At 68.7% G+C, this 50,993-nt stretch carries 37 protein-coding genes and 1 riboswitch (1 of these 38 cut by a window edge); of the genes, 26 read left to right on the plus strand and 11 right to left on the minus strand.

What is annotated here, in order from left to right:
• Window positions 1-419 carry the 3' portion of a site-specific tyrosine recombinase XerD gene (gene xerD / locus ACOZHM_RS10340; RefSeq protein WP_421569165.1) on the plus strand. Its footprint begins 559 nt before the window's first position, so the window shows 419 of its 978 coding nt (coding positions 560-978); its start codon lies beyond the left edge, outside the window; the stop codon is at window positions 417-419.
• A gap of 10 nt (window positions 420-429) precedes the next feature.
• On the opposite strand, the gene ACOZHM_RS10345 is transcribed toward xerD, so the two are convergent.
• On the minus strand, window positions 430-1,221 hold the full coding sequence (locus ACOZHM_RS10345; RefSeq protein WP_421569166.1) for a hypothetical protein: 792 nt from the start codon (window positions 1,219-1,221) through the stop codon (window positions 430-432).
• 146 nt (window positions 1,222-1,367) lie between these two features.
• Here ACOZHM_RS10345 and ACOZHM_RS10350 point away from each other — a divergent pair, with 146 nt between their 5' ends.
• Window positions 1,368-2,147: a thioredoxin fold domain-containing protein gene (locus ACOZHM_RS10350; protein ID WP_421569167.1), complete on the plus strand. Its 780-nt coding sequence runs from the start codon at window positions 1,368-1,370 to the stop codon at window positions 2,145-2,147.
• A gap of 48 nt (window positions 2,148-2,195) precedes the next feature.
• On the opposite strand, the gene ACOZHM_RS10355 is transcribed toward ACOZHM_RS10350, so the two are convergent.
• The 4 genes from ACOZHM_RS10355 to ACOZHM_RS10370 all read right to left on the minus strand — a co-directional run bounded on the left by ACOZHM_RS10355 (window position 2,196) and on the right by ACOZHM_RS10370 (window position 7,320).
• A complete protein-coding gene (locus tag ACOZHM_RS10355) occupies window positions 2,196-3,563 on the minus strand; it encodes a hypothetical protein (RefSeq protein ID WP_421569168.1) in 1,368 nt (455 codons plus the stop codon).
• Between the two features lie 179 nt (window positions 3,564-3,742).
• The gene (locus ACOZHM_RS10360) at window positions 3,743-4,561 is read right to left on the minus strand and encodes a hypothetical protein (RefSeq protein ID WP_421569169.1); all 819 of its coding nucleotides are present in this window, start codon (window positions 4,559-4,561) and stop codon (window positions 3,743-3,745) included.
• A 77-nt stretch (window positions 4,562-4,638) separates the two neighbouring features.
• Window positions 4,639-5,079, minus strand: coding sequence for a hypothetical protein (locus ACOZHM_RS10365; RefSeq protein WP_421569170.1), 441 nt, complete (start codon window positions 5,077-5,079; stop codon window positions 4,639-4,641).
• A gap of 138 nt (window positions 5,080-5,217) precedes the next feature.
• The gene (locus ACOZHM_RS10370) at window positions 5,218-7,320 is read right to left on the minus strand and encodes a glycosyl hydrolase family 18 protein (RefSeq protein WP_421569171.1); all 2,103 of its coding nucleotides are present in this window, start codon (window positions 7,318-7,320) and stop codon (window positions 5,218-5,220) included.
• Between the two features lie 314 nt (window positions 7,321-7,634).
• On the opposite strand from ACOZHM_RS10370, the gene purL reads away from it, so the two are divergent.
• From purL to pncB, 17 genes are all read left to right on the plus strand, one after another.
• The gene (gene purL / locus ACOZHM_RS10375) at window positions 7,635-11,519 is read left to right on the plus strand and encodes a phosphoribosylformylglycinamidine synthase (protein WP_421569172.1); all 3,885 of its coding nucleotides are present in this window, start codon (window positions 7,635-7,637) and stop codon (window positions 11,517-11,519) included.
• A gap of 460 nt (window positions 11,520-11,979) precedes the next feature.
• Window positions 11,980-19,572: an ESPR-type extended signal peptide-containing protein gene (locus ACOZHM_RS10380; RefSeq protein ID WP_421569173.1), complete on the plus strand. Its 7,593-nt coding sequence runs from the start codon at window positions 11,980-11,982 to the stop codon at window positions 19,570-19,572.
• Between the two features lie 127 nt (window positions 19,573-19,699).
• Window positions 19,700-21,553 carry a S8 family peptidase gene (locus tag ACOZHM_RS10385; protein WP_421569174.1) on the plus strand — a complete coding sequence of 618 codons (1,854 nt, stop codon included), beginning with the start codon at window positions 19,700-19,702 and terminating at the stop codon, window positions 21,551-21,553.
• A 118-nt stretch (window positions 21,554-21,671) separates the two neighbouring features.
• Complete coding sequence (gene gspE, locus ACOZHM_RS10390; protein WP_421569175.1) at window positions 21,672-23,405, plus strand: type II secretion system ATPase GspE; 1,734 nt, start codon at window positions 21,672-21,674, stop codon at window positions 23,403-23,405.
• Window positions 23,406-23,445: 40 nt separating this feature from the next.
• Complete coding sequence (gene xpsF, locus ACOZHM_RS10395; protein WP_421569176.1) at window positions 23,446-24,666, plus strand: type II secretion system protein XpsF; 1,221 nt, start codon at window positions 23,446-23,448, stop codon at window positions 24,664-24,666.
• A 43-nt stretch (window positions 24,667-24,709) separates the two neighbouring features.
• On the plus strand, window positions 24,710-25,144 hold the full coding sequence (gspG, locus tag ACOZHM_RS10400) for a type II secretion system major pseudopilin GspG (RefSeq protein WP_421569177.1): 435 nt from the start codon (window positions 24,710-24,712) through the stop codon (window positions 25,142-25,144).
• Window positions 25,145-25,237: 93 nt separating this feature from the next.
• Window positions 25,238-25,657 (plus strand): type II secretion system protein XpsH, encoded by a 420-nt coding sequence (xpsH, locus tag ACOZHM_RS10405; protein WP_421569203.1) that lies wholly within the window; start codon window positions 25,238-25,240, stop codon window positions 25,655-25,657.
• Window positions 25,654-26,073, plus strand: a complete 420-nt coding sequence (gene xpsI / locus ACOZHM_RS10410) for a type II secretion system protein XpsI (RefSeq protein ID WP_421569178.1) — start codon at window positions 25,654-25,656, stop codon at window positions 26,071-26,073. Before xpsH ends, xpsI begins: the two co-directional genes overlap by 4 nt.
• Window positions 26,070-26,705: a type II secretion system protein J gene (locus ACOZHM_RS10415; RefSeq protein ID WP_421569179.1), complete on the plus strand. Its 636-nt coding sequence runs from the start codon at window positions 26,070-26,072 to the stop codon at window positions 26,703-26,705. The genes xpsI and ACOZHM_RS10415 overlap by 4 nt, the downstream gene beginning before the upstream one ends.
• Window positions 26,702-27,565, plus strand: a complete 864-nt coding sequence (locus tag ACOZHM_RS10420) for a general secretion pathway protein GspK (protein ID WP_421569180.1) — start codon at window positions 26,702-26,704, stop codon at window positions 27,563-27,565. Before ACOZHM_RS10415 ends, ACOZHM_RS10420 begins: the two co-directional genes overlap by 4 nt.
• A complete protein-coding gene (locus tag ACOZHM_RS10425; RefSeq protein WP_421569181.1) occupies window positions 27,562-28,719 on the plus strand; it encodes a PilN domain-containing protein in 1,158 nt (385 codons plus the stop codon). The genes ACOZHM_RS10420 and ACOZHM_RS10425 overlap by 4 nt, the downstream gene beginning before the upstream one ends.
• Window positions 28,694-29,422, plus strand: a complete 729-nt coding sequence (gene gspM / locus ACOZHM_RS10430) for a type II secretion system protein GspM (RefSeq protein ID WP_421569182.1) — start codon at window positions 28,694-28,696, stop codon at window positions 29,420-29,422. The genes ACOZHM_RS10425 and gspM overlap by 26 nt, the downstream gene beginning before the upstream one ends.
• Window positions 29,412-30,200 (plus strand): hypothetical protein, encoded by a 789-nt coding sequence (locus tag ACOZHM_RS10435; RefSeq protein WP_421569183.1) that lies wholly within the window; start codon window positions 29,412-29,414, stop codon window positions 30,198-30,200. The genes gspM and ACOZHM_RS10435 overlap by 11 nt, the downstream gene beginning before the upstream one ends.
• A 9-nt stretch (window positions 30,201-30,209) precedes the next feature.
• Window positions 30,210-32,408: a type II secretion system secretin GspD gene (gene gspD, locus ACOZHM_RS10440; protein ID WP_421569184.1), complete on the plus strand. Its 2,199-nt coding sequence runs from the start codon at window positions 30,210-30,212 to the stop codon at window positions 32,406-32,408.
• Between the two features lie 69 nt (window positions 32,409-32,477).
• Window positions 32,478-33,338: a glycosyltransferase family 2 protein gene (locus ACOZHM_RS10445; protein WP_421569185.1), complete on the plus strand. Its 861-nt coding sequence runs from the start codon at window positions 32,478-32,480 to the stop codon at window positions 33,336-33,338.
• The gene (locus ACOZHM_RS10450; RefSeq protein ID WP_421569186.1) at window positions 33,335-34,168 is read left to right on the plus strand and encodes a glycosyltransferase family 2 protein; all 834 of its coding nucleotides are present in this window, start codon (window positions 33,335-33,337) and stop codon (window positions 34,166-34,168) included. Before ACOZHM_RS10445 ends, ACOZHM_RS10450 begins: the two co-directional genes overlap by 4 nt.
• Before the next feature lie 188 nt (window positions 34,169-34,356).
• Window positions 34,357-35,532, plus strand: coding sequence for a nicotinate phosphoribosyltransferase (pncB, locus tag ACOZHM_RS10455; protein ID WP_421569187.1), 1,176 nt, complete (start codon window positions 34,357-34,359; stop codon window positions 35,530-35,532).
• Window positions 35,533-35,537: 5 nt separating this feature from the next.
• Here pncB and ACOZHM_RS10460 read toward each other — a convergent pair whose 3' ends face one another.
• Complete coding sequence (locus tag ACOZHM_RS10460) at window positions 35,538-36,854, minus strand: NCS2 family permease (RefSeq protein WP_421569188.1); 1,317 nt, start codon at window positions 36,852-36,854, stop codon at window positions 35,538-35,540.
• A gap of 685 nt (window positions 36,855-37,539) precedes the next feature.
• The gene (gene ettA / locus ACOZHM_RS10465) at window positions 37,540-39,204 is read right to left on the minus strand and encodes an energy-dependent translational throttle protein EttA (protein ID WP_313347811.1); all 1,665 of its coding nucleotides are present in this window, start codon (window positions 39,202-39,204) and stop codon (window positions 37,540-37,542) included.
• 235 nt (window positions 39,205-39,439) lie between these two features.
• Here ettA and ACOZHM_RS10470 point away from each other — a divergent pair, with 235 nt between their 5' ends.
• Entirely contained in the window at window positions 39,440-39,898 is a 459-nt protein-coding gene (locus ACOZHM_RS10470; RefSeq protein WP_421569189.1) for an RcnB family protein, read from the plus strand.
• Window positions 39,899-40,116: 218 nt separating this feature from the next.
• Here the strand turns inward: ACOZHM_RS10470 and ACOZHM_RS10475 are convergent, their stop codons facing one another.
• Window positions 40,117-43,470 carry an autotransporter domain-containing protein gene (locus ACOZHM_RS10475; RefSeq protein WP_421569190.1) on the minus strand — a complete coding sequence of 1,118 codons (3,354 nt, stop codon included), beginning with the start codon at window positions 43,468-43,470 and terminating at the stop codon, window positions 40,117-40,119.
• Between the two features lie 239 nt (window positions 43,471-43,709).
• On the opposite strand from ACOZHM_RS10475, the gene glyA reads away from it, so the two are divergent.
• From glyA to ribD, 4 genes are all read left to right on the plus strand, one after another.
• Window positions 43,710-44,963 carry a serine hydroxymethyltransferase gene (gene glyA, locus ACOZHM_RS10480; protein ID WP_421569191.1) on the plus strand — a complete coding sequence of 418 codons (1,254 nt, stop codon included), beginning with the start codon at window positions 43,710-43,712 and terminating at the stop codon, window positions 44,961-44,963.
• Window positions 44,963-45,397 carry a hypothetical protein gene (locus ACOZHM_RS10485; RefSeq protein ID WP_421569192.1) on the plus strand — a complete coding sequence of 145 codons (435 nt, stop codon included), beginning with the start codon at window positions 44,963-44,965 and terminating at the stop codon, window positions 45,395-45,397. The genes glyA and ACOZHM_RS10485 overlap by 1 nt, the downstream gene beginning before the upstream one ends.
• A 106-nt stretch (window positions 45,398-45,503) precedes the next feature.
• Window positions 45,504-46,025 carry a transcriptional regulator NrdR gene (nrdR, locus tag ACOZHM_RS10490; protein WP_421569193.1) on the plus strand — a complete coding sequence of 174 codons (522 nt, stop codon included), beginning with the start codon at window positions 45,504-45,506 and terminating at the stop codon, window positions 46,023-46,025.
• Between the two features lie 44 nt (window positions 46,026-46,069).
• Window positions 46,070-47,149, plus strand: coding sequence for a bifunctional diaminohydroxyphosphoribosylaminopyrimidine deaminase/5-amino-6-(5-phosphoribosylamino)uracil reductase RibD (ribD, locus tag ACOZHM_RS10495; RefSeq protein WP_421569194.1), 1,080 nt, complete (start codon window positions 46,070-46,072; stop codon window positions 47,147-47,149).
• Window positions 47,150-47,237: 88 nt separating this feature from the next.
• Here the strand turns inward: ribD and ACOZHM_RS10500 are convergent, their stop codons facing one another.
• The 3 genes from ACOZHM_RS10500 to ACOZHM_RS10510 all read right to left on the minus strand — a co-directional run bounded on the left by ACOZHM_RS10500 (window position 47,238) and on the right by ACOZHM_RS10510 (window position 48,747).
• A complete protein-coding gene (locus ACOZHM_RS10500) occupies window positions 47,238-47,567 on the minus strand; it encodes a helix-turn-helix domain-containing protein (protein ID WP_421569195.1) in 330 nt (109 codons plus the stop codon).
• Complete coding sequence (locus ACOZHM_RS10505; RefSeq protein ID WP_421569196.1) at window positions 47,564-47,908, minus strand: hypothetical protein; 345 nt, start codon at window positions 47,906-47,908, stop codon at window positions 47,564-47,566. Before ACOZHM_RS10505 ends, ACOZHM_RS10500 begins: the two co-directional genes overlap by 4 nt.
• A 209-nt stretch (window positions 47,909-48,117) precedes the next feature.
• Window positions 48,118-48,747 (minus strand): outer membrane beta-barrel protein, encoded by a 630-nt coding sequence (locus ACOZHM_RS10510; RefSeq protein WP_421569197.1) that lies wholly within the window; start codon window positions 48,745-48,747, stop codon window positions 48,118-48,120.
• 156 nt (window positions 48,748-48,903) lie between these two features.
• A riboswitch (FMN riboswitch) is annotated at window positions 48,904-49,048 on the plus strand.
• Between the two features lie 78 nt (window positions 49,049-49,126).
• On the opposite strand from ACOZHM_RS10510, the gene ACOZHM_RS10515 reads away from it, so the two are divergent.
• Window positions 49,127-49,723, plus strand: coding sequence for a riboflavin synthase (locus ACOZHM_RS10515; protein ID WP_421569198.1), 597 nt, complete (start codon window positions 49,127-49,129; stop codon window positions 49,721-49,723).
• Window positions 49,720-50,817, plus strand: a complete 1,098-nt coding sequence (ribB, locus tag ACOZHM_RS10520) for a 3,4-dihydroxy-2-butanone-4-phosphate synthase (protein WP_421569199.1) — start codon at window positions 49,720-49,722, stop codon at window positions 50,815-50,817. The genes ACOZHM_RS10515 and ribB overlap by 4 nt, the downstream gene beginning before the upstream one ends.
• Window positions 50,818-50,993: the final 176 nt, after the last annotated feature.

Consider the following 50,993-nt stretch of genomic DNA (forward strand, 5'->3'; position numbering starts at 1 on the left):
TGCGGGTGACCGGCAAGGGCAGCAAGGAGCGGTTGGTGCCGCTGGGCGAGGAGTCGCAGCACTGGCTGGAGCGCTATCTGGCCGAAGCGCGCCCGCAACTGGCCGGCAAGCGCGCCGTCCCCGCCGCCCGCGACGGCGCGGTGCCGTTGTTTCTCGAGCCCTCACTGCACGGGCTGAGCCGCCAGCAGTTCTGGGTACTGGTGAAGAAGTACGCGGTGCTGGCCGGCATCGACCCGGTCCGGATCAGCCCGCACGGGCTGCGCCACAGCTTCGCCACCCACCTGTTGAACCGCGGCGCGGACCTGCGCGCGCTGCAGATGCTGCTCGGCCACAGCTCGCTGTCCACCACCCAGATCTACACGCTGGTGGCGCGCGAGCACCTGCAGAAGCTGCACGCACGGCATCACCCGCGCGGATAGGCCGCCGGCCTCAGCTGGCGGATTCGCCGGGCCGCCATCGCAGATTCATGCTCATCGCGCGGGGCGGTTTGGGCGGTGCGTCCGCTGCCAACGGCGCCAGGCGCGCGGGAAGCGACGCGGACCGTTCCATATCGCGGACGACGTCCGGGTGTGGCAGGCAATTGGTGGCCACGCGACCGTCGGGCCCCTCGCGGTTGGTGAGCATCTCCGTCCTGAGGTGTCGCAACACGCCCCATTCCACGCCCAGGCAGGCGCCCACGGGGGCACGTGCCTGCAGCGCGTCGAACACGCTGGCGACCGCTTCGGTCAGCGTGAGGGGCGGTTCGCTGCCGGTACTGATCCTGGCGGCGGCCAGTACTTCCGCCCGCAGCGTGTGAAGGGCATTCAGCCGGCCGCTCCACACCGCATCGGCCAGGACGGACAGCACGCGTTCGCGATAGCGGTCCTTTGACAGCAGCGACTCCAATGAGCCGGCAAGGCCGCGCGTGGCGGGGCGGGGATGCGGGTCCCTGACGTGGATCAGCAGGTTCTCGTGGCTGCGCGCGCATGCCGTGGGCGAGGTCACATTGATCAGCGTCTGGCGCAGGTCGGTCAAACGGCGGCTGCGGTCCACGAGCTGGGTGAGGGAAAGCTCGCCTCCCCGCCACTGGCGGGTCAGGCGGGTCTCACGGTTGTGCAGCGCCACCAGCGCCGTGCTGAAGCGCAGGCCGTTGCCCGGTGAGCGCACGCTCAGCTTCACTCGTGCCGACACACTGCCCGTGACGTGGGCCTTGAGCCAGAGGAGCGCCGGGGAGATTCGCATGTCGGATGGACGTCCTTTCGGGGGTAATCATCTTCCTCACGTGCGTGTACGGGGGCTTTCAACATTCGCTCACGCCGCCGTGGGCGTGCAGGCTTCACCACGGTGGCTGTGCGAGAATCGCGCCATCTCTCACCGTGGAACACCCGATGCTTCGTGTCCTTACCGTCGCCCTGTTCGGTGCGCTCAGCCTGACGGCCTGCGCCCAGCCGGCCGCCCCGGTCGCGTCCCCGGCGGCCAAGCCGACCGCCAACGCGGCGCCTGCCACCAACGCCAACGCCGAGCAGACCGTGCGCACTGCGCTGACGAGCCTCGACCCGAAGTTCAAGCCCGATTACGTCGGCGCCGCACCGTTCCCGGGGTTCCGCGAGGTGCTGGTATCCGGGCAGGTGCTGTACGTGTCCGATGACGGCCGATACCTGATGCAGTCGCAGCCGTACGACATCCAGAACCGCAGCCCGGCCAGCAGTGCCGGCTTGCTGGCCTACCGAAAGAACTTGCTCGACAAGGTGCCGCGCAGCGAGCGCATCGTGTTTGCCGCGCCCAACCCGAAGCACACCATCACGGTGTTCACCGATATCGAATGCGGCTATTGCCGCAAGCTGCACCAGGACCTTCCCGAGCTCAACCGCCAGGGCATCACGGTGGAATACCTGGCGTTCCCGCGCATGGGGCCGGCCAGCCAGGACTTCGTGGACATGATTTCGGTGTGGTGCGCCGTGGACAAGCGCGCGGCGCTGACCGCCGCCAAGGGTGGCCAGGCGGTGAAGCCGAAGAACTGCACCAGCCCGGTGGCGATGCAGTACGCGCTGGGGCAGCAGGTAGGTGTGAGCGGCACGCCGGCGATCTTTGCCGCCGACGGCAGCCAGCTGGGCGGCTATCTCACGCCGGCCCAGCTTGCCAAGGCGCTGGAGCGGCAGGCGAACTGATGTGACTGTGCAGGCCGGAGGCAATGCCTCCGGCCTGCCAAGCCAGGTTCACATGCCGCGTTGCAGGACGCGCGAATTCACTTTCCTCTGGAGTTCCTGGGCAAAGCGGTTCTGCAGTTCTTTGCTGATCGACTGGGGACCCGGTACCACAGACTTCGGTTTGATCAGCGCGTCGGTCCTGTCTGCGGCGTTGGGTTGAGGCTGGATGACCGCAGGTCGATGAGTGGCGATCGTGGTCTTTGCCGGTTTCTCACCAAGCTGTTCGCGACGCTTCTTCATCACCAGCGCGAGCTCGGCCTGCAGACTCTGCGCGGCGGCCTTGGCCGGGCTGATGCCATGGCGACCCGCGTCCGAAGCGGCGCGTTTTGCCGCAACTCCGGTTCGCTCCGTCCCGGTCCCAAACGTCTCCGTCGCGTTTTCGTCGAGCGACGTGCTCGTTGCGAAGGTGTGCCGCTTCAGTTCCGCGAACAGTCCGCCTGACGCGGCATGAACACGCCCAGGAGCGAGCGGGGGCAGCGGCGGAGGCGGGGGCGGGGGCGGAGCGGGAGCCGGCGTCGCCATCGCGGGCTGTGCGATCACCTTCGGCGCCGCCTTCTGGGCAGGCGGCGTAACGGTGGGCGTCACGACAGGCACGACTGCCTTCGGGGCGACGGGAATGGCCGGCGCTTTCCGGCGCATCGCGGTCCGGATCACGTCCTGGTGCTCAAGCACCCTGTCAGCTCTCGCGGCCAGCGTTGGCTTCCCGGTCGGCGCCGAGGGCGCCGCGATGCCGGCGGCTTTGCCCGTCAGCGTCGGTCTGGGGATCCGGAACGGTCCGGTAGGCATGTCGGAAGTGACGTACCGGTAGGGGCCTGGAAAGGTCCGGCCGTTGCCGGTTCCCTCCTGCACGTTGGCGAACGTTGCCGGCGACGTGGGGGCATCGACGGTGTCGGCGAGACCCGACAGGGCCGCAACGCCCGCAGGACTGGTTTTCCAATGATTATGCAGCCAGCCGCCCTGGGCATCGCCCTCGGCCGGCGTGCGGGTGATGCCTGCCGCACCCGTAGGGGCGGGGCGCCGCAAGGGCACGACGCGCGCCGCCTGCTGCGCCGGGGCGCTGCGCGGCGGCCGATCCAGCGTGTCACGCGGCGGCCGGTTTGCCTGCCGCGGTTCCAGTGCCGACGCCGTGCCCAGCGGTTGTATCGACACCGGCGTCAGCATCGCTTTCACCTCCGGCAGCGAGGGGCGGGTGCTTCCCGCAAGCCCGGAGTCAAAGGACGGAACGCGGAACTTGTTATCCGGGTTGATGGACCTGACGCTGAGCAGCTTGAGGGTGGCACGGTCGCTTTTCTGCTGCGCAAGCTTCTGCTGGGCGCGTTCGCTGCCGAAGGCGGCGGCGATACGGCGGAACGCGGTGGATATGCTGAGTGTGGTCATGAGTGTCCAAAGGCAATCTAAGGAGTGCCCGACCATTGTTGGTCCAATCCGAAGGCAGACTTTCACAAAACGCTCGCCCAACGGACGGTGGTGACGCAACCGTCCGTTACATCCGCTGCCGCTCTGAATCAATCCGGTTGCTGCACCAAGTGCTGCCGTCCGCGGGAGGATAAGGACGCTCAGAGATAGGTCTCTTCGCCCAAGCTGTTGAGCACGTCGAGCAGCTGTGCGTGAACCGCGTTGACCTCCCGCCCAGTCGTCGCACGTGCTTCGTGACCGAGGCGTTGGGCCTCGAATGCCGCGTCGGCGCTCTCGATATCCCTGTCCTCCTGGGCAAAGCGCAGTGAAAACGCTTCGATGTCCTCGTCGCTGTGCACCTCGTCGAAGTCACTGTCGACGTCGGAGTCGATCTCCTGGCTGGCGTACAGGTGATCCAGCGCGGCGCGCAGGTGCTCAGCCAAGGGTGCAGCCTGCTGGGCAGCGAAGGCGTGGTCGAATCGCGCGATGTCTGCGTCTTCATCCCGGAACCGCTCATCCATCGCGGCGAGCTCCTCGCGGGTGAACGTTTCGTGGAAGTCGCTCTCCGCCTCGACAGCGGACAGAGGGCCGAAGCGGTGATCGTCGAGAGCGGCACGCAGCTGTGCACTCATCGGCCGCGCATCGCTGCTGACCGACAGTGAACGCGACGCGTATCCGCTGCTGGTTGGGCTGGACGACACTGACGAAGCCGCCGGCGAAGAAGGCACGTAAGGTGGCGGTGCCGGTACCCGTGCCGCAGCCCATGGGCCGGTACCGACGGGTGCCTTCTGTTCGTTGGCACCGCGCTCGAACAGGCGGATCATGCTGGACACCCTGCCGGCCTGCAGTCGCGGGGCATTGGCGATGCTGTGCAGGCTGGAGTCCAGCGCGGTACGCAGGCCAGCGCGGCGGTTTGACGCCGCAGTCAGGGGTAACGCGCCGGTAGGCGCAAGGACGCGCGGCAGCTCGCGAATCGGCATGGTGTGCTCTCAATCAAGGGGAGTGCTGGAACCGCGCAGGATGCCTGCCGCAGCGCCATGCCGCTTTCAGTTTGCGCTCACGTGTTCCGCAGGCGCGGTGGAACCGGTGGTGGCTCACCGACCCGGCCGGCCATCCGGCGTTCCTCCCAGTCGAACCGTGCCTCGCACCACGCCCGTTCGGCCGGCGTCAGCTCATCATCATCAAAGTCGGAGCCCCAGCCGTCGTCGCTGTCGCTGTCCAGTGTGCCGTTCGTGGGCGCCGAGACCGTGCGGGACAGCTGCGGTGCGTTGCCGGCCGTTACCTGGCGGGTGTCATGGCACGTGCGTGGGAGCGGCAGGGGCGGTGCGGCCATGATCGAGCCGGATCCGCTGGAAGGCGCCGCATTGCGCAGGTGCCACAGTTGCGCGGTGATCGGTGCGCCCGGGGTGGCGTCGCTGTGGACGCGTTTCGTCGCCGTGGGCGGGTGGCCGAATGGTCGGGGTGCCGCCATGTCGGGGGCACGGGGTGGCGAGGGCATGGGCGCGGGCCGCAAAGAGGGAGTAGGCAGGATGCCCCTGCATCACGTGGTCCGCTTCCATGTTTCCCGCATCTGCCGGCGCACTGCCGTGACCGCATGCGCAACACCCGGGGCCAGGCGGCCCCGGGCGCGGGGCGCTTACTTCAAGCCGTTACTGACGGTGTTCACCAGGGTGCCCTGTGCGTCATCGCCACTGAACTCCCAGAAGAACGCGCCGCCCAGGCCCTGGGCCTTCACGTAACCCATCTTCTCGGTCACCATCGCCGGCGTATCGAAGCTCCAGAACGTGGTGCCGTTGTAGCTCCAGGTGGCCCGCGCGCTGCTGTCGGTGAAGATCGGATGGTTGAGGTTCTTCAGTACCTTCCAGTCTTCGATGCCGGCCTCGTAGGTGCCTGCCGCGGCGCTGCCGCTCTGGTACAGGCCGTTGTTGACGTTGGGCACGTTGGTCCAGCCACGGCCGTAGAAGCCGATGCCCAGGTTGAGCTTGCTGGCCGGCACGCCACGGGCGATGAACGCTTCCATCGCATCGTTGCTGTTGTACAGCTTCGTATCACCGGTGGACGGGTCGGCCGGCGAGTTGAACAGCGCCGAGTGGTGTCCGGTGATCGGGTCGAAGGCGCCGTGGAAGTCGTACGTCATCACGTTGATGAAATCCAGGTAGCCGTGATACGCCGCCGGGTCGGTCACGCGGATCTTGTCGATGCCCGCGCCTACCGCCACGGTCAGCAACAGGCCCGGGCGCACCGCATCGAGCTGGCGGCGGAACTCGGCCAGCAGCGCGGTGTAGTTGGCGTTGTCGGCCGCGGTACCGCAGCTCAGCCCGCAGGCCACCGGGTACTCCCAGTCGATGTCGATGCCATCGAACACGCCCGCAGCCGCGCCCGCGCCACCGGCACCGTCGGTCACCGGCAGGTTGCCCTTGATGTAGGCGTCGACGCACGAGGCCACGAAGGCCTGGCGGTTGGCCGGCTGTGCCGCGCTGGAGAAGCCGCGCGACCAGGTCCAACCACCCAGCGAGATCAGCACCTTCACGTTCGGGTGCTTGGCCTTGAGCTGCTTGAGCTGGTTCCAGTTGCCGCGCAGCGGCTGGTCCCAGGTGTCGGCGCTGCCGCTCACGCTTTCGCCGGCCTGGAAGGCCTTGGTGTAATCGGCGAACGCGTCGCCGCCCACCCCGGTGTTCGGGTCGGATGCCTGGGTGATGCCCACTTCGCAGCGGTTGTTGCGCACGTTGCCGAAGGCGTAGTTGATGTGGGTCAGCTTGGCCGCCGAACCACTGGTGTCGATGTTCTTGACCCGGTAATTGCGCCCGTAGATGCCCCACTGGGTGAAGTAGCCGATGACCCGCTTGTTGCCGCCGCTGCCGCCGCCCGCTGCGGTGGTCACGCTGATCGACGCGCTCTGCGCCGAGGCATTGCCGGCGTTGTCGCGGGCACGCACGGTGTAGGTGTAGGCGGTGCTGGCGGCGAGCCCGCCGTCGGTGTACGTGGTGGCGCTGGGCGAACCGACCAGGCTGCCGTTGCGGTACACGTCGTAGCCGGCCACGCCGCTGCCGCCGCTGTTGTCGCTGGCCGCGGTCCAGGCCAGGCTCACGGTGCTGGCGGTTTTCGACGGCGAGGCCAGGCCGCCGGGCACGCTGGGCGGGGTGGTGTCATTGCTGGCCGCGTTGACGGTCACGCTGACGGTGGCCGACGAGGTCACCGCGTTGTTGTTGTCGGTGGCCACCGCCTTGAAGGTGTGGGTGCCGGCGGCGGCGTTGGCCCAGGCGACGCTGTAGGGCGCGCTGGTGTCGATGCCCAGCGAGGTGCCGCCGCGGAAGAATTCGACCTTGCTCACCGTGCCGTCGGCGTCGCTGGCGTTGGCGCTGACGGTGATGGTGCTGCCGGCGGCGAAGCTGGCGCCATTGGCCGGCGAGGTGAGGCTGACGCTGGGCGCCTGGTTGCTGCCGCCGCTGTCGCAGGCGCCGAGGTTGGTGTAGTACGGCGCGCCGGCCGGGTGGTCGGGCGGGGCGTTCCAGATGTCCTGGTTGGCCCGGTACAGCACGCCGCCCTTCTGCAGGGTGGAGCCGGACAGGTAGATCACGTTGCCGTTCCACTCCGGCACGCCGGTACAGCTGGCGGCCTGGGCCAGGCCAGGGGCGAGGGTCGCCGAGGCCAGGGCCGCGGCCAGCAGCCAACGGCGGTGCCGGGAAGGGGAACGGGGAGATAACGATGTCACCGTACTGCGCGCAATCGGGTCAGCCATGGTCGTACTCCGATCAGGTGATGGGCGCTGGGCGGCAGGGTGTCGGCCAGCGTTGCAGCAGGTCCGGGGCCGGTGAGAGAGGCCGGCAACAGCACAGGGGGCGGACGCAGGGCCCGCCTGGCAGGGCGCCCGGCGGGTAGTGGCAACGTTGTCATGGTTTTCCCGGCCAATCCGTGCGCCAGCGCAAGGTTCGGGGCGCCGGCGGTTTCGGATGGCCCCGCGGCAGGCGGGCCGGAACCGACCCGGGCAGCGACCACCGGCCGGCAGGGACCGGTACAATAGTGGGCCCCGTCTCCAACCACGGTTCCCCGGACATGATGGTCCTCGAGGGCGCATCCGCCCTTTCGCCGTTCCGCCGCGAACGTCTTGAATCCCGCCTGCAGTCCCTGGCCGCCGACCTGCGCATCACCGGTGCCTGGCACGTCTACTTCATCCAGACCGAGGGCGAGGCCGCGCCGGACCCGGCGATCCTGAGCCGCATCCTGGAGGCCCAGCCCGCGCTGGCGCCGCAGGAGGCCGGCGCCATCTCCCGCTTCGTGGTGCCGCGGCTGGGCACGCTGTCGCCGTGGTCGAGCAAGGCCACCGAACTGGTGCGTGGCGCCGGGCAGCCGATCCGCCGGGTGGAACGCGGCCTGCGCATCGACCTGGCCGGCTGGCCGGTTGACGCCGCCGCCCGCGACGCGGTGATCCGCGCGCTGCACGACCCGATGACCCAGTCCGTGCTGGACGACGCGGCGCAGGCCCAGGCGCTGTTCACCGCGCCGGCCCGTGGCGAGCTGGAACGCGTGGCGCTGGATGACCTGGAGGCGGCCAACCGCCGCCTCGGCCTGGCCATGGCCCAGGACGAGATCGACTACCTGCGCCAGCGCTTCGGCGAACTGGGCCGCAAGCCGTCGGACGTGGAACTGATGATGTTCGCCCAGGCAAACTCCGAACATTGCCGGCACAAGATCTTCAACGCCAGCTGGACCATCGACGGCGCCGACCAGGCCAACTCGCTGTTCCGCATGATCAAGAACACCCACCAGCACACCCCGCAGCACACGTTGAGCGCCTACAGCGACAACGCGGCGGTAGTGGCCGGTTTCCCGGCCGCGCGTTACCGGCCCGACCCGGCCACGGGCGAATACCGCAGCGAAGCGGTGGTCAACTCGGCGTTCTGCATCAAGGTGGAAACCCATAACCACCCGACCGCGATCGCGCCGTTCCCGGGCGCCTCCACCGGCGCCGGCGGCGAGATCCGCGACGAGGGCGCCACCGGCCGCGGCGGCAAGCCCAAGGCCGGCCTGACCGGCTTCTCGGTCTCGCACCTGCGCATTCCCACCCTGCCGCAGCCGTGGGAGGCGCCGCGCGCGCTGAACCCGCGCATGGCGCCGGCGCTGGACATCATGCTGGAGGGCCCGCTCGGCGGCGCCGCCTTCAACAATGAGTTCGGCCGCCCCAACCTGCTGGGCTACTTCCGCAGCTTCGAGCTGCCGGAAGGCGAGGGCCTGACCCGCGCCTATGACAAGCCGATCATGCTGGCCGGCGGCCTCGGCGCGATCGATCAGGTCCAGGTCGAGAAGCTGAAGCTGCAGCCGGGCGATGCGGTCATCGTGCTCGGCGGCCCGGCCATGCTGATCGGCCTCGGCGGCGGTGCGGCCAGTTCGGTGGCCTCCGGCGAAAGCGCCGAAGACCTCGACTTCGCCAGCGTGCAGCGCGACAACCCGGAAATGGAGCGCCGCTGCCAGGAAGTGATCGACCGCTGCGTCGCGCTCGGCCTGAACAACCCGATCCGCTGGTTCCATGACGTCGGCGCTGGTGGCCTGTCCAACGCGATTCCCGAGCTGCTGCACGACTCCGGCGTGGGTGGCGTGATCGACCTGGGCAAGGTGCCCACCGACGACCCGTCGCTGTCGCCGATGCAGCTGTGGTGCAACGAATCGCAGGAGCGCTATGTGCTCGGCGTGCCGCAGGACCGCCTGGCCGAGTTCGCCGCGCTGTGCGCGCGTGAGCGTTGCCCGTTTGCCGCGGTCGGTGTGGCCACCGCCGAGGAACGCCTGGTGGTCGCCTATGGCGCAACCGTCGGCAACATCCCGGCCGATGCTCCGATTGACCTGCCGATGGACGTGCTGTTCGGCAAGGCGCCGAAGATGCACCGCGACACCGTGCACCCGCCGGCACCGCGCTGGCCGGCGCTGAAGACCAACGGGCTGGACCTGCACGAGGCCGGCCTGCGCGTGCTCGCGCACCCGTCGGTGGCGTCCAAGAACTTCCTGGTCACCATCGGCGACCGCAGCGTGGGCGGCCTGACCGCACGCGAACAGATGATCGGCCCGTGGCAGCTGCCGCTGGCCAACGTCGCCATCACCCTGGCCGGTTTCGATACCGTTGCCGGTGAGGCGATGGCGATCGGCGAGCGCACCCCGCTGGCCCTGCTGGATGCCGCCGCGTCGGCGCGCATGGCCGTCGGCGAGGCGATCACCAACCTGTGCGCCGCCCCGGTGGACGCGCTGGAGACGGTGAAGCTCTCCGCCAACTGGATGGCCGCGGCCGGCCACAACGGCGAAGACGCGCTGCTGTATGACGCGGTCCGCGCGGTGGGCATGGAACTGTGCCCGCAGCTGGACCTGAGCATTCCGGTCGGCAAGGATTCGCTGTCGATGCAGGCGCAGTGGCACGACAACGGCCAGGCGCACAAGTCGGTCTCGCCGGTGTCGCTGGTGATCTCGGCATTCGCGCCGGTGGCCGATGCCACCACGCAGCTGACCCCGCTGCTGGACCGCGACAGCGACAGCGAGCTGTGGCTGATCGGCCTTGGGGCCGGCAAGCAGCGCCTGGGCGGTTCGATCCTGGCCCAGGTGCACGCCGACCACAGCGCACTGCCGGCCTTCGCCGGCCCGGTGCCGGATCTGGATGACGCCCAGCGCCTGCGTGCCTTCTTCGAACTGATCCGCGACGCGCGTCAAGCCGGCCTGCTGCTGGCTTACCACGACCGCAGCGACGGCGGCGCGTTTGCCGCGCTGTGCGAAATGGCGTTCGCCTCGCGTCTCGGCCTGGACATCACGCTGGATGCCTGGGGTGACGATCCGTTCCGCAGCCTGTTCAACGAAGAACTGGGTGCGGTGGTGCAGATCGCCCGCGAAGACCGCGCCGCGTTCGCCGACCTGGTCGAGCGCCATGCGCTCACCGAATGCGCGCAGCGCATTGCCCGCCCGACCACCGCACCGGTGGTGCGGGTGTCGCTGCAGGGCGAGAGCCTGGTGGAGTGGCGCTGGGAAGCGCTGTTCGATGCCTGGTGGTCGGTCACCCACGCCATGCAGAAGCTGCGCGACAACCCGGACAACGCCGACCAGGAGCGTGCGATCGCACGCAACTTCAACGCGCCGGGCCTGAAGCCGAAGCTCAGCTTCGACCTCAGCGAAGACGTGGCGGCTCCTTTCATCAACACCGGCGCGCGTCCGCGCGTGGCGGTGCTGCGCGAGCAGGGCGTCAACGGCCAGATCGAGATGGCCAACATCTTCGAGCGCGCCGGTTTCAGCGCCTACGACGTGCACATGAGCGACCTGATCGCAGGCCGCGTGGACCTGTCCGACTTCACCGGCCTGGCGGCCTGTGGCGGCTTCAGCTACGGCGACGTGCTGGGTGCCGGTCGCGGCTGGGCCACCTCGGTGCTGGAGCGCAGCGCGCTGCGCGATGCCTTCGCCGCGTTCTTCGCGCGCCAGGACAGCTTCGCGCTGGGCGTGTGCAATGGCTGCCAGATGATGAGCCAGCTCAAGGACATCATTCCCGGTGCCGAGCACTGGCCGCAGTTCCGCCGCAACCGCAGCGAGCAGTTCGAGGCGCGCACCGCGTTGCTGGAAGTGGTGGAGTCGCCGTCGATCCTGCTGCGTGGCATGGCCGGTTCGCGCCTGCCGGTGGCGGTGGCACATGGTGAAGGCCAGGCCATCTTCGCCAGCGCCGTGGACCAGGCGGCAGCACGCGTGTCGCTGCGTTACGTCGATGGCGACGGCAACGTGGCCACGCAGTACCCGCTCAACCCGAACGGCTCGCCCGACGGCATCACCGGCCTGACCACCACCGACGGCCGCGTGACCATCATGATGCCGCACCCGGAGCGCACCCCGCGCGCGGTGAACCTGAGCTGGCGCCCGGCCGACTGGAACGGCGACTCGCCGTGGCTGCGCATGTTCCGCAACGCAAGAGTATGGTGCGGTTGAGTGAAAATTCACGACACGTGAGAGTGTCGTGAAAGCTGAGTGAAAAAAACCGCCGACCTGTTCGGCGGTTTTTTTTTGCGCGCGATCCAACTCCAGCGGAAGCAACGAGTTACAGCGCGTTACACGCGTGAAGTCGTGTGATGAAAATTGCTCACATCGATCTAACAAAAGACGTTGATGAATAGTCAAATGTGTGACGCGCCTCGCGTTCGAACAATTTCTCCTGTCAAAGTCTTGACGCAACCAAAACCGTGCGTTAACACTGATTGCTCATTTTGACAGCGTTCAGTTCTGCAGTAACCCCAAGGATGGCGAGTTCTCTGTTCGTTGATCGCGCCGTTAGCGCGCCATCCGGCACAACGCAGTAAATCAAGCGGAAAACGCCCCCAGGGGACGTTGGGCCACGCGGCCTGGCGTTGGCGTCGCTTTGCCTAAAACCAGCCAACCAGGAGTCGCATCGATGAATCGGATTTATCGCAAGGTCTGGAACAAAGCACTGGGGCAGATGGTCGTTGCCTCCGAACTGGCCAGCAGCCAGACCCCGGGCGTGGTCATCGATCAGCGACGATCTTCCGACACGCGTGGCGGTGCCGTGCTGTCGGCCGCCATCGCCTTGACGCTTGGATTGGGCATGACCGGGGCGGTCTCCGATGCGCATGCGCAGTCGGTGGAAGTGGGCGGCAATGCCAACTGCGTGGTGCTCAACAGCAACGTGATCGACAGCTGCGTGGTGGACGGCAACGCGACCGCATCGGGCGCGAACGCCGTGGCGATCGGCAGCAACAGCACCGCCTCGGCGGCCAACAGCGTGGCGCTCGGCGCCGGCTCGCGTGCCGCACGCGCCAACACGGTGTCGGTCGGCGATGCCGGCAAGGAACGCCAGGTGACCAACGTCGCCGCCGGCACCGCTGCCACCGATGCGGTGAACAAGGCGCAGCTCGACACCGTGGCCGCCACCGCCGCCAGCGCGACGCGCTACTTCAAGGCGGACGGTGCGAACAACAACAGCGACGCGGCACGCATCGACGGTGAAGGCGCGCTCGCCGCCGGCGCGGGTGCCAATGCCGATGGTGACGGCGCCAGCGCACTGGGCCACAACAGCCAGGCGCTGGCCAACGCGACCACGGCGGTCGGCAGCGATGCCATTGCCGCCGGCCTGGGCGGCAGCGCCTTTGGCCAGAACAGCCTGGCGATCGGTGACGCCACCGTCGCGGTGGGCCAGAGCGCGGTGGCGCTCGGGCTCGGCGACGTGGCGCTCGGCGCCTCCGCATTCGCCGCCAGCGAAAATGGCGCGGCGACCGCAATCGGCGGCCTGGCCGAAGCCAGCGCCGATGGCGCCACGGCCATCGGCGGCGGCGCACTCGCGATCGGTGCGGGCAGCACCTCGCTCGGCCGTGGTGCCGGCAGCGGCGGTGAAGCATCCATCGCAGTGGGTGCCTTCAGCACCGCAGTGGCCGATTTCAGCGCGGCACTGGGCTCCAATTCCGCCGCGGTGGCGGTGGGCAGCGTGGCGCTCGGCGCCGGCTCCTACGCCGATCGCGTCGACACCGTCTCGGTAGGCAACAACAACGGCCTGCAGCGGCAGATCACCAACGTCGCCGCCGGCACCGAAGCCGGTGATGCGGTGAACAAGGCCCAGCTGGATGAAGTGGGTGACGTCGCGCAGACCACGAGCAAGTACTTCCAGGCCAGCGGCAGCGCGGACAGCGACGCTGGTGCGTTCGTGGACGGCGACAACGCCACCGCCATCGGCGAAGCCAGCAACGCGCTCGGCAACGGCGCAACCGCGCTGGGCAGCGGCGCCACCGCGGTGGCGCAGAACGCCACGGCGGTGGGCTACAACGCGCTGGCCAGCGGCCAGAACAGCGCCGCGTTCGGCACCAATGCGCAGGCCAATGGCCCGGGCAGTGTCGCGGTCGGCGGCGCCGCCGTCGACGAAGACGGCAACCCGCTGATCACCAACGGCGGCGTGCCGGTCGACACCGGCGCCACCAGCGCCGGCGTGGGCGGCACCGCCGTCGGCGCAAGCGCTGAAGCGTCCGGCTTCGCCGCCTCTTCGTATGGCGTAGGTGCGTATGCGGCCGGCGCACAGTCCTCCGCGTTCGGTGCGGTGGCCAATGCCACCGGCGACTACGCCACCGCCGTCGGCACGCAGAGCGTGGCCGCCGGCACCAGCAGCACCGCCATCGGCGGTCCGGCCGACCTGATTCCGGGCCTGGGCTTCTTCGTGCAGACCCAGGCCAGTGGCGAAGCCGCCACCGCGGTGGGCGCCGGCGCCATCGCCAGCGGCGACTACGCCGTGGCCAACGGCACGCTGAGCGAAGCCTCCGGCACCGAAGCCACCGCGCTGGGCTACTTCGCCTACGCACCCGGCGAAGGCGCGTCCGCACTCGGTGCGGAAAGCTGGGCCAGTGGTGACCTGAGCACCGCGGTGGGCTTCTACAGCACCGCACGCGGCGCCAACAGCGTTGCACTCGGCGCCAACTCGACGGCGGTGCGCGACAACACGGTGTCGGTCGGCGATGTCGGCAACGAACGTCAGATCACCCACGTGGCGGCCGGCAGCGAAGCCACCGACGCGGTGAACAAGGCACAGCTGGACGCCGTCGCGCAGACCGCCGACGGCACCGCGTACCGCTTCAAGGCCAACGATTCGCAGGACAGCGACGTGGGCGCCTTCGCCGATGGCGACGGTGCGGTCGCGGCCGGTGAGGCCAGCAATGCCATCGGCGCCGGTGCGGTCGCCGTGGGCAACGGCGCTTCTGCGGTGGGCGACGACACCGTCGCGGTCGGCCATAACGTGGCCGCCGGCGGTACCGGCAGCGTCGCCATCGGCGGCGTCGGCCAGGCGTACGACCAGTACAACTCACCGATCGTGGATGCCGACGGCAACGCGGTGACAGTGGGCACTACCGCCGCACAGGACGCCGTTGCGGTGGGCGCAGGTGCACAGGCCACCGGCGCACTGAGCAATGCCTTCGGTAGCGGGGCACAGGCCACGGGCGACAACAGCCTGGCGCAGGGCTACAAGTCACGCGCCACCGGCGAGTACAGCGTGGCGCAGGGCGACAACGCGTTCGCCAGCGGCAGCGAGAGCACCGCCACCGGCGCGTATGCGTGGGCCACCAGCGATGGCGCCACCGCCTTCGGCTCCAGCGCCTGGGCCACCGACGCCAACGCCACCGCCGTGGGCTATGCGGCGTGGGCCGATGGCAGCGGCGCCACCTCGGTGGGCTACAACAGCTGGGCGCGTGGCAACAGCTCCACCGCGCTCGGCCGCGGGGCGTTCGGCTACGGCGACAACAGCGTCGCGGTGGGCTACCAGGCGCTCGGCAACAGCATCAACACCATCGCCATCGGCACCAATGTGGTGGCCGGCGGTGAGAGCGCGGTGGGTATCGGCGCAGGCAGCAACGCAAGTGCATCCAACGCAGTTGCGCTCGGCGCCGGCGCGCGCGCCGATCGTGCGTACACCGTCTCGGTGGGCAACGACGACCAGCAGCGTCAGATCACCCAGGTGGCGGCGGGTACCGAAGGCACCGATGCGGTGAACGTGGATCAGCTCACCGCGGCCACCGACAAGTTCCAGGCCACGGGTGATGGCGTTGCGGTTGCCGGTGGCGAGGACAGCGTGGCCGCCGGATCCAACGCCGCCACCGATGGCGACTACGCCACGGCGATCGGTTCCAGCAGCTTCGCCAGCGGCACCGGTGCCTCTGCCGTGGGCAGCGGTGCATTCGCCCTGGGTGATGCCGCCACGGCAGTCGGCCTCAACGCATTGGCCAGTGCAGGCAGCGCCACGGCAACGGGCGCGGATGCGCAGGCGACGGCCGAATACGCCACCGCCAGCGGTGCCGAAAGCCTGGCCTCGGGCGAACAGAGCACCGCCACCGGCGCGGCCAGCGTCGCCTCGGGCGCGGGCAGCCTGGCCGGCGGTGCGTTGTCCGAAGCCGCGGGTGAGGAATCGGTGGCGCTGGGTTACTACAGCACCGCCAGCGGCACGGGCGCGACCGCGGTCGGCGCCGAAAGCGTGGTCACCGGCACCTTGTCGGCCGGCTATGGCTTCGCCTCTGAAGCCACCGCCGGTTACACCACCGCGATCGGCGGCTACGCCGCTGCCACGGCCTTCAACGCTACGGCATTGGGCAGCTTCGCCCAGGCCACCGGCTCGAACAGCGTCGCGCTGGGTGGCGACGCCGAAGCCAGTGGCGCGTACAGCACCGCCACCGGCCAGGGCAGCCTGGCCAGCGGCACCAACAGTGTGGCCATCGGCGGCGCGTTGTTCGGCCTGCTGCCGACCGAAGCGTCGGGCAACTACTCCACCGCCGTGGGCGGTGGCGCCTGGTCGCCGGGCCTGAACAGCACCGCCTTGGGCAATGCCGCCACCTCCTCGGGGGTGAACAGCGTGGCGCTGGGTGCGGACTCGATTGCCGACCGCGACGACAGCGTGTCGGTGGGCAGTGCCGGCAGCGAGCGGCAGATCACCAACGTCGCCGCCGGTACCGACGGCACCGATGCGGTCAACGTGAACCAGCTCAACGCGGTTGCTGAAACGGCGGCCACCACCAGCAAGTACTTCCAGGCCAGCGGCAGCGATGCCAGCGACGCAGGCGCGTATGTGGAAGGCGACAACGCACTGGCGGCCGGCGAAGCATCCAACGCGATCGGCGATGGCGCCAGCGCGCTGGGCAGTGGTGCGAATGCATTGGCCAACAACGCCACGGCGATTGGTTTCAACGCACTGGCCACCGGCGAAGGCGCAGCGGCACTGGGCAGCGACGCCCAAGCCACCGGCGAAAACAGCGTGGCGGTCGGCACGGGCGCGGCGGCCAGCGAGATCGGCGCCAGCGCCATCGGCAACGGCGCGCAGGCCTCGGGTGCGTACAGCACCGCCAATGGCAGCGAGGCCATCGCGTCGGGCCAGCAGGCCACCGCGAACGGCTTCCGTTCCAGCGCGTCCGAAGCCGGTGCATCGGCCTTCGGCGGCTACAGCGAAGCGACCGGCGAGTTGTCGTCGGCACTGGGCTACGGCGCAGTGGCCTCCAATGCCTATGCCACGGCAGTCGGTGCGGCAGCCACCGCGTCCGGCGCCAGTTCGGTGGCGGTGGGTGAGTTCAGCGAGGCCACCGGCGATGAAAGCGTCGCCATCGGCGGCAGCACGTTCTTCGGTTTCATCCCGGCACGCGCATCGGGTACCGGTGCATCGGCCTTCGGTGCCGGTGCCTGGGCGACCGACGACTACGCCACCGCGATCGGCTGGAATTCGTGGGCCGATGCGGCCAGCGCCACCGCGCTGGGTGAGAGCGCCACCGCCACCGGCGTGAACAGCGTGGCGTTGGGTGCCGGTTCCAGTGCGGACCGCGACAACAGCGTCTCGGTCGGTACCGCCACCACGCAGCGCCAGATCACCAACGTGGCGGCGGGTACCGAAGGCACCGACGCGGTCAACCTCGACCAGCTCAGCGCCGTGGCCGATACCGCCGAGGAAACCAACCGCTACTTCAAGGCGTCCGGCAGCGGCAACGGCGACGACGTGGGCAGCTACGTCGACGGCACCTACGCCACGGCAGCGGGCGAGGCGTCCAACGCCTTCGGCACCGGCGCATCGGCCTACGGCAGCGGTTCGCTCGCGTCGGGCCGCTACGCCTCGGCGTCCGGCTACAACGCGTCGGCCACTGCCGATTCGGCCACCGCCATCGGTGGCGCGCTGTACTACGAAGATGCCAACGGCAACGTGCTGCTCGACAAGGCCACCAGTGCCAGCGGTACCGGCGCCACCGCACTGGGTGCCGGTGCACAGGCCAGCGGCGCGTTCAGCACCGCCAGCGGTGCGGGCGCGACCTCGGCGGGTGGACAGTCGTCGGCCTTCGGCTACAGCGCCGAAGCCGGTAGCGACTACAGCACCGCCGTGGGCGCGTTCAGTGCCGCCAGCGGCGTGCGCACCACCGCGCTCGGCTACGGTGCCGAGGCCAGCGGCGATTACGCCTCTGCGTTCGGCTGGGGCAGCACCGCGTCCGGCGCGTATGGCATCGCCATCGGCAACAGCGCGCAGGCCAGCGGGGCCAACAGCTTCGCCGGCGGCGCCAGCGCCTGGGCCACCGCAGCGCAGACCACGGCGGTGGGCCAGTTGGCCTGGGCGACCTCGGCCGGCTCCACCGCCATCGGCCAGGACAGCTACGCCTACAGCGGCATCAACGCCACCGCGCTCGGCAAGAGCGCCTGGGCCAACGGCACCGGCAGCGTGGCACTGGGCGCAGGCTCGCGTGCCACCGAAGCCAACGTGGTGTCGGTAGGTGGCGGCAATGGCACCACCGGTCCGGCCACGCGCCGCATCACCAACGTCGGCGCGGCAGTGAATGCCAACGACGCGGTGAACAAGGCGCAGCTGGACAGCGTGGCGGCGACCGCCGACCAGGTCGGCCAGCGCTTCAAGGCCAGCGGCAGCGGTGTAGCCACGGCCAGCGGCACCGATGCGCTGGCGGCCGGTTCCGGCGCCACCGCCAGCGGCACCCGCAGCAGCGCACTGGGTACCGCGGCAACCGCCTCGGCGACCGGTGCCACCGCCGTCGGCGCCGATGCGTCGGCACGCGGCGACAACAGCACCGTGGTTGGCCGCCTGGCCTCGACCAACGCCACCAACGGTGTGGCGGTCGGCAACGGCGCCTTCGTCAGCAACGGTGCCAACGGCATCGCCATCGGCGCCAGCGCCGGTGCGTCCGGCGCCAACTCGGTGGCGCTGGGTGCGGGTTCGCGTGCGGTGGAAGCCAATGTGGTCTCGGTCGGTGGCGGCAACGGCACCGATTCGCCGGCCACCCGCCGCATCGTCAACGTCGCCGCCGGTCGCATCGCCGCCGGCAGCACCGACGCGGTCACCGGCGGCCAGCTCAACACCACCAACCAGCGCGTCGGCGCGGTGGAAACCCGCGTGGGTGACATCGACGACCGCATCGGTTCGGTGGAGAGCGTCACCGCCAATGCGGTGAGCTACGACGACAGCAGCCGCGACAAGCTCACGCTGTCCGGCCTGCAGGGCACCACCCTGGACAACGTCGCCACCGGTTCGATCGCCAGCGGCAGCCGCCAGGCCATCAACGGCGGCCAGCTGTTCCAGGCGCTGACCGACACCGCCAGCTTCCTGGGCGGTGGCGCCAGCGTGGGCATGCAGGGCGTGTTCGTCGCACCGAACTACGTGATCCAGGGCAGCACGTACAACAACGTAGGCGATGCACTGGGCGCGCTCGACCGCAAGGTCACCGACCTCGACCAGCGCGTGGCCAGCGGCAGCGGCAGCACGGCGCGGGCACGGACGGCGGCGGTCTCCACCGCCAGCGTCGCGGCCGCACCGGACGCGGCCGACACCGCCGCGACCCCGGCCGCCAGCAGCGTTGCATCGGCCAGCGTGGCCAGCGCCGCCCCGGTGGTGCAGGGCACGCCGACCGCCGCCAGTGTCGGCACCGCGCAGCCGGTGGCTGCGGTGGCGCCGGTCACCTCGGTGGCGATGGGCGATGGCGCCGTGGCCAGTGGCGCCTCGGCCACCGCGATCGGGCAGGGGGCCAGCGCCACGGCCGCCAACTCGGTTGCGCTCGGCCAGGGCTCGGTCGCCAACCGCGCCGACACGGTGTCGGTGGGTGCCGCAGGTGCCGAACGCCAGGTCACCAATGTCGCCGCCGGCAGCGCCGCGACCGACGCGGTCAACAAGGGCCAGCTGGACGGTGGCATCGCCACCGCCAACAGCTACACCGACCAGCGCTACAGCGCGATGGCCGATACGTTCGACATCTACAAGGGCGAGATCGACGAGCGCCTGCGTCACCAGGACCGTCGCATCGACCGCCAGGGTGCGATGAACGCGGCCATGCTCAACATGGCCACCAGTGCCGCCGGCATCCGCACGCAGAACCGCGTCGGCGTCGGCGTCGGCTTCCAGAGCGGCGAATCGGCATTGTCGCTGGGGTATCAGCGCGCCATCAGCGAGCGCGCCACCGTCACTGTCGGCGGTGCGTTCAGCAGCGATGACAGCTCGGTGGGCGTGGGTGCCGGCTTCGGCTGGTAACCCACGGATGCAATGCAAGGCCTGAGGGGGCGGGTCACGGAAACCCTGGCCAGGGCCGGCCGGGGTTTCCGCATGGAGTGTTGGCCTGAACAGTCGTTTGATCCATGACCTTGAAGAGGAATACACCGTGACCAAGAAGCAGAACCTTCGCATCAATGTGCTGGCAGCCGCCGTGCTGTCGTTGTCCGTGGGCGCCAGCGCCTATGCCGCCGGTTTGCCGGTCAAGGAGCCCGCGCAACAGGCCAGCACCGCCCAACAGGGTTCCGAACGCATCATCGTCAAGTACCGCACCGGCACCGCCGCCGCCACCGATCGCTCGGCCAAGCTGGCCGCGGTGACCTCGGCCGTGTCGCGTGCGAGCCTGGGCACCACGGCGTCGCGCGCGGCGGCCGCCAGCCCGCAGCACCTGCGCCGCCTCGGCACCGGTGCCGACGTGATCCGCCTGCAGGGCAAGCTCAGCCAGGTTGAACTGCAGAAAGTCCTGAAGGAAATCCAGGCCGATCCGTCGGTCCAGTACGCGGAAGCCGACGTCAAGCTGCAGCGCACCGATGTGCGCGCCAAGGAAACCCCGCAGCTGGTGCCGAACGACCCGCTGTACGCGCAGTACCAGTGGCACCTGAGCAGCGCCACCGGCGGCGTCAACGCACCGGCCGCGTGGGACGTGGCGCAGGGCGAGGGCGTGGTGGTCGCGGTGCTCGACACCGGCATCCTGCCCGGGCACCCGGACTTCGCCGCCGGCACCCTGCTGCAGGGCTATGACTTCATCAGCGACGCCGAGACCTCGCGCCGTCCCACCGATGCCCGCGTACCCGGTGCACTCGATTACGGTGATTGGGTTGAAAACGACAACGAGTGCTACAGCGGCTCGCTGGCCGAAGACAGCTCCTGGCACGGCACCCACGTCTCCGGCACGATTGCCGAAGCGACCAACAACGGCGTCGGCATGGCCGGCGTAGCCTACAAGGCCAAGGTGCTGCCGGTCCGCGTGCTCGGCAAGTGCGGCGGCTACCTGTCCGATATCGCCGATGCGATCACCTGGGCATCCGGTGGCACCGTCGCCGGCGTTCCGGCCAATGCGAACCCGGCCGAAGTGATCAACATGAGCCTGGGTGGCAGTGGCGCGTGCGACGCGGCCTACCAGGATGCGATCAACGGCGCGGTGTCGCGTGGCACCACCGTGGTGGTGGCGGCCGGCAACTCGGCCGGCAACGCGGCCAACTTCCGCCCGGCCAGCTGCGCCAACGTGGTTGCCGTGGGTGCCACCCGCATCACCGGTGGCATCGCCTATTACTCCAACTTCGGCGCGGCGGTGGATCTGTCCGGTCCGGGCGGTGGTGGCAGCGTCGACGGCAACCCGGGCGGCTACGTCTGGCAGGCCGGCTACAACGGTTTGACCACGCCGACCTCCGGTGCCTACAGCTACATGGGCATGGGCGGCACTTCGATGGCCTCGCCGCACGTGGCCGGCGTGGCCGCGCTGGTGCAGGGTGCACTGGCCTCGGCCGGCAAGGACCCGCTGACCCCGGCACAGCTGGAAGCCCTGCTCAAGCAGACCGCGCGTACCTTCCCGGTGACCATCCCGGCGGCCACCCCGATCGGCACCGGCATCGTCGACGCCAAGGCCGCACTGGCCAAGGCCCTGGAAGAGCCGTGCACCGTGGACTGCGCCCCCGACGCGACCCCGCTCACCAACCGCGTGGCGGTGGGTGGCCTGAGCGGCGCCGGTGGCAATGAAGCGCTGTACAGCTTCGAGGCGACCGCCGGCAAGACGCTGAGCTTCCTCACCTACGGTGGCAGCGGCAACGTGTCGTTGTACGTCAAGGCCGGCGCCGAGCCGACCACAACGGACTTCGGCGCCAAGTCGGCGCGCCCGGGCAACAGCGAAACCGTGCGCTTCACCGCACCGGTGGCGGGCACGTACTACATCAAGCTGGTGGGTGAATCCGCCTATAGCGGCGTGAGCATCCAGGCCGTCCAGTAACGGTCTGGTCGTACCTGCGGGAGCCCGTCATGTGACGGGCTCCCGTTTTCAGACGGTGGCGACTGCATGTAGCACCACGGCGAACTGCTAAAGTCTCCGGGTCGCCAGGAGAGCTTTCGTGAATGCGGTAGCCCACCATCTTGCTGAAGAAGCCCCACTGGATGCGGAATCCCGCATCGTGGCGCTGTTGCTGCGCAACGGACGGTTGAAAGACGCCGACCTGGCGCGTGCACGCCCGCTGCAGCGCGAAGCCGGCGGCAGCCTGCTGCCGTTGCTGGTGCGGCTGGGCCTGGTGTCCGAACGCGACCATGCCCAGGCGTGCGCCGAGGTGCTGGCGTTGCCGTTGCTGGAAGGCAAGGCCGTGGCCGAGGCGCCCCCCGAATCCCTGCTGGATGCGCTGCCGCTGTCGCTGCGCTTCCTCAAACAATTCCATGCCTGCCCACTGGCGCTGCACGACGGCGTGCTCGACCTGTGGCTGAGCGATCCGCAGGAGCCCTATGCCGCCGATGCGGTACGGCTGGCGATGGCGGTGCCGCTGCGCCTGCACGTCGGCCTGCGATCGGAGATCGATGACGTCATCGAGCGCTGGTTCGGCCAGGGCCGCAGCGCGATGGGCGCGATCATCGAAACCGCCGACGGCGAAGGCAGCGTGGTCGACGACATCGAACACCTGCGCGACCTGGCCTCCGAAGCGCCGGTGATCCGCCTGGTCAACCTGGTCATCCAGCGTGCGGTGGAACTGCGCGCGTCGGACATCCACATCGAGCCGTTCGAAAACCGGCTCAAGGTGCGTTACCGCGTCGACGGCGTGCTGATCGAAGGCGAGAGCCCGCCGGTCAACCTCACCGCCGCGGTGATCAGCCGCATCAAGATCATGGCGCGGCTGAACATCGCCGAGCGCCGGCTGCCGCAGGACGGCCGCATCATGCTGCGCGTGCAGGGCAAGGAGCTGGACCTGCGTGTGAGCAGCATGCCCACCGCGCACGGTGAAAGCGTGGTCATGCGCCTGCTTGACCGCGACACGGTGGTGTTCGACTTCCACCGCCTCGGCTTCACCGACACCTTCCTGCCGCAGTTCCGCAAGGTGCTGGAGCAGCCACACGGCATCCTGCTGGTCACCGGTCCCACCGGCTCGGGCAAGACCACCACGCTGTATACCGCGCTGAGCCAGCTCAACACCGCCGACGTCAAGATCATCACCGTCGAAGACCCGGTGGAGTACCAGATCGAGGGCATCAACCAGATCCAGGCCAAGCCACAGATCGGGCTGGATTTCGCCAACGCGCTGCGCAGCATCGTGCGCCAGGATCCGGACATCATCATGATCGGCGAAATGCGCGATCTGGAAACCGCGCGCATCGCGATCCAGTCGGCATTGACCGGCCACTTGGTGCTGTCCACCCTGCACACCAACAACGCCGCCGGCGGCATCACCCGCCTGCTCGACATGGGCGTGGAAGACTACCTGCTCACCTCCACCATCAACGGCATCCTGGCCCAGCGCCTGGTGCGCCGGCTGGAGCCGCAGCATGCGCTGCGCTATCCGGCATCGCCGGAGGAGATCGAAAAGTTCGGCCTGCGCCGGCTGCAGCCCGAGGGCGAGATCTTCCTGTACCGCGCGCAGCCGTCCGCGCTGGCGCCGACCGGCTACCTGGGGCGGACCACCATCATGGAGTTCCTGGTGATGAACGACGAACTGCGCCGCGCGGTGATGCGCCGCGCCGGCATGGGCGAAGTGGAGCAGATCGCGCGCGCCGCCGGCATGCGCACCATGTACGAAGATGGGCTGAGCAAGGCGCTGCTGGGCCACACCACCATCGAAGAAGTCTTGCGCGTGACGGAGGACAGCTGATGCGCGTCGCTCCGGCACCACCGCTGGCGGGCCGCTGAGCATGCCGCTGTACCGCTACAAGGCGCTCAACGCACACGGCGAACTGTTCGACGGCCAGATGGAGGCCGCCAGCGAAGCCGACGTGGCCGCGCGGCTGCAGGACCAGGGCAGCCTGCCGATGGAGGCGCGGCTGGCCAGCGAGGGCAGCAACGGGGGAACCTCGTGGACCGCGTTGCTGCGGCGCAAGCCGTTCGACGGCAACGCGCTGGTGCAGTTCACCCAGCAGCTGGCCACATTGCTGGGCGCGGGGCAGCCACTCGACCGCGCGCTGACCATCCTGCTGGAACTGCCCGAGGACGAGCGCAGCCGCCGGGTGATCACCGACATCCGCGACGTGGTGCGCGGTGGTGCGGCGCTGTCCACCGCGCTCGAACGCCAGCATGGCCTGTTCTCGCGGCTGTACATCAACATGGTGCGCGCCGGCGAGGCCGGTGGCAGCCTGCACGACACCCTGCAGCGGCTGGCCGATTACCTGGAGCGCAGCCGCGAGCTGAAGGGGAGGGTCATCAACGCGCTGATCTATCCGGCCATCCTGCTGGCCGTGGTCGGTGGCGCGCTGATGTTCCTGCTCGGCTATGTGGTGCCGCAGTTCGCGCTGATGTACGAGAGCCTGGACGTGGCGCTGCCGTGGTTCACCCAGTGGGTACTCGGCGCCGGGCTGCTGGTGCGCGAAGGCTGGCTGGGCATGATCGTGGTGCCTTCGCTGGCGCTGCTGGTGCTGGAGCGCAAGCTGCGCCAGCCCGCCTTCCGGCTGGCGATGGACGCCTGGCTGCTGCGCCGCAAGGGCATCGGCGGCCTGATCGCCAAGCTGGAGACCGCGCGGCTGGCGCGCACGCTGGGCACCCTGCTGCGCAATGGCGTGCCGCTGCTGGCCGGGCTGGGCATCGCGCGCAATGTGCTGGGCAACCGCGCGCTGGCCGCCGACGTCGATGCGGCCAGTGATGAGGTCAAGAACGGCAACGGCCTGTCCGCGTCGCTGGCACGCGGCAAGCGCTTCCCGCGGCTCGCGCTGCAGATGATCCAGGTCGGCGAGGAGTCCGGCGCGCTGGACACGATGCTGCTCAAGACCGCCGACACCTTCGAACAGGAAACCGCGCGCGCGATCGACCGCCTGCTGTCCGCGCTGGTGCCGGTGATCACCCTGGTGCTGGCCTCGGTGGTCGGCCTGGTGATCATCTCGGTGCTGGTACCGCTGTACGACCTGACCAATGCCATCGGCTGACCGCCGTGGCGCACGTCCTTCCGACATGTTGCAAGGAGCTTCCATGATCCACCGTCGCAAACACTATCGCCTGTCCTCGCCGCGCAACCAGTCGGGCATGAGCCTGCTGGAAATCATCATCGTCATCGTGCTGATCGGCGCGGTGCTTACCCTGGTCGGCAGCCGCGTGCTCGGCGGTGCCGATCGCGGCAAGGCCAACATCGCCAAGTCGCAGGTACAGACCATGGCCGGCAAGATCGAGAACTACCAGCTCGACACCGGCAAATTGCCCGCCAAGCTGGACGACCTGGTCACCCAGCCCGGCGGCAGCAGTGGCTGGCTGGGTCCGTATGCCAAGCCGGCCGAGCTCAACGATCCGTGGGGCAACGCACTCGAGTACCGCGCACCGGGCGAAGGCCAGCCGTTCGACCTGATCAGCCTGGGCAAGGACGGCAAGGTCGGTGGCAGCAGCTACGACGCGGACATCAAGTACGAGTAACCGCGCTTGCGCACCCACTTCGCGCCTTGCCGCACCCCGCCGCTTCGCGCCGTGTCGCGACGGCAGCGCGTGCGCGGCGTTTCGCTGCTGGAAATGCTGCTGGTGGTGGCGCTGATCGCCATCATCGGGTTGATCACCGTCAACGCGATGAACGGCGGCATCGACGGCATGCGCCTTCGCAACGCCGGCAAGGAAGTGGCCAGCCAGCTGCGTTACACGCGCACCCAGGCCATTGCGACCGGCGAACGCCAGCGCTTCCTGATCGATCCCCGCGCACGCACCTGGCAGGGTGCCAACGGGCGCCATGGCAGCCTGCCCGACACGCTCGACGTCCGTTTCCACGGGGCCGCCCAGGTGGCCAGTGCACCGGGGCAGGGGGGCATCGCGTTCCACCCCGACGGCGGTTCCAGCGGCGGCACCATCGAGCTGAGCGTGCGCGGCGCGCTGTGGCGCATCGACGTGGGCTGGGTCACCGGCGAAGTGCGCTCGGGCCCGGTGCGGGGCGCGCCATGAAACGACAGCGCGGCTATTCGCTGCTGGAAGTGATCGTCGCCTTCGCGCTGCTGGCACTGGCGCTGACCCTGTTGCTGGGCAGCCTGTCCGGTGCGGCGCGGCAGGTACACACCGCCGACCTGCGCACGCGCGCGGTGCTGCATGCGCAGTCGCTGCTGGCCGCCACCGGCGTGGAGGCGCCGCTGCAGGTCGGGCGCGAGCAGGGCGAGTGGGAGGACGGCCGCTACCGCTGGGACCTGCAGGTGGAGCCGTACGTGGAGCCGCGCGCCACGGCGCTGGCGCCGGCCACCACCCGCAGCGGCCCCACACTCGCCCAGCTGACCCTGCAGGTGTCCTGGGGCGAACGCGAGGGTGAACGCCTGCAGTGGCGCAGCCTGCGCCTGCTGCCGAACACCGTGGCGGAGACGACGCGATGATGTACCCGCAGCGCATGCGCGGCTTCACCCTGATCGAAGTGCTGCTGGCCACGGTGCTGCTGGTCGGCGGCCTGGCGCTGGCCTTCGCGACGGTGCGCTCGGCCATGAACATCGCCCAGCGCGGTGAGCGCGTGGCCGCGCAGAACGAACGCATGCGCGCGGTGGAGGGTTTCCTGCGCCGGCGCCTGAGCATGGCGCTGCCCACCGCCACCGAACCGCCCGATCCCACCCGCGAACCGGTGCACTTCCTGGGCGAACCGCAGCGCATGCTGTTCGTGTCGGAACTGCCGGGCTACCTCGGTCGCGGCGGCCCGTATGTGCATGAGTTGCAGGTGCAGCGCAGCGGGAAAGCGCTGCGGCTGGAGGTGGCGCTGACCCTGGTGCAGAACGGCGAACGCATCGACGAGACCCCGCCGCGCGCGCCGGAACTGCTGGCCGACGACCTGCGTGAAGTGGCGTTCCGCTACCGTGGCGTGGACCCGCGCACCGGGCAGCTTGGCGAGTGGCAGACGCGCTGGGACGACACGCGCCGGCTGCCGACGCTGGTGGAGATCCGTGTCACGCCACAGCAGGGCATTGCCTGGCCGCCGATGGTGGCCGCACTCACCCAGTCGCGCGGGGCGCGTTCATGAGGCGCACGCGCGGTGCCGCGCTGGTGCTGGTGCTGTGGCTGATCGCCCTGCTCACCGCCGTGGTGGGCGGGTTCGCGCTCAGCGCCCGCATCGAGAACCTGCAGCAGCGGGTCACCGGTGACGACGCCATCGGGCAGGAGCATGCGCGCGCCGGGCTCGAATACGCGCTGTACCGCTTGCAGCCCAACGCGCTGCAACCGCCGTGGCTGCCGGACGGACGGCGTTACCGCTGGCAGTTCGACACGCGCCGGATCGACCTGCGCATCATCGACGAGAACGGCAAGATCAACCTCAATCTCGCCGATACCGCGCTGCTGGAGGCCTTCCTGCGTGCCATGGAGCTCGAGCCCGGCCGCGCGCGGCAGCTCGCCGGCGCGATCGCGGACTGGCGCGATGCCGACAGCCTCACCCAACCCGGCGGCGGCGCCGAGGCCGCGGACTACCAGGCGGCAGGCCTGCCGTATGGCCCGCGCAACGGCCGTTTCGAGACGGTGGGCGAACTGCAGCGCGTACTCGGCATGGACAATGAATTGTATGAACGGATGGAACCGATGCTGACCCTGTACAGTCGGCAGTCGCGTCCCGATCCACGGTTCGCGTCCGGGCCGGTACTGACCGCGCTCGGGCTGGATGCAGAGCGGCTGCTGGCCGAGCGCGAACGCGCCGAAGCCGCCGAAGATGGAAACGTGACCGGTGGAACGCTTGCCAGTGGCAGCGGCACCTATAGTATCGAGAGCCGCGCAACGGATGAACGCGGGCGGATCTCGGTGCTGCGTGCGGTAGTGCGCATGGGTTCGGCAGGCACGCCGGGGACGACTTACACAGTACTTCGCTGGGAACAGGGAATGGCAGCACGATGACGGGATGGCGGGACAGTCTGGTGCAGGCAAGGGGACGGCTCGCGCCGGGCGTGGGCAATGGCCTGCGCTGGTGGCGGCGTTCGCTGCTGGCCTGGCTGCCGGTACGCTGGCAGTGGGCGATGGGCTGGTCGCGTTCGCGGCTGCTGCTGTCGCAGCAGGGCGACCACCTGATGGTGCGCCGCGATACCGCCGCACAGGTGCAGCCGGTGGTCGAACTGCCGTGGCCCACCGCGCCGTCCGACCTGGAGGCGGTGCTCGATACCCGCCTGCGCCGCCTGCCGCGGCACTGGGTGCTGCCGGCATCGCTGGTACTGCGCCGTCCGCTGCGGTTGCCGGCCGCGGCCGCACCGCGCCTGCGCGATGTGGTGGGCTTCGAGATCGACCGGCAGACCCCGTTCGAGGCCAGCCAGGTGCATTACGACGTGCGCGAACTCGACACGCTGCCCGATGGCCAGCTGCAGGTCGAACTGGTGGTCATTCCGCGCCAGGCACTGGAGCAGTGGTCCCAGCAGGCCGGCACGTGGACGCAGCAGCTGGCCGGTGTGGATGCCGACGACGGCAGCGGGCAGCCGCTGGGCGTCAACCTGCTTCCCCCCACCCAGCGCCGCGTCACCCACGATCCCATGCGCCGCTGGAACCTGCTGCTGGGCTGCGCCACGCTGGTGCTGCTGGCGCTGGCGGGCAACCAGTTGCTGGACAACCGCCAGGCCGGTGCCGACCGCCTGCGCGAACAGGTCGACCGTGCCGCGCATGATGCGCGCCGCGTGGCCGCACAGCGCCAGCAGTTGCAGGAGCTGGTGGACGGTGCCGCATTCCTGGAGGGCAAGCGCGGCGCGCATGCCAGTACCGTGGAACTGTGGAATGAACTGACCCGGTTGCTGCCCGACGGCACCTACCTGGAAAAACTCTCGGTGGAGGGCAACACGCTGCAGCTGATCGGGCTCAGCCGTGAAGCCTCGCAGCTGGTGTCGCTGCTGCAGGATTCGCCGCTGTGGCGCAAGGTCAACCTCACCGGTGTGCTGCAGGCCGATGGCGGTGCCGCCGGTCGCGACCGCTTTACGTTGACTGCCGAGCTGCAGCCGCTGCCCACGGCCCCGGCCACCGCCGCGCCCGCCAAGGAGGTTGCCCATGGCAATGCCCCCGACGCGCCGTGACCGCTGGCTCGCGCTGGCGCTGTTGCTGGCGGCGATTGCCGCGGGCTACCTGCTGCTGGTGCACCCGTGGTTCACCCGGCCGCTGCTGGACATCAATGCCGGCATTGCCGGGCTGCAGGAGCGCGAGCAACGCGTGCAGGCGCAGCTGCAGCAGCGCAGCCAGGTGCAGCAGCGCCTGCAGGAGGTTGAACGCGCGCTGGAAGGCCGCCCGGGCTTCCTGCGCGAGCCCACCGCCGAGTCGGCCGCCGCGGCCCTGTCCACGCGCCTGCAGGATGCAGTGGCCTCGGCCAGCCCGGGCAACCGCAGCTGCACCATCAGCAACCGCTCGCCGCTGACCGACACCGCGCGCGATGCGCAGTTCCCGCGCGTGGCACTGCAGGTACGCCTGCGCTGCGGCGTACCGGAAATGGCCGCTGTGCTGCAGACGCTGGAGACCGGCAGCCCGCGTTTGTTCGTGGACAACCTTAATCTGCTGGCGCAGCGCTTCCAGGCCTCGCCCAACGAAACGGGGACCGGGCTGGACGTGTCTTTCGAGCTGGTCGGCTACCTCAAGCCCGGCGCCGCCAACGACGTGGCCGCCGCGCCTGCGGCTGCGACGGTTGAGGCGGCCCCGGCAGGGTTGGCACCGGCCGGATCGGCCATGGCCGCCCCGGCCGATCCGGGCGTGGAAGCCCCGGTGGAGGAGGGCGCCCTTGAAGATTGAATTCGCCCCGCTGCGCAACTGGTGGCTGGGCGGCGTGACCGCGCTGGCTGCGCTGCTGTGGATCGCCACGCTGCTGGGCGCGGGCGGTGGCATCGCCCCGGTGGGCGCCGACGACCGCGCCGCACCGCCCCTGCCGGAGCTGGCGCCGGCGGCGCCGGACCGCATCGCCTCGGCTGCGGCTTACGCCGACATCGGCGCGCGCCCGCTGTTCGCCGAAGACCGCAAGCCGCGCCCGTACCTGCTGGGCGGCAGCGAACCGGGCGCCGCGTCCAGCGCGGTCACGCTGACCGGGGTGCTGCTTACCTCGGAATTTGGCATGGCCATTCTCACCACCGACCAGAAGCAGTCGCTACGGCTGCGCCTCAATGGCGATGCGGTAAACGGCTGGCAGCTGGTCGCGCTGGAGCCCCGCAGCGCCACCGTGACCGGCCCGGGCGGCACGCAGACGCTGGAACTGGTGACCTTCAGCGGCCAGGGGGGGGAACCGCCCACCGTGCTCGGCAGCGCCACCGCAGGCGGCCCGCAGGCGCCGGGTGTGCGCGCGCCGCTGCCGCCTCCGCAATCGCCGGGCAACGCCGCGCGCGCCGGACAAGCGCCTGCGCAGGTGCTGGTCGCGCCGCCGCCGGCGGCCGCCCCGCCCGCGCCGAGCCCGGCGGCACAGGGGCCCAGTGAAGAACAGATGCAAGCCATCCGCGCCCGCATCCAGGCGCGCCGCCAGCAATTGCAGCAACAGCAACAGTCGCAGTCGCCGCCCGGCGGCTCCGGCCAAACCAAATAGAGTGAAAGCATGACATTGCGTCTTTTCTCCCTGTCGTTCGCCGTTGCCCTCATCGCGGGGTGCGCCACTGTGCCCGGCGCTCAAGTCCACCGCGATGCGGTCCTCACTGGCCCCCATCAAGTCGTGGCCGGTGACGGCTCGCACGACGGCGTCGAGACGCAGCCGCTGGGCGCGGCCGGCACGCCGCAGGCGGTGATCCGCCGTGGTACCGGCACCATGATCAACCGCAGCGCCGCCGCTGCGGCAGCGCCGTCGCTGTCGCAGGCCAGCAACGGCACCGCCACCTTCAACTTCGAAGGCGAATCGGTGCACGCGGTGGTCAAGGCGATCCTCGGCGACATGCTGGGCCAGAACTATGTGATCGCGCCGGGCGTTCAGGGCACCGTGACGCTGGCAACGCCCAAGCCGGTGTCTTCGGCGCAGGCGTTGAACCTGCTGGAAATGGTGCTGGGCTGGAACAACGCGCGCATGGTCTACAGCGGCGGCCGCTACAACATCGTCGCCGCCGACCAGGCGCTGGCCGGTACGGTGGCACCGAGCACCGCGCCCGCCGCCAACGCACGCGGCTTCGAGGTGCGCGTGGTGCCGCTGCAGTACATCTCCGCCACCGAGATGAAGAAGGTGCTGGAGCCCTACGCGCGCCCGAATGCGATCGTCAACGTCGACAGTGGTCGCAATGTCATCACTCTGGGCGGCACCCGCAGCGAACTGGAAAACTATCTGCGCACGGTCGAGATCTTCGACGTGGACTGGCTGTCGGGCATGTCCGTGGGCGTGTTCCCGATCCAGACCGGCAAGGCCGAGCAGGTCGCGGCGGATCTGGAGAAGGTGTTCGGCGAGGAGAGCAAGACCCCCAGTGCCGGCATGTTCCGCTTCCTGCCGCTGGAGAACGCCAACGCGGTGCTGGTGATCACACCGCAGGCGCGTTACCTGGACCAGATCCAGCAGTGGCTGGAGCGCATCGATACCGCCGGGGGCAGCGCCCGCCTGTTCTCCTACGAGCTGCGCTACGTCAAGGCCAAGGACCTGGCCGAGCGCCTGGCCGAAGCCTTCGCCAGTGAAAACGGCCGCAGCGGCCGTGGCGGCGGCTCGCTGGCGCCGGGCGCGAACGTGCAGGAGCTGGGCAGTCGCGACGGCACCAGCGGCAACAGCATGAACAACGTTGGCAACAGCGGCACCAACCGCAGCGGCGGTCTGGGCGAGGGCACCATGAGCCTGCCGCAGCGCCAGTCCGGCAACGCCAGCTTCAACCTGGAAATCCAGGGCGATTCGGTGGGCGTCTCGGCGGTGGAGGAAACCAATACGCTGCTGGTGCGCTCCACCCCGCAGGCCTGGCGTTCGATCCGCGAGGTGATCGAGAAGCTCGACGTGATGCCGATGCAGGTGCACATCGAGGCGCAGGTGGCCGAGGTGTCGCTGACCGGCGACCTCAGCTACGGCGTCAACTGGTTCTTCGAACAGGCCGTGGCCACCGGCAAGACCGAGAGCGGCATCGATCTGCCCAGCGCGCTGGGCCGGTCGATCTGGGGCAGCATCTCCGGCCGCGTCGGCGATGCCGGCCTGGGCTGGACCTTCCTGGGCAAGAACGCCGCCGCGGTGGTGTCCGCGCTGGACAAGGTGAGCAACCTGCGCCTGCTGCAGACGCCGTCGATCTTCGTGCGCAACAACGCCGAGGCCACGCTGAACGTGGGCACCCAGATCCCGATCAACTCCGTGTCGGTCAATACCGGCACCGGCGGGGACAATACCTACAGCCAGGTGCAGTACCTGGACACCGGCGTGATCCTCAAGGTGCGCCCGCGCATCACCCGCGATGGCGTGGTGTTCCTGGACATCGTGCAGGAAGTCAGCTCGGCCGGCGCCATCCCGGCCGGCTGCGACCCGACCCGAACCACCTGCAACCCGCCGATCAACACGCGCAAGATCTCCACCGAGGCCGCCGTGCAGAGCGGCGATACCATCATGCTGGCCGGGTTGATCACCAATTCCGACGAGAACGGCGCCAACGGCGTGCCCGGGCTGAGCCGCATTCCGGTGATCGGCGCGCTGTTCGGCAAGAAGACCCAGAACACCGACCGCTCGGAAGTGATCGTGCTGCTGACCCCGACCATCGTGCGCAACGCACAGGAGTCGCGCAACCTGACCGACGAATACAGCAACCGCTTCCGTGCGATGGAGCCGTTCCCGGCGCCGCGCCCGGGCCGCTGAGCCGCGCGGCCGCCACGCCGCCGGCCACGCCTGCTACGCTGCGCCCAGGTAGCCGGCACAGGGGGACGGATGGGGACGATCGTGTTGCTGCCGATCGGGGTCGATGACAGCGCCCTGGACCGGTGCCTGGCCGCACTGGATGCGGGTACCCCGGCCGGTACGCCGGCGTGGTTGGCCGACGACGGCCAGGCCGGCCCGCGTGCGCAGGCGGTGATCGAGCACTGGCTGGCCAACACGCCCCTGCATGCCGAGTACACCCGTCGCGCCCGCGCGATCGGCGAGGTCGCCCACCTGGACGAGATGCTGCGCGCCTGCGCGGGCAGCGACGTGGTGGTGCTCGCGCCCGACGCCGTGCCTGCCCCCGGGTGGTTGCAGCAGTTGGAGGCCTGCTGCGCGCGCGACGCGTCGATCGGCTCGGCCACGCCGTGGTGCAACGCGGGCGAAACGGCCGCATGGCCGCGGCTGGGCGAAATCAATCCGGTACCTGACGACCTGCGGGCGATGGCCGAGGCGTGCGCCGCCCTGCCCACGCTGCATCCGGAGCTGCCGTCCGCAGTGACCCACGCGGTGCTGCTGCGGGCCAACGCGCGCCGCAAGGCCGGCGGGCTGGACATGCACAGCTACGCCTCGTGGAATGCCGCGCTGATCGACCTGAGCCTGCGCATGGCCGGGCTGGGCTGGCGCAATGCGCTGTGCGAGACCGCCTTCGTGGCGCGCGCCGGGGAATCGCAGGCACAGGACGGGGACATGGAGGCGCTGGCCACGCGCTGGCCGGCCTGGCAGCCGCGCCTGGCCAGCTTCCTGATGGGCGACCCGCTGTTGCAGGCGCGGGAGGCGCTGCAGCAGCTGCACCGGCAGGCGATAATGCCGCGTTCCCAGGGCGATCTGTTTGGATCGCCCGCTGCGCCTGATCCGGAGTCCGCCGTTTGAATCCCTGCATTGCCGTGGTGATCGTCAGCTACCAGAGCGCCAGCACGCTGGACGCGTGCCTGCTGCGCCTGCGTGCCGCAACCGAGGTCGCCGAGATCCGGGTGGTCGACAACGCCTCCGACGACGGCACGCTGGAGATCGTGCAGCGCCATGCCAGCGCCGATCCACGCGTGCGCTTCATCGCCAACCCGGACAACCCCGGGTTCGCGGCGGCCAACAACCAGGGCGTGGCCGACAGCCACGCGCCGTGGCTGGCCTTCATCAATCCGGACCTGATGGTCGCGCCCGATACGCTGGCGCAGCTGCGCGCGCGCGGGGAAGCACTGGGCGACTGCGTGCTGGGCGTGGAGCAGGTGGACGAACAGGGCCAGCCGGATACGGCGGTGCGCCGCCGCGACCCGGATTTCGCGGCCATGCTGCGCCGGCCGGGGCAGGGCGCGCGGCTGGCCATCCCGGCCGATCCGGCGCAGGCGCTGCAGACGGTGCCGGCCTTGTCCGGTGCGCTGCTGCTGATGCCGCGCGCGCTGTTCGAGCGCATCGGCGGCTGGGATGCGGGCTACCGCCTGCATGCGGAGGATCTGGACCTGTGCCGGCGCGCGCGCGAGGCCGGCGCGGTGGTGGCCATCGCCAACGACCTGCGGGTGGTGCACGTGCGCGGGGTATCGAGCCGCTCGCGGCCGTTCTTCGTGGAATGGCACAAGCACCGTGGCCTGTGGCGCTACTTCCGCAAGTTCGAGGCGCGCCAGCGCAATGTGCTGGTGCAGGGCGCGGTGTGGGGGGCGATCTGGGCGCATGCGGTGGCGCAGGTGCCGCGGTTGTTGCGGTCGTGAATCCGCATTCGCGTATCCACCCCACGGATTGCTACGCAAACCGCGGGCCCCACCTTACCAGCACCCTCATCCCCGCGCCTGTCGGCGCGCCCCCTTGAACACCAAGGGGGCTCTCGACCTCGTGCATGCTTCGCAACCGGATACGCGATGCGTTGGTTGGTACATGCCGGGGAGCGCATAATCGGGGCATGATCATTCAATCACTGCTCGACACCGACCTGTACAAATTCACCATGATGCAGGCGGTGCTGCATCAGCATCCCGGCGCGCAGGTCCAGTACCGGTTCAAGTGCCGCACGCCAGGCATCGAACTGGCGCGCTACATCGAGCAGATCAACGCCGAGATCGACCATCTCTGCACGCTGCGCTTCACCGACGAGGAGCTCGCCTATATGCGCGGGCTGCGCTTCGTGAAGCCGGACTTCGCCGATTTCCTGGGCCTGTTCCACCTGGACCGCAAGTACATCGACCTGCGGCCGTCGCAGACGGTGCCGGGCGAGATCGAGCTGGACATCACCGGGCCGTGGCTGCACACCATTCTGTTCGAGGTGCCGCTGCTGGCGATCATCAACGAGGTCTGGTTCCGCAACACCACGGAGGCCGACTTCGCCGAAGGCGAGCGCCGCCTGCAGGCCAAGACGGCGCTGCTGCGCGACACGCCCGGCTTCGAGCTGTGCCGCATTGCCGACTACGGCAGCCGCCGCCGCTATTCGCGCGAGTGGCATGCGCGCATGCTGCCGATGCTGCGCGATGCGCTCGGCGCGCAGTTCGTGGGCACCAGCAATGTGCATTTCGCGCGCCTGTACGGCATGACGCCGCACGGCACGATGGCACACGAATACCTGCAGGCGTTCCAGGCACTGGGGCCGCGCCTGCGCGATTCGCAGGTGGCCGCGCTGGAGTCGTGGGCGCGCGAGTACCGCGGCGACCTGGGCATTGCGCTGTCGGACGTGGTCGGCCTGGACGCGTTCCTGCGCGACTTCGACATGTACTTCTGCAAGCTGTTCGACGGGGTGCGCCACGATTCGGGCGACCCCTTCAGCTGGGGCGACCGCATGCTGGCCCACTTCAAGGACCGCCGGGTCGATCCGCGCAGCAAGGTATTGGTGTTCAGCGATGGGCTGAACATCGAGAAGGTGATGCGCCTGTTCGACTATTTCCGTGGCCGCTGCCAGGTCGCGTTCGGGGTCGGTACGCACCTGACCAACGACCTGGGCCCGACCCCGCTCAACATCGTGATCAAGATGGTCCGCTGCAACGGCCAGCCGGTGGCCAAGCTCAGCGATTCGCCGGGCAAGAGCATGTGCGACGACCCGGGCTACCTGGCCTACCTGCGCCAGGTATTCGAACTCCCGCCGGAATAACCGCCTTATTCCAACGCATATCGCGCAACGAACAAACCGGCCACCAACCAGACGGCCGGATGCACTTCGCGCCAGCGACCGGTACCGGCCTTCAATACCGCATAGGCGATGAACCCGAATGCCAGGCCATTGGCAATCGAGTAGGTAAACGGCATGGCCAGCGCGCACAGCGCGGCGGGCACGGACTCGGTCAGGTCGTTCCAGTCCACATCCACCAGTTCGCGCAGCATCAAGCCGGCCACGAACAGCAGCGCCGGCGCGGTGGCATAGCCCGGCACCATGGCGGCCAGCGGCGAGAACAGCAGGGCGGCCAGGAACAGGCCGGCCACGACCAGGGCGGTCAGGCCGGTGCGGCCGCCGGCCTGCACGCCGGAGGCGCTTTCGGCGAAGGCGGTGGTGCTGCTGGTGCCGAGAAGGGAACCGGCGACGATGGCGGTGCTGTCGGCCAGCAGGGCACGGCCGAAGCGCTTCTGGGCACCCGGCAGTTTGAGCAGGCCGGCACGCCCGACCACGCCATACAGGGTGCCGGTGGCATCGAATACTTCGACCAGGACGAACACGAGCACGACCTGCAGCAGGACGGCAATGGGGGCGCCGCCGTTGTGGTGGAGCAGGCCGGGCAGGTCCAGCTGCAGGAAGGTCGGGGCCAGGCTGGGCGGCAGGGAGACCACGCCGTGGTACTGCACGTTGCCGAGCAGCCAGGCCGCGCCCGTGACGGCGAGGATGCCGATCAGGATGGCACCGCGCACGCGCCGCGCTTCGAGAATGGCGATGAGCAGGAAGCCGGCCAGGGCGAGCAGCGGCGGGGCGGTGTTGAGCGGCCCGAGTGCAACCAGGGTGTCGGAGTTGGCGATGATGACGCCGGATTTCTGCAGGGCGATGATGGCGAGGAACAGGCCGATGCCGGCCACGATGGCGGCACGCAGCGATGCGGGAATGCCGGCCACCAGCCAGGCGCGCACGCCGGTCAGTGACAGGGCGAGGAACACCAGTCCCGAGATGAACACGGCGGCCAGCGCCTGCTGCCATGGCAGTCCGGCCGCACCCACGACGGTAAACGCGAAGAACGCATTCAAGCCCATGCCCGGGGCCATGCCCACGGGGAAGTTGGCGGCGAACGCCATCACCAGCGAACCCAGCGCGGCGGCCAGGCAGGTGGCGACGAACACGGCGCCCGGGTCCATGCCGGTGGTGGAAAGAATGTCGGGGTTGACGAAGACGATGTAGGACATCGTCAGGAACGTGGTCAGCCCGGCCAGCACTTCGGTCCGCACGGTGGTGCCGTGCTGCTGGAGCTGGAACAGGCGTTCAAACAGTTTCATGGTGGAGGTCCATGGGTGTTGGTTTGTTTCGTTGGATCAGAAGCGAAATCCAAAGCCTTCGTCTGATGCATCTCTAGTTTAGGGCCGGCGGGTACGGGGGTACGGGACACGCCGTGAACCCCGCTCCGCGGCCCGGCCCAGCCGCCAGCGGCTGTGCGTTCAGGCACACGCGAGGCAGTGCCTCGCAAGCAGTGTGCCTTCACCCATGTAGGCTCGTAGAAAACATCCATGTTTTCTGCGGTCCCGTACCCCCGCACCCGCCGGCCCTCCGATAGAAGGCTGGTGACCATGGGAGATCAAAGGCGGTCTCGATCATTTCCATGCCTTACCCGGTGTGGGTGGTGCAACGGCGGTCGTTTGGGAATCGACCCTACCGACGTGCCGCGTGCCGACGTGCCGATGTGCCGCGTAGAGCCACGCCATGCGTGGCTGCTTCTTCTTCCATCCGCACGCGACAAATTGTCGGGGGAGGCCGGCGGGTAGCCCCTGGAGGGACTGTTGAAAACATGGATGTTTTCGACAAGCCTACAGGGATGTATTTACGGCGTGTCCCGGAACGGGGCTGCCCGTCGGCCTTCCCGGCACGCAGCAATGAAACCGCTGCCGTTGATCTTGCGTCACGACCAACGGTCGTGGCCTACCGCAAAGCAAAACGGCCGCGCAGAGCGCGGCCGTTTTTCCTTCCTTACTTCAGCGCCTTGAAGCGCAGGCGCTTCGGGGCGGCGTCGTCGCCCATGCGGCGGCGCTTGTCTTCTTCGTACTCGCGGTAGTTGCCCTGGAAGAACTCCACGTGCGAGTTGCCTTCGAACGCCAGGATGTGGGTCGCGATGCGATCCAGGAACCAGCGGTCATGCGAAATGACGAACGTGTTGCCCGGGAACTCCAGCAGCGCATCTTCCAGCGCACGCAGGGTTTCGATGTCCAGATCGTTCGACGGTTCGTCGAGCAGCAGCACGTTGCCACCCTGCAGCAGGGTCTTGGCCATGTGCAGGCGGCCACGCTCACCACCGGACAGCGAACCGACCAGCTTCTGCTGGTCCTGGCCCTTGAAGTTGAAGCGGCCGATGTAGGCACGCGACTGGATCTCGATGCCGTTGATGTTGAGGATGTCCAGGCCGCCGGCGATTTCCTGGAAGACGTTGTGGTTGCCTTCCAGCGCGTCGCGGCTCTGGTCCACGTAGGACAGCTGCACGGTCGGACCGACCACGATCTCGCCCGAATCCGGCTTTTCCTGGCCGGTGATCATCTTGAACAGGGTCGACTTACCGGCGCCGTTCGGGCCGATGATGCCCACGATCGCACCGGCCGGGACCAGGAAGTTCAGTTCGTCGAACAGCAGGCGGTCGCCGAACTTCTTGGACACGTTCTTGAACTCCATCACCGAGTTGCCCAGGCGCTCGCCCGGCGGGATGAAGATTTCATTGGTTTCGTTGCGCTTCTGGTAGTCCACCGACTGCAGCTCTTCCAGGCGGGCCAGACGGGCCTTGCCCTTGGTGCGGCCGCCCTTGGCGTTCTGGCGCGACCACTCCAGTTCCTTCTGGATGGCCTTCTGGCGCGACTTCTCCTGGTTGTCTTCCTGCTTCAGGCGCTCGTCCTTCTGCATCAGCCAGTCGGTGTAGTTGCCCTTCCACGGAATGCCGCGGCCGCGGTCGAGCTCCAGGATCCACTCGGCGGCATTGTCCAGGAAGTAGCGGTCATGGGTGACCGCCACCACGGTGCCCGTGTAGCGGGCCAGGAACTGTTCCAGCCACTCCACCGACTCGGCGTCGAGATGGTTGGTCGGTTCGTCGAGCAGCAGCATGTCCGGCTTCTGCAGCAGCAGGCGGCACAGCGCCACGCGGCGCTTTTCACCACCGGACAGCTTGCCCACGATGGCGTCCCACGGCGGCAGGCGCAGCGCGTCGGCGGCCACGTCCAGCTGGTTTTCCAGGGTGTGCGCGTCGCCAGCGGCCAGGATCGCCTCCAGGCGCTCCTGTTCCTTGGCCAGCTTGTCGAAATCGGCGCCTTCTTCGGCGTAGGCCAGGTACACCGCGTCCAGCGCGGCCTGCGCCTGCAGCACTTCGCCCACGCCTTCTTCCACCGCTTCACGCACGGTCTTGGTCGGGTCCAGCTCCGGTTCCTGGGCCAGGTAGCCGACCTTGATGCCGGCCTGCGGGCGGGCTTCGCCCTCGAAGTCGGTATCCACGCCGGCCATGATCTTCAGCACCGTGGACTTGCCGGCGCCGTTCAGGCCCAGCAGGCCGATCTTGGCACCCGGGAAGAACGACAGCGAGATGTCCTTGATGATCTGCCGCTTGGGCGGGACCACCTTGCTGACTTTGTTCATGGTGTAGATGTATTGCGAGGACATGAGCTCTCCGAAGGCGCAACCCTGCGCCCGTTCCGTCAGGAACAGGAACAGATGGAATGGGATGACCTCAATTATAGCCGGAAGCGATGACAGCCGCCGGTCCGCCCATGGGGCGGGGCTTGCCGCTGCCTGAATGGGCGGTCAAAGCCGGTGAATTGGAAACCGTTTCCAGCCGGAAACCATTCAGACGGCGTCCGCATGATGGAAACCATCAACCCACCAAGCGAGGCCAATCATGCGCATGAATCGAATTGTGGTCGGGACCGTGGCCTCGCTGCTCGCCTTGGGCAGCATCGCGCCGGCGTTCGCCGATGACCATCACGGTCGTGGGCACGACCGTCATGACCGGCATGACGATCGCCATGACCGCCGCGACTGGCGTGATGACCGCCGCGATGATCGCCGCGAGGCGCGGCACGATCGCCGCTACTACGACAACCGTGGCTACTACCGCCCGGCACCGCCGCCGCGCGTGGTCTACCGCCCGGCACCGGGCTACGGCGGCTACGGCTGGGCCCGTGGGCATCGCTACAACGAGTACTATCGGGGCCCGGTCTACGTGGTCAATGACTACAGCCGCTACTCGGTGCGCCGCCCGCCGCGCGACCATCACTGGATCCGCGATGACCGCGGCAACCTGCTGCTGGTGGCGATCGCGACCGGCATCATCGCGGACTACGTGATCAACCGGTAAGCCGGTCGCCGCCACCGCCCAGCCACCCATGGGGTGGCTCTACGGGTCCAACGAAAAAGCGCGCCCTGGGGCGCGCTTTTTCTTTGCAGGCGTCAGCCACGCAGGGCGTAGCTCTACAACGTGCAGGCTTCAGCCACCCATGGGGTGGCTCTACAACGTCGTGGTAACCGTAGAGCCACCCCATGGGTGGCTGCACGACCAACGTTCCGGCGATGGCGTCAGAACGCCACCGACCAGTCCAGCTGCGCCCCCACATCGCGCTGCCCATCGCCGTCACGCCCCTGCACCTGCAGCGACACTCGGCTGTTGGCGCTCGGGCTCACCGCCACCCCCAGCTGCGCCAGCACGCTGCTGCGTGCCAGCGGTGCGCCGGCGATGGTGAAGTCCTGCGACCCACCGACGAAGCGCGCGGTGGTGGTCGGCAGGCGGTCACCATCGGCGTACTGCCAGCCCACGCGGGCGCTGATTACCGCGCGATCCTGCAGGCCATCGCTGATGTCCCAGTCCGCCTTCAATGCGGCCAGCCCGGTGCGGTAGTCGCTGTCGCCCGAGGCCAGGCGCAGGGCGCTGTCACCACCGCGTTCCTGGCTGCCATCGCTCTTCAGTCGCACCTGGGCCAGCTCGATTTCCGGGGTCAGCTGCAGGCGAGGACCACCGAAGCTCCAGCCGGCGCGCACGAACGCGGTGGTGCCGGTGGCATCTTCGCGGGCCAGCAACTGCTCGCTGAAGGCCGTGCCGACCTGCGCGGTGCGGGTGGTGTCGGTGCGGTAGTCGGCGCGGGTCACGCCGCCGCGCAGGCTCAGGCCCTGCCAGCGGTAGTGGGCATACACGCCGTACTCGGTGGCGTCGGTCTCAGCCACGGCCGCACGCTCGCGCAGGCGGTTGTCCAGCTGCTGCTGGCCGGCGGCTACGCCGAGTTCCAGCGACTGACCCACCTGCCAGCCGGCACCGGCCATCAGGCCGTGCTGCTGCACCCGGGAGGCCGCGTTCTCGGCCGACGCCTCGCTGCGCAGCTGTCCGCCGCTACCGGCCAGCCACACGCTGACGCCCGGGGCGATGTCGCCGCTCATTGCGCGGCCATCCAGGTGGCGGTCGATGCCGTCATGCAGAAAGCGGTTCTGCAGCAGCGCGCCACGGGTGGCCGCATGCACTTCGCCGGTCAGGCTGTCGAAGGCCGGCACCACCTGCGGTACTTCCAGGCGGACCACCGCGTCGTACACGGCATTGCCATCACCCAGTGCTTCCACCGCGCCGGCCACCTGCTTCTGGTTGGTGTTGACCACCACGTCCGGGAACGCCAGTTCCACGTCCGGCATCGACACGTCGTTGCGCGCCATCGTCAGGTACACGTTGTTGGCGTCATAGCTCAGCGTCGGGTCCAGGAACGCCAGGTTGCTGGTCGCGCCGGCGAAGGTGCCGCTGACGCCGCCCGCAGCGGTCAGCAGCCGGTAGCGGGTGGACGTTGCCCAGTCGCCGTTGGTGGCCACGACCACGGTGTTGGCCTGGCCCAGCAGGGCGCTGCCACCGACCGAGACGAAGTCACTGGCCCCATCGGCGGCCACGTCTACCTGGAAGGTCGCGCTGCTGTCGAAGTTCAGCACGCCGCTGATGTCCAGGCGGCTGATCGCCGCGCCGGTGGTGCCCGGCGACAGCGTGCTGCCACCGCTCACGAACACGTTGCCCAGCGAACCGTTGCCGGTCAGCCACGCTCCCCGGGTAACCTGCACGTCGCCACCGAGCGCGCCGGTCACGTTGAGCTGGCCCGCGTTGACCACGGTGGTACCGGTGAAGGCACTGCTGTCGCCACTCAGGGTCAGCACATGACGGCCCTGACGCAGGAAGCCGCTGCCGCTGATCTGGCCCGCGTAGCTCAGCACGCGGGTGGTATCGGTTTCGAAGGTGCCGGCGCTGCCAATCTCGATGTCGCCGCCGTTGAGCGCGTTGCCGGTGACGCGCAGGGTGCCGGCTTCGACGCGGGTGTCACCCACGGTGCCGCCGCCCAGGGTCAGCGTGCCCGCATCGCGTTTGACCAGCGTGGTGCTGCTGCCGCCGCTCACGTTGCCCGCCAGGGTGGCGCTGGCACCGCTGGCGACGTTCACCGCCACCTCGCCCAGCATCTGCACCGAGTTGTTGAACGCCACGCCATCGGCCAGACCCAGCGTGGTGCCGTCGGCCAGGCTCAGCCAGCCGCCACCCAGGGCCGCGCTGTGGCCCAGGTTCAACCTGCCCGCATCCACCTGCAGCGCGCCCGTCCAGCCGGTGCTGTCGCCGCCCAGCGTCAGGTCGCCGGTGCCGGTCTTGAGCAGCGCGCCCGTGCCCGAGAACGCGCGGCTGGCGGTGAGGCTGCCGTCCACGTCGAAGGTCGAGTCGGCGCTGAGCAGCACCCCGGTGTCCAGGAGCAGCGCAGTCCCCGTGCGCAGGGTGCCCCCCGCCATTTCGAAGCGGGTGGTGCCTGCGCCATCGAAGAACACCGAATTGGTGGTCCGGGTGCCGACGATCATCAGCGCGTTCGGGCCCACCGTGATCGTGCCGCTGGCAGCGGCGTTGCGGGCCAGGATGATGCCGCCGCCGATCTCGGCCGTGGCACCGTCGGTCACCGTGAAGCTGCCTTGGCCGGCTTCGCCCACGCTCAACGAGTTGCTGACCCAGTTCGAGCCGGCACCGGAGACGAGGATGTCGCCACGGCTGCCCGTAAACTGCCCGATCAGTACGTTGCCGGCCGTCGCGCTGGCCCCGGCAAGCACCTCATAGGTGCCTCGGCCCACGTTGCCCACCGTCAGAGTGCCGGTGTGGTTCGCGGCGCTGCCGGTGCCGCTCACCGTGATCCGGCCCACGCTGCCGGACAGGTTGCCGACCAGGGCATCGCGCCCGCTGAGCAGGCCACCCGCGGTGACTTCAATGGTGCCGGTACCGGCCTGGCCGGCGAACAGGGTATTGCCGGTGTTCCACGTGCTGCCGATGCCCTGGATCCGCACGGTGCCGGTGCTGCCGCCCATCGAGGCGATGTAGCTTTCGCGGTCGATGGTCATGCTGCCGCCGCTGAGGATCGAGAGCTCGCCGGTGCCGTAGTGGCCCACGCCGATGCTGTAGCGGGCGTTCCACTGCGAGCCCACGCCATTGATCGTCGCCACGCCCAGCGAACCCACGTTGGTGCCCATGTAAAGCGTGTTGGTGTCCAGGCGGCCGCCCGCGAAGATATCCAGCCGCCCGGCGCCGGTGTTGCCGATGTGCACTTCGTCGGCATCGGGCACCAGGGTGCCGGTGATCCGCACGCCGCCGCTGTTGACGTAGGCCGTGTCGTTGGGCGTATCGATGCCGCGGTCGGTCGGGACGCCGTTGTTCCAGCTGCTGCCGACGTTCCACTCACTGCCCGGCGGACCCACCCAGATCGTATTGATGGCCAGCGCGGACGGTGCCATGCAGGCCAGCGCGATACCGGTGAACAGCGGGGCCAGGCGCGGTGTGCGGCGGCGGTCGCTGGAGGCGACGCCACGGCCACCACGCGCGAATTCGGACACCACCTGCACGCACTTCAGCGCGTGATTGAAGACCACGCGATACACATGATTCACAAGCCAACCCCTGTTTTAATTGAAGACGAGTCCTTGAATTGGGGTTAACGGCCGCTGGCTGAACGTCTTTAGGGTTTTGTTTCACACAATCTGAACAATTCAAGGAACGTGGTCCCAATTCAGAAATTTGGCCAGAAATGGACAGGTGCGCCGCTCGGGCCCTCCGGCACGGGCCAGTCCCCGTCCGGCGGCCTTACAATGGAAGGCTGTCGTTCCCCTCACCTTGCCTGGAGTAAGCGATGTTCCCGCGTGACGTCCGCATCGAAACCTACGATCCCGAACTGGCCAAGGCCATCGCCGCCGAAACCCAGCGCCAGGAAGACCATGTCGAGCTGATCGCCAGCGAGAACTACACCAGCCCGGCGGTGATGGAAGCCCAGGGCAGCCAGCTGACCAACAAGTACGCCGAAGGCTATCCGGGTAAGCGCTACTACGGTGGCTGCGAGTACGTGGACATCGCCGAGCAGCTGGCGATCGACCGCCTCAAGCAGCTGTTCGACGCCGACTACGCCAACGTGCAGCCGCACAGCGGTTCGCAGGCCAACCAGGCGGTGTACTTCGCGCTGCTGCAGCCGGGCGACACCATCCTGGGCATGTCGCTGGCCCACGGCGGCCACCTGACCCACGGCGCCAAGGTCAACGCTTCGGGCAAGCTGTTCAACGCGGTCCAGTACGGCGTGAACGAGCAGGGCCTGATCGATTACGACGAGGTCGAGCGCCTGGCCCTGGAGCACAAGCCGAAGATGGTCGTGGCCGGCTTCTCGGCCTATTCGCAGGTGGTGGACTGGGCGCGCTTCCGCGCCATCGCCGACAAGGTCGGTGCCTACCTGTTCGTGGACATGGCCCACGTCGCCGGCCTGGTCGCCGCCGGCGTCTATCCGAGCCCGCTGCCGCACGCCCACGTGGTCACCTCGACCACCCACAAGACCCTGCGCGGCCCGCGCGGCGGCATCATCATCGCCAAGGGCGCCGGCGAAGAGATCGAGAAGAAGCTGCAGTCGATCGTATTCCCGGGCATCCAGGGCGGTCCGCTGATGCACGTCATCGCCGCCAAGGCCGTGGCCTTCAAGGAAGCGCTGGAGCCGGGCTTCAAGGACTACCAGCAGCAGGTGGTGAAGAACGCCCAGGCGATGGCCACTACGCTGATCGCGCGCGGTTACAAGATCGTCTCTGGTGGGACCCAGAACCACCTGATGCTGGTCGACATGATCGGCAAGGACGTGTCCGGCAAGGACGCGGAGGCCGCGCTGGGCAAGGCCCACATCACCGTCAACAAGAACTCGGTGCCGAACGACCCGCGCTCGCCGTTCGTGACCTCGGGCCTGCGCCTGGGCACCCCGGCGGTGACCACCCGCGGCTACCTGGAGCAGGACTGCGTGGAGCTGGCCAACTGGATCGCCGACGTGCTGGACGCCCCGGCCGACGAGGCTGTGATCGCCCGCGTCCGTGACGCGGTCAGCGCGCAGTGCCGCAAGTACCCGGTCTACGGGTAATGGAAGAAACCCTGCAGCGGCGCCTGTACATCGCGCAGGCGCTGCTGTTCGGGTTGCCTGCGCTGGTCGCCGGTGGCGGCGTGGCCGGGCTGGCGGTGTACCTCTTCTGCTTCGATGCCCACAGTTACTTGAACAACCGCGAAGCGCTGTTCCTGCTGTCCTGGGCGCTGGCCGGTCTGTGTGGCCTGCTGGGCTGGGTCTGGTTGAGCGTGGTCTATCTGCGCCGGGGGCGTGCCGCCCTGCGGAAGACCGGGAGGTTGCCGTGGGTGGGGCTGGTGCTGGGCGTGCTGGCGGCGCTTGGCGTGGTTGGCCTGGTGGCGTACAACTCCCTTTCCGGCAGCTCCTGGCGGGCGCTGGGGTACCTCATGGTCGGTCCGCCGCTGCTGGTCTGCAGCGCGCATCTCGCGTGGCTGCGGGGCGTTTCCCGCCGCTGACGGGGGACAATGATCCACGTCTCAATTTGTACGCTGGGGTCTTCTCAGGTACCGTTGCGACGCTGCCGTGACCACGGCATGACGTTTTTCTGATGCAAGGCGCTCCATGTACTGTCCGTTCTGCCAGCATGCCGATACCCGGGTGATCGACTCGCGCGTCTCCGAAGACGGCGCGACGATCCGTCGTCGGCGCGAATGCGAGGCCTGCAGCGAGCGCTTCAGCACCCTGGAAACCATTGAATTGAAGCTGCCCGCGATCGTGAAGAGCGACGGTAGCCGCGAAGCCTTCGACGCGCGCAAGCTGCGGGTCGGCTTCGACCGCGCGCTGCAGAAGCGGCCGGTGCCCGAAGACAAGATCGAACTGGCGGTGCGCGCGGTCATGCAGCAACTGCGCATGTGCGGCGAGCGCGAAATCCCCTCGATCAAGGTCGGCGAGTTCGTGATGAACGAGCTGCGCAAGCTGGACCACGTGGCCTACGTGCGGTTTGCGTCGGTCTACCGCAGCTTCGAGGACGTGGCCGATTTCCGCGAAGAGATCGAGAAGCTGGAGCGGGAACTGCCCTCCAGTACCGAGCAGCTGCAGCTGCTGGGCGATGTGATCGCGTTGACCAAGAAAAAGAAAGGGTAGAGCGGGGCTCTGCCCCGCTGCTCCGCTGCATTACCATCGCGGCCATGAACTTCTCCACGCTGGACCACCTGCACATGGCCCGCGCGCTGCGCCTGGCCGAACGGGCCGCCTTCACGGCGCGGCCGAACCCGATGGTGGGCTGTGTGATCGCACACGGCGACCGGGTGGTGGGCGAGGGCTGGCACCAGCGCACCGGGGGGCCGCACGCCGAAGTGTTCGCGCTGCGCCAGGCGGGCGCCGACGCACGCGGCGCCACCGCCTACGTCACCCTGGAGCCCTGCGCGCATTACGGACGCACGCCGCCTTGCGCGCTGGCCCTGATCGAGGCCGGCGTCGGCCGCGTGGTGGCGGCCATGCGCGACCCGTTCCCCAAGGTCGACGGCGGCGGCTTCGTGCTGCTGCGCGAGGCGGGTATCGAGGTGGCCGAAGGACTGATGGCCGCGCAGGCGCGCGAGCTCAACCACGGCTTTCTCTCGCGGATCGAGCGTGGCCGGCCGTGGGTCCGGGTGAAGCTGGCCGCCAGCCTGGACGGCCGCACCGCCATGGCCGACGGCAGCTCCAAGTGGATCACCGGCGATGCGGCCCGCGCGGATGTGCAGCAGTGGCGCGCCCGCGCCTGTGCGATCCTGACCGGGGCCGACACCGTGCTGGCCGACGACCCGATGCTGACCGTGCGCCTGGCCGACACCGACGTGCTGCCGCCGCTGCGCGTGGTGCTCGATTCACGGCTGCGTTCGCTGGAATGCGCACGCGTGCGCGAGGGTGGGGCGCCGACGCTGTACCTGCACGATGCGGCGGTGAGTCCGCCGGACGCGGCCGACGCCGAGTTCGCCAGCGTGCCGGCACACGACGGACGGCTGGACCTGGGCGCCGTGCTGGCACTGCTGGCCGAGCGCGGCATCAACGAAGTGCACACCGAAGCCGGTGCCACGCTGTCGGGCGCGCTGCTTGCCGGTGGCTGGGTGGATGAGCTGCTGCTCTACCAGGCGCCGACCCTGCTGGGCGAACACGGCAGGCCGCTGCTCGCCGGCCTGGGCATTCACGCCATGGAGCAGCAGCGCCGCCTGCGTGTGGTCGATCAGCGCCAGGTGGGGGCGGATCTGCGACTGTTGCTGCGCGCGTGAGGCTTTTGCCACGCATCCGGAGGTTGCCACGCATGGCGTGGCACTACGTGACCTGATGCAGTGTGCATCAACTCCAGAAGCGCCCGGATCAGGCTGCAGCGATAGGCCGTAACGCCTCGAGATGGCGAACAGTCTGCGGAAACTGCTGCACCAGTCGAATGAGGGTCGATGCCTGCGCGTTGGGGCGCGCGCGGCCCTGCTCCCAGTTCTCCAGCGTGCGTGCATTGGTACGCAGGTACATGGCAAACACCGGCCGTGACATGTTCAGCCGTTCACGGATGGCCACCAGCTCGCCTGCATCCAGCGGCGGCAACGGCTGCAGTCGAACCTTGTGTGTGCGCAGCGTCGCCTTGCCTGCGCGTTCGTCTTCCAGCGCGTGCAGGCCTTCGACCAGCTCGGCAAATACGTCGCGTTTCATCGTGTGGTCCTCGCCAGAAGTTCGGCCGCAAGCATTCTTTTCAACAGTCTTTTCTGCATCGCGTCCAGATCGTCCTGGACGCCCTTGCCGTAGAGGGTGAACAGCCAGAACTGCGAACCCGCCAGCCAGTGGAAGTAGATCACCCGTAGTCCGCCCCGCTTGCCACCCTGCCTGCGGTCGTCGGAAAAGCGCAGCTTGCGGAGTCCGCCCGTGCCCATGATCACGTCACCAGCCTCCGGAGCCCGCAGCAGGAACTGCTGAAGCGCGCAGAACCCATCGCTGTCGAGGTAGGCGGCACGGTGGCGCGAGAATGCGGGCATCTCCACGAACACGGCGTGCATAAGTATACGTTTTCTGCGTAGGGTTGCCAGCCACCTTACCTTGCACCTTCACACCAAAAGGGAGTCGCCGTTCACACCTCGCTATGCGTATTTTTCGAGTACTTGATCGAGTTCCTGAAAGCGATAGTTGGCCAACGCTTACCCAAAAAAAACGGCCCCTTGCGGGGCCCGTCGATCATGGCGCGGGTTAGCGCTGCCCGATCTGTAACTTAGAAGCTGGCGCGTACGCCGACCGAGTACTGGGTCACGTCGTCGTAGTACTGCACTTCGCCGACCACGCCCCAGTTACGGTTGAAGCTGACCTGGCCACCCAGGGTGCCGATCCACACGCCGTCCATGTCGCTGCCGTCGATGTAGCCGGCCTTCAGCCAGGCTTCGGTGCTGCGCGAGGGCTTGCCACGCAGGCCCAGCGAGCCGCGGCCTGCGTTGGTGTGGAACTTGGAGGTGTCGCTGTACTGGTTGTCTTCGATCTTCACTTCATTGTTGATGCGCATCCAGGCGATATCCGCCGTGAAGTCCAGGCGGTCGGTCATCGGCATGTGGTAGCCGATGCCCAGCTCGGGCTGGTCGATCGTGTTCTTGATGCGGTACTCGCCGAAGCTATCTTCCAGGTGGTAGGTCTTGGAGGTGGTGCTGTACCCGCCAAAGACGTTGACCTGGTCGGCAATGGCGAACGAACCGCGGAGGTAACCGCCGTCCAGCTTCGGGTTGCTGCCCGGGACGCTGATCTGCTGCTGGGTCCAGCCGCCTTCAACGTAGGTGTAGCTCATGCTTTCGGCAGCGGAGGCGGAAAGTGGGGCGGCGGCCAGCAGGGCGGCGGCCAGGAAGATCTTGCGCATGCAGGTTCCTTTATCTGTGAGGTCCATTTCAGCCAGCCCTTCGCAGGCGGCAGGGCGGCGTTCATCGCCGCGCGGCGCGCAGTTTAACAAATTGTTTACAGAAAGCGAGCGCTCAGCCAGCGCTGTTACAATGGCCGCGCCGGTTCGCCGGTACACAAACGTCTTCAGGGCGGGGTGCAATTCCCCACCGGCGGTAGGTGCGCAAGCACGAGCCCGCGAGCGCTTCCGGCCTGGCCGGAAGGTCAGCAGATCCGGTCCGAATCCGGAGCCGACGGTATAGTCCGGATGAAAGAAGACGGTGCCAAGGGGCCTTCATCGGCCCTGCGCCCGCCTGTTTGCCTTGCGGCGTTTTTCGCTCACTTTTCGCGGAGAACGTTCCTTGTTTACTGGAATCATCGAAGGCGTCGGCCATGTGGCCGCACGCGACACCTTTGGCGGCGACGTCCGCTTCACCTTCCATGTCGGCAGCCTGCCGTTCGACGCCGTGCAGCTGGGCGAGAGCATCGCCATCAACGGCGTGTGCCTGACCGTGGTCGCATTCGACGCGGCCACTTTCCAGGCCGATGCCTCCACCGAGACCCTGGGCCTGACCACGCTCGGCCAGCTCGCCGATGGCGCGGTGATCAACCTCGAACGCGCCATGCGCCCGACCGACCGCCTCGGCGGCCATCTGGTCAGCGGCCATGTCGATGGCCTGGGGCAGGTGCTGTCCATCCATGACGATGCCCGCGCCCAGCGCTGGCGCTTTGCCGCACCGGCCGCCCTGCTGCGCTACATCGCCAAGAAGGGCTCCATCTGCGTGGACGGGGTCAGCCTGACCGTCAACGAGGTGGACGACAGCGGCTTCGAGGTCGCGTTGATCCCGCATACCGTGGCCAATACCGCCTTCGCCGCCACCGGCGCGGGCAGTGCGGTCAACCTGGAAATCGACCTCGTCGCCCGGTATGTGGAAAAGTTGATTGGAGCAAACGCATGAACTTCGCCCCCATCCCCGAGATCCTCGAGGACATCCGCCTGGGCCGCATGGTGGTCATTGTCGATGACGAAGACCGCGAGAACGAAGGCGACCTGATCATGGCCGCCGAGCTGGTCAAGCCGTCGGACATCAACTTCATGGTCACCCACGGCCGCGGCCTGGTGTGCCTGCCGTTGACCCGCGAGCGTGCCGCCGACCTGGGCCTGGCGCCGATGGTGCAGGCCAATACCGCGCAGTTCCAGACCAACTTCACGGTGAGCATCGAGGCCGCCGAAGGCGTCACCACCGGCATTTCCGCCTACGACCGTGCCCACACCATCCGCACCGCGGTGAAGCCCGATGCCAAGCCGGCCGACCTGCACCAGCCGGGCCACATCTTCCCGCTGATCGCCCAGCCCGGCGGCGTGCTCACCCGCGCCGGCCACACCGAGGCGGGCGTGGACCTGGCCATGCTGGCGGGGCTGGAGCCGGCCGGCGTGCTGGTGGAAATCCTCAACCCGGACGGCAGCATGGCGCGCCGTCCGGAACTGGAGGTGTTCGCGCGCGAGCATGGCCTGAAGATCGGCTCCATTGCCGACCTCATCGCCCACCGCCTGGCCACCGAAAAGACGGTCGAGCGCGTGGACGAGCGCGAGATCGACACCGAATTCGGCCCGTTCAAGCTGGTGACCTACCGCGACCGGATCGCCCACGACCTGCATTTCGCGCTGGTTCGTGGCCCGGTCGATGCCGAGCCCACCCTGGTGCGGGTGCAGGTGGAGAACCCGCTGGCCGACCTGCTGCACTGGCGGCGCGACGATTTCGGCGTGGCCTCGACCGATGCCCTGCGCGCCATCGCCGCTGCCGGGCGCGGTGTGATGGTGGTGCTGTCGGCCCCGCGCGACAGCAACAGCCTGCTGGCCCGCCTGCGCCAGCAGCCGCAGCCGGTCACCCCGGGCAAGGACAAGGATGTGAGCCAGTGGCGTCGCAACGGCGCCGGCGCGCAGATCCTGTCCGACCTGGGCCTGGGCAAGCTGCGCGTACTGGGCACCCCGCGCCGCCAGATCGGCCTGGCCGGCTACGGTCTGGAGGTCGTGGAAACCGTAACGCCCTGACCCGACAAAACCCCGCCGTAGCGCCGGGCTCTGCCCGGCCGCTCTTCGCGCGATCCCGCGCACCGCCGCCGGGCAGAGCCCCGCGCAACGAAAAAAACGGCCCCCAGCCCGGCCAAGAGGGGCGGGAGTATTTGCAAAAGTTTTTAATAAAATTACGACCCAGAAGCACAAACACA

Origin of the sequence: Stenotrophomonas sp. PD6 (assembly GCF_049199305.1) — a bacterium.
In the GTDB taxonomy this organism is placed as follows: domain Bacteria; phylum Pseudomonadota; class Gammaproteobacteria; order Xanthomonadales; family Xanthomonadaceae; genus Stenotrophomonas.

Excerpts from the sequence above, each read along its gene's own strand:
- ACOZHM_RS10510 (WP_421569197.1), bottom strand. The coding sequence starts at position 48,747 with ATGCGCAAGATCTTCCTGGCCGCCGCCCTGCTGGCCGCCGCCCCACTT.
- ACOZHM_RS10355 (WP_421569168.1), bottom strand. The coding sequence starts at position 3,563 with ATGACCACACTCAGCATATCCACCGCGTTCCGCCGTATCGCCGCCGCC.
- ribD (WP_421569194.1), top strand. The coding sequence starts at position 46,070 with ATGAACTTCTCCACGCTGGACCACCTGCACATGGCCCGCGCGCTGCGC.
- ACOZHM_RS10350 (WP_421569167.1), top strand. The coding sequence starts at position 1,368 with ATGCTTCGTGTCCTTACCGTCGCCCTGTTCGGTGCGCTCAGCCTGACG.
- glyA (WP_421569191.1), top strand. The coding sequence starts at position 43,710 with ATGTTCCCGCGTGACGTCCGCATCGAAACCTACGATCCCGAACTGGCC.
- ribB (WP_421569199.1), top strand. The coding sequence starts at position 49,720 with ATGAACTTCGCCCCCATCCCCGAGATCCTCGAGGACATCCGCCTGGGC.
- ACOZHM_RS10360 (WP_421569169.1), bottom strand. The coding sequence starts at position 4,561 with ATGCCGATTCGCGAGCTGCCGCGCGTCCTTGCGCCTACCGGCGCGTTA.
- ACOZHM_RS10460 (WP_421569188.1), bottom strand. The coding sequence starts at position 36,854 with ATGAAACTGTTTGAACGCCTGTTCCAGCTCCAGCAGCACGGCACCACC.
- ACOZHM_RS10365 (WP_421569170.1), bottom strand. The coding sequence starts at position 5,079 with ATGCCCTCGCCACCCCGTGCCCCCGACATGGCGGCACCCCGACCATTC.
- ACOZHM_RS10415 (WP_421569179.1), top strand. The coding sequence starts at position 26,070 with ATGATGTACCCGCAGCGCATGCGCGGCTTCACCCTGATCGAAGTGCTG.
- ACOZHM_RS10470 (WP_421569189.1), top strand. The coding sequence starts at position 39,440 with ATGCGCATGAATCGAATTGTGGTCGGGACCGTGGCCTCGCTGCTCGCC.
- ettA (WP_313347811.1), bottom strand. The coding sequence starts at position 39,204 with ATGTCCTCGCAATACATCTACACCATGAACAAAGTCAGCAAGGTGGTC.
- ACOZHM_RS10485 (WP_421569192.1), top strand. The coding sequence starts at position 44,963 with ATGGAAGAAACCCTGCAGCGGCGCCTGTACATCGCGCAGGCGCTGCTG.
- ACOZHM_RS10500 (WP_421569195.1), bottom strand. The coding sequence starts at position 47,567 with ATGAAACGCGACGTATTTGCCGAGCTGGTCGAAGGCCTGCACGCGCTG.
- gspD (WP_421569184.1), top strand. The coding sequence starts at position 30,210 with ATGACATTGCGTCTTTTCTCCCTGTCGTTCGCCGTTGCCCTCATCGCG.
- ACOZHM_RS10425 (WP_421569181.1), top strand. The coding sequence starts at position 27,562 with ATGACGGGATGGCGGGACAGTCTGGTGCAGGCAAGGGGACGGCTCGCG.
- xpsI (WP_421569178.1), top strand. The coding sequence starts at position 25,654 with ATGAAACGACAGCGCGGCTATTCGCTGCTGGAAGTGATCGTCGCCTTC.
- gspG (WP_421569177.1), top strand. The coding sequence starts at position 24,710 with ATGATCCACCGTCGCAAACACTATCGCCTGTCCTCGCCGCGCAACCAG.
- gspM (WP_421569182.1), top strand. The coding sequence starts at position 28,694 with ATGGCAATGCCCCCGACGCGCCGTGACCGCTGGCTCGCGCTGGCGCTG.
- pncB (WP_421569187.1), top strand. The coding sequence starts at position 34,357 with ATGATCATTCAATCACTGCTCGACACCGACCTGTACAAATTCACCATG.
- ACOZHM_RS10445 (WP_421569185.1), top strand. The coding sequence starts at position 32,478 with ATGGGGACGATCGTGTTGCTGCCGATCGGGGTCGATGACAGCGCCCTG.
- ACOZHM_RS10345 (WP_421569166.1), bottom strand. The coding sequence starts at position 1,221 with ATGCGAATCTCCCCGGCGCTCCTCTGGCTCAAGGCCCACGTCACGGGC.
- ACOZHM_RS10505 (WP_421569196.1), bottom strand. The coding sequence starts at position 47,908 with ATGCACGCCGTGTTCGTGGAGATGCCCGCATTCTCGCGCCACCGTGCC.
- ACOZHM_RS10380 (WP_421569173.1), top strand. The coding sequence starts at position 11,980 with ATGAATCGGATTTATCGCAAGGTCTGGAACAAAGCACTGGGGCAGATG.
- xpsH (WP_421569203.1), top strand. The coding sequence starts at position 25,238 with ATGCTGCTGGTGGTGGCGCTGATCGCCATCATCGGGTTGATCACCGTC.
- nrdR (WP_421569193.1), top strand. The coding sequence starts at position 45,504 with ATGTACTGTCCGTTCTGCCAGCATGCCGATACCCGGGTGATCGACTCG.
- purL (WP_421569172.1), top strand. The coding sequence starts at position 7,635 with ATGATGGTCCTCGAGGGCGCATCCGCCCTTTCGCCGTTCCGCCGCGAA.
- xpsF (WP_421569176.1), top strand. The coding sequence starts at position 23,446 with ATGCCGCTGTACCGCTACAAGGCGCTCAACGCACACGGCGAACTGTTC.
- ACOZHM_RS10370 (WP_421569171.1), bottom strand. The coding sequence starts at position 7,320 with ATGGCTGACCCGATTGCGCGCAGTACGGTGACATCGTTATCTCCCCGT.
- ACOZHM_RS10420 (WP_421569180.1), top strand. The coding sequence starts at position 26,702 with ATGAGGCGCACGCGCGGTGCCGCGCTGGTGCTGGTGCTGTGGCTGATC.